This is a genomic window from Streptomyces sp. NPDC033136 (genome assembly GCF_055578235.1).
In genome coordinates this window covers 1-52447 of record NZ_JBVIPD010000032.1, presented here as the reverse complement: position 1 = coordinate 52447, position 52447 = coordinate 1, and the positions used below count along the sequence as shown (strand labels likewise).

At 71.3% G+C, this 52447-nt stretch carries 43 protein-coding genes and 5 pseudogenes; 29 read left to right on the top strand and 19 right to left on the bottom strand.

The window, feature by feature from the left end; all coding sequences use genetic code 11:
* Window positions 1-344 precede the first annotated feature (344 nt).
* Genes ACZ5TL_RS36425 through ACZ5TL_RS36415 form a run of 3 tightly spaced genes read left to right on the top strand, consistent with a single transcriptional unit; the run spans window position 345 to window position 1524 of the window.
* Complete coding sequence (locus ACZ5TL_RS36425) at window positions 345-635, top strand: transposase (protein ID WP_468595075.1); 291 nt, start codon at window positions 345-347, stop codon at window positions 633-635.
* Window positions 636-646: 11 nt separating this feature from the next.
* Complete coding sequence (locus ACZ5TL_RS36420; protein ID WP_468595074.1) at window positions 647-1144, top strand: IS3 family transposase; 498 nt, start codon at window positions 647-649, stop codon at window positions 1142-1144.
* Entirely contained in the window at window positions 1057-1524 is a 468-nt protein-coding gene (locus tag ACZ5TL_RS36415; RefSeq protein ID WP_468595099.1) for a transposase, read from the top strand. The genes ACZ5TL_RS36420 and ACZ5TL_RS36415 overlap by 88 nt, the downstream gene beginning before the upstream one ends.
* Window positions 1525-1549: 25 nt before the next feature.
* Here the strand turns inward: ACZ5TL_RS36415 and ACZ5TL_RS36410 are convergent, their stop codons facing one another.
* On the bottom strand, window positions 1550-1747 hold the full coding sequence (locus tag ACZ5TL_RS36410) for a hypothetical protein (protein WP_468595102.1): 198 nt from the start codon (window positions 1745-1747) through the stop codon (window positions 1550-1552).
* Between the two features lie 280 nt (window positions 1748-2027).
* Here ACZ5TL_RS36410 and ACZ5TL_RS36405 point away from each other — a divergent pair, with 280 nt between their 5' ends.
* Entirely contained in the window at window positions 2028-2450 is a 423-nt protein-coding gene (locus ACZ5TL_RS36405) for an MFS transporter (protein WP_468595073.1), read from the top strand.
* On the opposite strand, the gene ACZ5TL_RS36400 is transcribed toward ACZ5TL_RS36405, so the two are convergent.
* Entirely contained in the window at window positions 2374-3963 is a 1590-nt protein-coding gene (locus tag ACZ5TL_RS36400) for a long-chain-fatty-acid--CoA ligase (protein ID WP_468595072.1), read from the bottom strand. The two genes, ACZ5TL_RS36405 and ACZ5TL_RS36400, sit on opposite strands and share 77 nt — an antisense overlap.
* A gap of 178 nt (window positions 3964-4141) precedes the next feature.
* Between ACZ5TL_RS36400 and hemA the strand changes: the two genes are divergently transcribed.
* Window positions 4142-5338 carry a 5-aminolevulinate synthase gene (gene hemA, locus ACZ5TL_RS36395; protein WP_468595071.1) on the top strand — a complete coding sequence of 399 codons (1197 nt, stop codon included), beginning with the start codon at window positions 4142-4144 and terminating at the stop codon, window positions 5336-5338.
* A 67-nt stretch (window positions 5339-5405) separates the two neighbouring features.
* Here the strand turns inward: hemA and ACZ5TL_RS36390 are convergent, their stop codons facing one another.
* Both ACZ5TL_RS36390 and ACZ5TL_RS36385 read right to left on the bottom strand, forming a co-directional pair.
* A complete protein-coding gene (locus tag ACZ5TL_RS36390) occupies window positions 5406-7178 on the bottom strand; it encodes an ABC transporter ATP-binding protein (RefSeq protein WP_468595070.1) in 1773 nt (590 codons plus the stop codon).
* A 12-nt stretch (window positions 7179-7190) separates the two neighbouring features.
* Window positions 7191-8918 carry an ABC transporter ATP-binding protein gene (locus tag ACZ5TL_RS36385; RefSeq protein ID WP_468595069.1) on the bottom strand — a complete coding sequence of 576 codons (1728 nt, stop codon included), beginning with the start codon at window positions 8916-8918 and terminating at the stop codon, window positions 7191-7193.
* 408 nt (window positions 8919-9326) lie between these two features.
* On the opposite strand from ACZ5TL_RS36385, the gene ACZ5TL_RS36380 reads away from it, so the two are divergent.
* The 7 genes from ACZ5TL_RS36380 (at window position 9327) to ACZ5TL_RS36350 (ending at window position 19425) form a co-directional block, all read left to right on the top strand.
* Window positions 9327-10349 carry an NAD-dependent epimerase/dehydratase family protein gene (locus ACZ5TL_RS36380; RefSeq protein WP_468595068.1) on the top strand — a complete coding sequence of 341 codons (1023 nt, stop codon included), beginning with the start codon at window positions 9327-9329 and terminating at the stop codon, window positions 10347-10349.
* A 17-nt stretch (window positions 10350-10366) separates the two neighbouring features.
* The gene (gene asnB / locus ACZ5TL_RS36375) at window positions 10367-12307 is read left to right on the top strand and encodes an asparagine synthase (glutamine-hydrolyzing) (protein ID WP_468595067.1); all 1941 of its coding nucleotides are present in this window, start codon (window positions 10367-10369) and stop codon (window positions 12305-12307) included.
* Window positions 12297-13508, top strand: coding sequence for a glycosyltransferase family protein (locus tag ACZ5TL_RS36370; RefSeq protein ID WP_468595066.1), 1212 nt, complete (start codon window positions 12297-12299; stop codon window positions 13506-13508). The genes asnB and ACZ5TL_RS36370 overlap by 11 nt, the downstream gene beginning before the upstream one ends.
* Entirely contained in the window at window positions 13505-15013 is a 1509-nt protein-coding gene (locus ACZ5TL_RS36365) for an asparagine synthetase B family protein (protein WP_468595065.1), read from the top strand. Before ACZ5TL_RS36370 ends, ACZ5TL_RS36365 begins: the two co-directional genes overlap by 4 nt.
* Window positions 15014-15060: 47 nt before the next feature.
* Window positions 15061-16578 carry a B12-binding domain-containing radical SAM protein gene (locus ACZ5TL_RS36360; RefSeq protein ID WP_468595064.1) on the top strand — a complete coding sequence of 506 codons (1518 nt, stop codon included), beginning with the start codon at window positions 15061-15063 and terminating at the stop codon, window positions 16576-16578.
* 157 nt (window positions 16579-16735) lie between these two features.
* Window positions 16736-17833: a glycosyltransferase family protein gene (locus ACZ5TL_RS36355; protein WP_468595063.1), complete on the top strand. Its 1098-nt coding sequence runs from the start codon at window positions 16736-16738 to the stop codon at window positions 17831-17833.
* Window positions 17833-19425 carry a carbamoyltransferase C-terminal domain-containing protein gene (locus tag ACZ5TL_RS36350; protein ID WP_468595062.1) on the top strand — a complete coding sequence of 531 codons (1593 nt, stop codon included), beginning with the start codon at window positions 17833-17835 and terminating at the stop codon, window positions 19423-19425. The genes ACZ5TL_RS36355 and ACZ5TL_RS36350 overlap by 1 nt, the downstream gene beginning before the upstream one ends.
* 101 nt (window positions 19426-19526) lie before the next feature.
* Here the strand turns inward: ACZ5TL_RS36350 and ACZ5TL_RS36345 are convergent, their stop codons facing one another.
* The 5 genes from ACZ5TL_RS36345 to ACZ5TL_RS36325 all read right to left on the bottom strand — a co-directional run bounded on the left by ACZ5TL_RS36345 (window position 19527) and on the right by ACZ5TL_RS36325 (window position 23784).
* Window positions 19527-20345: a class 1 isoprenoid biosynthesis enzyme gene (locus ACZ5TL_RS36345; RefSeq protein WP_468595061.1), complete on the bottom strand. Its 819-nt coding sequence runs from the start codon at window positions 20343-20345 to the stop codon at window positions 19527-19529.
* Complete coding sequence (locus tag ACZ5TL_RS36340) at window positions 20342-21157, bottom strand: beta/alpha barrel domain-containing protein (RefSeq protein ID WP_468595060.1); 816 nt, start codon at window positions 21155-21157, stop codon at window positions 20342-20344. Before ACZ5TL_RS36340 ends, ACZ5TL_RS36345 begins: the two co-directional genes overlap by 4 nt.
* Window positions 21158-21201: 44 nt before the next feature.
* Window positions 21202-22113: a hypothetical protein gene (locus ACZ5TL_RS36335; RefSeq protein ID WP_468595059.1), complete on the bottom strand. Its 912-nt coding sequence runs from the start codon at window positions 22111-22113 to the stop codon at window positions 21202-21204.
* Between the two features lie 322 nt (window positions 22114-22435).
* A complete protein-coding gene (locus ACZ5TL_RS36330; protein WP_468595058.1) occupies window positions 22436-23116 on the bottom strand; it encodes a hypothetical protein in 681 nt (226 codons plus the stop codon).
* Entirely contained in the window at window positions 23113-23784 is a 672-nt protein-coding gene (locus tag ACZ5TL_RS36325; protein ID WP_468595057.1) for an ABC transporter ATP-binding protein, read from the bottom strand. The genes ACZ5TL_RS36330 and ACZ5TL_RS36325 overlap by 4 nt, the downstream gene beginning before the upstream one ends.
* A 523-nt stretch (window positions 23785-24307) precedes the next feature.
* Between ACZ5TL_RS36325 and ACZ5TL_RS36320 the strand changes: the two genes are divergently transcribed.
* The 4 genes and pseudogenes from ACZ5TL_RS36320 to ACZ5TL_RS36305 form a co-directional block, all read left to right on the top strand.
* Window positions 24308-25462, top strand: coding sequence for a glycosyltransferase family 2 protein (locus ACZ5TL_RS36320; RefSeq protein ID WP_468595056.1), 1155 nt, complete (start codon window positions 24308-24310; stop codon window positions 25460-25462).
* A gap of 84 nt (window positions 25463-25546) precedes the next feature.
* Window positions 25547-26365: a glycosyltransferase family 2 protein gene (locus tag ACZ5TL_RS36315; RefSeq protein ID WP_468595055.1), complete on the top strand. Its 819-nt coding sequence runs from the start codon at window positions 25547-25549 to the stop codon at window positions 26363-26365.
* Window positions 26362-27825, top strand: a complete 1464-nt coding sequence (locus ACZ5TL_RS36310; protein WP_468595054.1) for a glycosyltransferase family 2 protein — start codon at window positions 26362-26364, stop codon at window positions 27823-27825. Before ACZ5TL_RS36315 ends, ACZ5TL_RS36310 begins: the two co-directional genes overlap by 4 nt.
* Before the next feature lie 63 nt (window positions 27826-27888).
* Window positions 27889-28146 (top strand): annotated as a pseudogene (locus tag ACZ5TL_RS36305) (DUF2617 family protein); the annotation flags it as partial.
* A gap of 510 nt (window positions 28147-28656) precedes the next feature.
* Here the strand turns inward: ACZ5TL_RS36305 and ACZ5TL_RS36300 are convergent.
* A complete protein-coding gene (locus ACZ5TL_RS36300; RefSeq protein WP_468595053.1) occupies window positions 28657-29694 on the bottom strand; it encodes a Fe(II)-2OG oxygenase family protein in 1038 nt (345 codons plus the stop codon).
* 485 nt (window positions 29695-30179) lie between these two features.
* Between ACZ5TL_RS36300 and ACZ5TL_RS36295 the strand changes: the two genes are divergently transcribed.
* Together ACZ5TL_RS36295 and ACZ5TL_RS36290 are read left to right on the top strand one after the other, a co-directional pair.
* Window positions 30180-30443, top strand: coding sequence for a hypothetical protein (locus ACZ5TL_RS36295; RefSeq protein ID WP_468595052.1), 264 nt, complete (start codon window positions 30180-30182; stop codon window positions 30441-30443).
* Window positions 30431-30997 carry a hypothetical protein gene (locus ACZ5TL_RS36290; protein ID WP_468595051.1) on the top strand — a complete coding sequence of 189 codons (567 nt, stop codon included), beginning with the start codon at window positions 30431-30433 and terminating at the stop codon, window positions 30995-30997. Before ACZ5TL_RS36295 ends, ACZ5TL_RS36290 begins: the two co-directional genes overlap by 13 nt.
* A gap of 246 nt (window positions 30998-31243) precedes the next feature.
* Here the strand turns inward: ACZ5TL_RS36290 and ACZ5TL_RS36285 are convergent.
* Together ACZ5TL_RS36285 and ACZ5TL_RS36280 are read right to left on the bottom strand one after the other, a co-directional pair.
* A pseudogene (locus tag ACZ5TL_RS36285) lies at window positions 31244-31423 on the bottom strand (hypothetical protein); the annotation flags it as partial.
* Between the two features lie 154 nt (window positions 31424-31577).
* Window positions 31578-34913, bottom strand: a complete 3336-nt coding sequence (locus tag ACZ5TL_RS36280) for a CHAT domain-containing protein (protein WP_468595050.1) — start codon at window positions 34911-34913, stop codon at window positions 31578-31580.
* A gap of 161 nt (window positions 34914-35074) precedes the next feature.
* On the opposite strand from ACZ5TL_RS36280, the gene ACZ5TL_RS36275 reads away from it, so the two are divergent.
* Complete coding sequence (locus ACZ5TL_RS36275) at window positions 35075-36457, top strand: hypothetical protein (RefSeq protein WP_468595049.1); 1383 nt, start codon at window positions 35075-35077, stop codon at window positions 36455-36457.
* Window positions 36454-41445 (top strand): CHAT domain-containing protein, encoded by a 4992-nt coding sequence (locus ACZ5TL_RS36270; RefSeq protein ID WP_468595048.1) that lies wholly within the window; start codon window positions 36454-36456, stop codon window positions 41443-41445. The genes ACZ5TL_RS36275 and ACZ5TL_RS36270 overlap by 4 nt, the downstream gene beginning before the upstream one ends.
* 16 nt (window positions 41446-41461) lie before the next feature.
* On the opposite strand, the gene ACZ5TL_RS36265 is transcribed toward ACZ5TL_RS36270, so the two are convergent.
* Window positions 41462-41986, bottom strand: coding sequence for a Pycsar system effector family protein (locus tag ACZ5TL_RS36265; RefSeq protein WP_468595047.1), 525 nt, complete (start codon window positions 41984-41986; stop codon window positions 41462-41464).
* 318 nt (window positions 41987-42304) lie between these two features.
* On the opposite strand from ACZ5TL_RS36265, the pseudogene ACZ5TL_RS36260 reads away from it, so the two are divergent.
* Window positions 42305-42490 (top strand): annotated as a pseudogene (locus tag ACZ5TL_RS36260) (hypothetical protein); the annotation flags it as partial.
* 188 nt (window positions 42491-42678) lie between these two features.
* On the opposite strand, the gene ACZ5TL_RS36255 reads toward ACZ5TL_RS36260, so the two are convergent.
* Entirely contained in the window at window positions 42679-43290 is a 612-nt protein-coding gene (locus ACZ5TL_RS36255; protein ID WP_468595098.1) for a thioesterase II family protein, read from the bottom strand.
* On the opposite strand from ACZ5TL_RS36255, the pseudogene ACZ5TL_RS36250 reads away from it, so the two are divergent.
* The 4 genes and pseudogenes from ACZ5TL_RS36250 to ACZ5TL_RS36235 all read left to right on the top strand — a co-directional run.
* Window positions 43172-43849: pseudogene (locus ACZ5TL_RS36250) on the top strand (AMP-binding protein); the annotation flags it as partial. The gene ACZ5TL_RS36255 and the pseudogene ACZ5TL_RS36250 overlap by 119 nt on opposite strands.
* A gap of 175 nt (window positions 43850-44024) precedes the next feature.
* A complete protein-coding gene (locus tag ACZ5TL_RS36245; RefSeq protein ID WP_468595046.1) occupies window positions 44025-44567 on the top strand; it encodes an AMP-binding protein in 543 nt (180 codons plus the stop codon).
* Window positions 44554-44757, top strand: coding sequence for a hypothetical protein (locus tag ACZ5TL_RS36240; protein ID WP_468595045.1), 204 nt, complete (start codon window positions 44554-44556; stop codon window positions 44755-44757). The genes ACZ5TL_RS36245 and ACZ5TL_RS36240 overlap by 14 nt, the downstream gene beginning before the upstream one ends.
* Entirely contained in the window at window positions 44754-45119 is a 366-nt protein-coding gene (locus tag ACZ5TL_RS36235; protein WP_468595044.1) for an AMP-binding enzyme, read from the top strand. Before ACZ5TL_RS36240 ends, ACZ5TL_RS36235 begins: the two co-directional genes overlap by 4 nt.
* 1 nt (window position 45120) lies before the next feature.
* Here ACZ5TL_RS36235 and ACZ5TL_RS36230 read toward each other — a convergent pair whose 3' ends face one another.
* On the bottom strand, window positions 45121-46257 hold the full coding sequence (locus tag ACZ5TL_RS36230) for an NAD-dependent epimerase/dehydratase family protein (RefSeq protein WP_468595043.1): 1137 nt from the start codon (window positions 46255-46257) through the stop codon (window positions 45121-45123).
* Between the two features lie 208 nt (window positions 46258-46465).
* Here ACZ5TL_RS36230 and ACZ5TL_RS36225 point away from each other — a divergent pair, with 208 nt between their 5' ends.
* Together ACZ5TL_RS36225 and ACZ5TL_RS36220 are read left to right on the top strand one after the other, a co-directional pair.
* Entirely contained in the window at window positions 46466-46687 is a 222-nt protein-coding gene (locus ACZ5TL_RS36225) for a hypothetical protein (RefSeq protein ID WP_468595042.1), read from the top strand.
* 463 nt (window positions 46688-47150) lie between these two features.
* Window positions 47151-47805: pseudogene (locus ACZ5TL_RS36220) on the top strand (glycoside hydrolase family 32 protein); the annotation flags it as partial.
* On the opposite strand, the gene ACZ5TL_RS36215 reads toward ACZ5TL_RS36220, so the two are convergent.
* Together ACZ5TL_RS36215 and ACZ5TL_RS36210 are read right to left on the bottom strand one after the other, a co-directional pair.
* Window positions 47690-47977, bottom strand: coding sequence for a hypothetical protein (locus ACZ5TL_RS36215; RefSeq protein WP_468595097.1), 288 nt, complete (start codon window positions 47975-47977; stop codon window positions 47690-47692). The pseudogene ACZ5TL_RS36220 and the gene ACZ5TL_RS36215 overlap by 116 nt on opposite strands.
* 96 nt (window positions 47978-48073) lie before the next feature.
* Entirely contained in the window at window positions 48074-48349 is a 276-nt protein-coding gene (locus tag ACZ5TL_RS36210) for a DDE-type integrase/transposase/recombinase (protein ID WP_468595041.1), read from the bottom strand.
* Here ACZ5TL_RS36210 and ACZ5TL_RS36205 point away from each other — a divergent pair.
* Entirely contained in the window at window positions 48342-48533 is a 192-nt protein-coding gene (locus ACZ5TL_RS36205; RefSeq protein WP_468595040.1) for a hypothetical protein, read from the top strand. The two genes, ACZ5TL_RS36210 and ACZ5TL_RS36205, sit on opposite strands and share 8 nt — an antisense overlap.
* Before the next feature lie 14 nt (window positions 48534-48547).
* Here ACZ5TL_RS36205 and ACZ5TL_RS36200 read toward each other — a convergent pair whose 3' ends face one another.
* Together ACZ5TL_RS36200 and ACZ5TL_RS36195 are read right to left on the bottom strand one after the other, a co-directional pair.
* Window positions 48548-49666 (bottom strand): fatty acid desaturase family protein, encoded by a 1119-nt coding sequence (locus ACZ5TL_RS36200; protein ID WP_468595039.1) that lies wholly within the window; start codon window positions 49664-49666, stop codon window positions 48548-48550.
* A 7-nt stretch (window positions 49667-49673) separates the two neighbouring features.
* Window positions 49674-50729 carry a ferredoxin reductase gene (locus tag ACZ5TL_RS36195; RefSeq protein WP_468595038.1) on the bottom strand — a complete coding sequence of 352 codons (1056 nt, stop codon included), beginning with the start codon at window positions 50727-50729 and terminating at the stop codon, window positions 49674-49676.
* Window positions 50730-50816: 87 nt separating this feature from the next.
* Between ACZ5TL_RS36195 and ACZ5TL_RS36190 the strand changes: the two genes are divergently transcribed.
* Entirely contained in the window at window positions 50817-51956 is a 1140-nt protein-coding gene (locus ACZ5TL_RS36190; protein ID WP_468595037.1) for a PucR family transcriptional regulator, read from the top strand.
* Window positions 51957-52447: the final 491 nt, after the last annotated feature.

The following is a 52447-nucleotide window of genomic DNA, read 5'->3' as shown; positions in this document are numbered from 1 at the left end:
GGTTTGGGTTTTTTGTTTTTTTGTTGGGAGGGGGGGAGGGGGGGGTGGGGGGGGGGGGGGGGGGCGGGTGTTTGGTGGGGGGGCAGCACCCCCCCCCCCCCCCCCCCCCCCCGACCGTTTTGGGTGGAGCCGCAGGTCCCGGCAACGGGACGGGGCTTGGGGTTGTCGCCGCACGTTGCTCTCCGGTTGACCTGTAGGCCCGCTGACGGCATCGGGCTGAACACGTGCGCCGTCGTGGCTGTCCGCGCCCGGGAGGCAGCGGGTGCCCGCAGACTTCGCATGCCCCCAGGGGTGTCGGTGCCGGGTTCCGGGGTTGGGCCGGTGGGTGAAGCTTCCTCTTGATCGTGGGAAGCGAGTACACGAAGCGGTACACCGAGGAGTTCAAGCGGGACGCCATCGCGCTCGTCGATTCCTCGGGCAGGACGGTCACTGCTGTCGCCCGGGAACTCGGCATCAGCTCCGAGTCCCTGCGGGGCTGGTACCGCCGGGCGAAGGCGGACCGGCGGCCTCCAGACGAGCCCGGGTCCGGCGAGCTGACCAGCGCCGAGCGCGAGGAGCTCAAGCGGCTGCGCAAGGAGGTTCGCGAACAGCAGCAGACGATCGAGATCCTGAAAAAGCGACGGCCTTCTTCGTGAAGGAGAACCCGGTGAGCGAGCTGTACCGGTTGATCCATGCGGAGAAGGCGACCTATCCGATCGTCCTGCTGTGCCGGGTGCTGAAGGTCGCCCGCTCCTCCTACTACGCATGGTGCGAGGGCGAGGCCGCCCGCCGCGCTCGTCAGGCCGCCGACGACACGCTCGCGCACGAGATCACCGTGGTGCACATCGCCTCCCGCCACGCCTACGGGGTCCCGCGCATCCACGCCGAACTGCGCCGCCTGGGCCGGCGGGTGAACCGCAAACGCGTCGCCCGCGTGATGCGTGAACACGACATCCGTGGTGTCACCCGCCGCAAGAGGCGTTCGCTGACCCGGCCTGATGTGAAGGCGAAGCCGGCCCCGGACCTGATCGGCGCGACTTCCATGCCGAGCGCCCCGGGACCAAGCCGGTCGGCGACATCACCTACCTGCCCACCGCCGAGGGCTGGCTCTCCCTCGCCTGCTGGCTGGACCTGGCCACCCGCGAGGTCGTCGGCTATGCCATGACCGACCACCACCGCGCCGACCTCGTCGTCGACGCGCTCGACATGGCCCACGGCCGGGGCGGACTGGAGCCCGGTTGCGTGGTTCACAGCGATCGCGGCAGCGAATACACGTCCACCCAGTTCCGGGAACGAATAGGGAAGTTCGGGCTGCGGCAGAGCTGCGGACGCACCGGATCATGCTTCGGCAACGCTGCCGCGGAGAGCTTCTGGGCCCTGCTCAAGGAGGAGATCGGCACCCGTACCTGGCCCGACCGGGCCACCGCCCGCACGGAGGTCTTCACCTTCATCGAGACCTTCTACAACCGCCGCCGCCTGCGCAAGCACAAGACCTTCGGCTATCTCACCCCAGCCGAGACCAGGCAAGGCACCAGCACGCCCTAGCGGCATAACAATCACGTGTCCGAGGTCACGGGGAGACTTCAGAACCCATGCTGAGCGCGCCCGTGCCCGAGCCGCGACTGCGGCCGGGCTGGGCCGCGGAGTTGAAATGGGACGGTTCGGCCTCCAGCGCGGCGGCCAGCATCCGCCTGGCGCCCTCCCGGACCATCTCGTCGATCAGGGACCCGCCTCGTGTCGATCCGTCCTCGGTGACTACCGTGAGCATGGGCGTACCTTCCCAGCCGACGGGCCAACGTCGGCCTACTCGATTCCAGTCAATCGATCACCCGGGAAGGTACGCCCTTCGCGTCCAACCCGAATCCGATCCACAGGTCTTGAGCATTGCTCGTTCGGCCCCGGCGGCCGGGCGCTGTACGACCCACGCCCCGGCGACCGGCCCGCTGGGACCGGGGCGGCGACTGCCTGGCCCTGTCGTTCCTCGTCGCCGCGCCGGTGACCACTCACCGCCTGTCGGCCTCCGGCCCCGCCTGGCCCCGGCCCTCCTCATGAAGCTCGCGGACAACTCGGCCTGGGCTCCCCTCGCGGCGCGTGTCTTCCGGGCACTGTGGGTCGCGCAACTGGTGTCCAACACCGGCACCTGGATGCAGACGGTCGGTGCCCAGTGGCTTCTCGTGGGTCACAGCGCCGCCCTGGTGACGCCCGTGCAGACGGCCTCCAGTCTCCCGGTCGTCCTGCTCGCCCTGCCCTCCGGCGTGCTGGCCGACCGCTACGACCGCCGCAAAGTGCTGCTGGCCGCCAGTTCGCCATGCTCGCCGTCTCCCCTGAGTGCCGTCGCACAAGCCCTGATCAACACTGCGGCCGTCGGCGAGACAGCGGGACTGAGGGGCTCGGTCACGAACCTTCGGGTGACGGCCTGGCGGTGGCTGGGGTGGTGCAGTCTCCGAGCAGGGCGACAAGCTCCCGTTTGAGGACCTTCCCGCTCGGCCCCACGGGAAGGGCGGCGGCGAACTCCACGCGGCGCGGGTACTTGAAGGAGGCGATGCGCAGACGGCTCCAGGCGATGATGTCCTCCGCGAGGGACGCGTCCGTCGCAGCACCGGGGCGGGGGACGACGACCGCGCATATCTCCTGGCCGTAGCGGGCGTCCGGGACACCGATCACCGCGGCCTGGGCCACGGAGGGGTGGCGGGACAGGATCTCCTCGACCTCGCGCGGGTACACGTTGTAGCCGCCGCGCACGATCATGTCCTTCTTCCGGTCAACGATCGTCAGATAGCCCTCGGAGTCCTTCACTCCGAGGTCGCCCGAGCGGAACCAGCCGTCCACGAGCGCGGCCTCGGTGGCCTCGGGATCGTCGAGGTAGCCGGCCATCACGTTGTGGCCGCGGACCACGATCTCGCCTACCTCGCCCGGCGGGAGCAGCACGATCGTGTCCTCGGTACCAGCCCGGGCTATCTCCGCCTCCACGCCCCGGATCGGCTTGCCCACGGTCCCCGGCCGCCGGGGCCAAGCCGGCTGGTTGTAGGCGACGCAGGGGGAGGTCTCGGTCAGGCCGTAGCCCTCGTAGACCGGACAGCCGAAGGTCGTCTCGATGTCCCGCAGCACCCGGACCGGCAGCGCCGAACCCCCCGAGTACGCCCGGTCGAGCGGCGGGCGGCGGGCGTCCCGGGCCGCCGCCTCCAGCAGTGCGATGTACATCGTCGGCACGCCCATGAAGACCGTGCAGCCCTCGCGCACCATCAGGCCGAGCGCCTCGTGCGGTGTGAAGCGGGACATCAGGACGAGGGTCGCGCCGGCGCGGAAGCAGGTCCCCATGACACAGATCTGGCCGAAGGTGTGGAACAAGGGCAGGCAGCCGAGAAGGACGTCGGCGGCGCGCATCGCGAAGGGTAAGAGCCTCGTCGTGTCGATGTTCATGACGACGTTGAGATGACTGAGCATGACGCCCTTGGGACGGCCCGTGGTCCCCGAGGTGTAGAGGACCAGCGCGATGTCGTCCGGCGCGCGGGGCGCCGGGGCCTCGACCGGCAGGGCCCGGGCGGCAAGCCTGTCCAGCGCCGTCCCGCCTGCGTCGTCGTCCGCCTCCACCCTCAGCAGCAGCACCTCCGCGTCCTTCGCCGCCCGCTCCCCCTCCCCGAGGAGCGCTCCCGCGCACAGCACGGCCCGGGCCCCCGAGTGCCGCAGGATGTACGCGATCTCCTCCGCCTTCAGCAGCGTGTTCACCGGTACGACGGTCGCGCCGAGCGCGAGGACACCGAAGTACACCGCCGGGAAGACCGGCGCGTTGGGCAGCAGCAGCGCGACCCGGTCGCCGGGGCCGACGCCTCGGGCGCGCAGCGCCGCCGCGTACCGGCGTGCGGCGAGCCAGAGGTCGCCGTACGAAATGCGTCGGTGGCCGGCCACCAGCGCCGTGCGGTCGGGACAGCGCGTCGCGGAGTCCGCGAGCACATCCGCCGCCGAGAGCGTGGCACCGCCCCTCATCGGCTCGGGCCGCGCATTCCGGCACGGCCGGAAAAGGCCTTACAAATCCACGGGAAGGAGATTTCACATTCGGTCATCGATGCTCCGCTTTTCGTGCGAACGCGCACTGTGCAGGGACCGCAGCGCATCCTACGATGAGGCGCGGCGGAGGGAAAGCGACAGAGAGCGAGTATGAGACATGTCCGAGTACATGGATTTCTTCGCACGCCTTACGCAGGAGACGTCCGAGCGGAAAAGGGAGTTCCTGGAGCTCGGCCGCATCGCGGGCCGCTTCCCGGCGGCCGACACGGTGCACCATGGCGAGATCTCGATCTGGTGCAGCAACGACTATTTAGGTATGGGCCAGCACCCGGACGTTCTGGCGGCGATGAAACGTGCCGTCGACGAATGCGGGGCCGGCTCCGGCGGTTCGCGCAACATAGGCGGGACGAACCGCTACCACGCCGCATTGGAGGCCGAACTCGCCGCGCTGCACGGAAAGGCGGACGCGGTCCTGTTCACCTCCGGGTATTCCGCCAACGAGGGCGCCCTCTCCGTGCTCGCCGGCCGCATCGACGACTGTGCCGTGTTCTCCGACCAGTTGAACCACGCGTCCATCATCGATGGTTTACGGCACAGCGGAGCCCAGAAGTTCATCTTCCGGCACAACGACTGCGCGCATCTCGAAGAACTGCTGTCCGGTGTGGATCCACACCGGCCCAAACTCGTCGTGACGGAGTCCGTGCACTCGATGCGCGGCGACATCGCGCCACTCGCGGAGATCGCCGACATCGCCAAGCGGTACGGGGCGGTGACGTTCCTGGACGAGGTGCACGCCGTCGGCATGTACGGCCCCGAGGGAGCCGGCATCGCGGCGCAGGAGGGCCTTGCACCCGCGTTCACCGTGGTCATGGGGACGCTGGCCAAGGGCTTCGGGATGACCGGCGGCTATGTCGCCGGGCCCACCGTTCTGATGGACGCGGTCCGGGCCTTCGCCCGCTCGTTCATCTTCACCACTGCACTGCCGCCCGCGGTGGCGGCGGGCGCGCTCGCCGCCGTGCGGCATCTGCGTGGCTCCCAGTGCGAACGTGAGCGGCTCGCGGTCAACGCCGCCCTGCTGCATGGTCTGTTGCGGGACACGGGCATCCCCTTCCTGTCCGATCAGACTCATATCGTGTCGGTCCTCGTCGGCGAGGACCGCCTGTGCAAGACGATGTCGGCGTTGCTGCTGAAGCGGCACGGCGTCTACGTACAGGCCATCAACGCGCCGAGTGTGCCGGCGGGCGAGGAGATCCTCCGGGTGGCGCCCTCCGCCGTGCACGAGGCCGACGACGTCCGCCGGTTCGTCGAGGCGCTGGACGGCATCTGGACCGAGCTGGGCGCGCCGCGCGGCTGAGTCCCACCGCCACCGTCCCGAGTTCACGTCACCCCTGTCCCGGGTTCACCGCGTCTCTGTCCCGGGTTCACCGCGTCTCTGTCCCGGGATCGCCCTGCCGCTGTGCCGGGTTCGCCTGGATCCGGCGCATCTCGGCGGACTCGGCCAGTACTTCTTCCCAGGTCCCCACCGCGTCCACGCGCCCGTCCTTCAGTACCACGACTCGGGCTGCCGCGCGTAGCAGAGCGGGCCGGTGCGACACCGCGAGGACGGTGACCGAGCCGTCCAGCAGTCGCGTCCACAGGAGTCGCTCGGTCACGGGGTCCAGGGCGCTGGAGACGTCGTCCAGGACCAGGAGCTGGGGGCGCCGGGCCAGCATCCGGGCGATCGCCGTCCGCTGGAGCTGACCGCCGGACAGCCGCAGGCCCCGCGGACCGACGACGGTGCCGGCGCCGTCCTGCATGGCCGCCACGTCGGGGGCGAGGACGGCGATGTGCGCCACGTCCTCGAAGATCCTTTCGCCGCCGCCAGCGCCACCCTCGTCGCCCAGGCCCAGCAGGACGTTGTCGCGCAGCGTTCCGCTGAACAGGCGCGGATCCTGGGGCGTGTAGCCGCACCGCGGGGGCACCAGGAAGCTCGCGGGATCGGCGATCGGTTCCCCGTTCCACAGCACAGTGCCCCGCTCGAGCGGCAGCAGTCCCAGGACGGCCCGTATCAGCGTCGACTTGCCCGCGCCGACGCCGCCGGTGACCACCGTGACGGAGTGACGTACGACGGTCAGGTCGACGTCCTCGACACCGCGCTCCGCACCGGGATGCCGTGCGGTCAGCCCACTTACGGTCAACTCCCTCAGCTCGGGAACCCCTTCGGGAACGGGCGCCGGTTCCTCAGCCGGCGTCCGTGGCCGCTCTCGGAGAAAGTCCGCGATCCGGTCCAGTGCCACCGAGACCCGCTGCAGTCGCACCGAAAGGATCCCGATCGAGGCCAGCGCCTCGGCGAGGATCTGCAGATAGAAGGTGAACAGCGCCAGGTCCCCGACGCTGAACGTCCCGGTGTTCGCCCGGCCCGCCGTCAGCAGCAGTACGACGCCGACGCCGAGGGGGGCCGCGTTGCCGATCACGGTCCGCTGCACGCCCGCGAACAGTTCCTCGCGCACCGCCGCCTTCGCCCGCACGGCGTTCAACCGGTCGATGTGCGCGGCCACATGGTCCTCGGCGGCGGCCGTCTGTACTGCCTTCACGGCCCCGACCGCCTCCCGCAGGGCACCCGCGACCTCGGCCGACGCGGTACGAGTGGCGCGCCGGAGGCGGAGGAACCGGCCGTGGACCGCCGCCGTGACCACCGTGATCAGGACCAGCAGCGCCAGCAGCGCGCTCGTGACCACCGCGTCGATCCGCATCATGACGGTGACGGAGACGACGACGAACAGCCAGTGCGCGAGGTTGGTGGGTGCCCAGGCCACGAAGAAGCCCGTCTCGTCGACGTCCTCGCCCACCACCCGCAGCCCCTCCCCCGGAGCGGTACGGGCCGCGGCTGCCCGCCCGCGCAGGGCGGAGCCGAGCAGTTCCCGCCGCAGCCGGGCCGTGGTGCCGTACTGGACCCGGGGCTCCAGCCGGTTGATCATCACGCCGAACTGGAGGCACAGCCGTGCCCCCTCGATCGCGGCCACCCAGGCGATGAGCAGCCAGACCCCGCCTCCGGCGCCCATCGCGTCGAACAGCCGCTGGAACAGCAGCCCCACCGCCAGAGTCCCGGCCCGCAGCAGCACCCACAGCCCGGTCAGCGTCCAGTACGCGCCCGCCGAACCGCGCAGCACGCCCCCGAGCCGCCCGAACGTGCCCCGTCCGTCGATGTCGGCCACCCTCCCGCCCCGTCAGCCGGCGCGCAGCAGTTCGTGGAAGCGCGAGGTGGGGTCCGCCGCGAGCACGGTCTGCTCCCCGTGTTCGACCACCGACCCCGCGTCGAGGACGAGGACGCGGTCCACGTCGCGCAGCGCGTGCGGCCGGTGCTGGACCACGACGGCGGTCCGCCCCTGGAGCAGCCGCTCCACCGCGGGCATGAGCAGCCGCTCGGTGTGCGGGTCCAGCCGGGCCGTCGGCTCGTCCATCAGGACCACGGCCGGATCCCGTAGGAACACCCTGGCCAGCGCGAGGAGTTGCTCCTGACCTGCGGACATCCCCCGCGCTCCCGCGCCCAGCACGGTGTCCAGACCATCGGGCAGCTCGCGCACCCAGTCCGTGAGCCCGGCCTCGTCCAGCGCGGCGCTCACCCGGCGGTCGCCGACGGAGTGGTCGAAGAAGGTGAGGTTGTCGCGGAGTGTGGCATGGAAGATCTGCACCTCCTGGGTGACCAGGGCGACCCGGCTGCGCAGCATCCGGGGGTCGAGTCCGGCCACGTCCTGGCCGCCGACTTCGACCCTGCCGCTGACCGGGTGGTGCAGCCCGAACAACAGCCGGACGACGGTCGACTTGCCGCTCCCGGTACGGCCGACGATGCCGAGCCGTTCGCCGGGGCGCAGCCGGAAGGAGACGTCACGCAGCACCGGTTCACCGGGGTCGTACCAGAAGGACACCCGGTCGAGTCGGGCGCCCAGCGGTCCCGCAGGCAGCCGGCGGGTGCCGGTGCGCACGACGTCGTCGTCCTGGCGCAGCAGCTCCTGGAGGCGCTGCACACCGACCGCGGCCTCCTCCAGGTCGTGGAAGCGGGTGGTGACGGCCAGCAGCGGGCGGCGCAGCAGCATGGCGTACGACAGGCAGGCGAAGGTGGTCCCAGTGGAGATCTGCCCGCGGTCGTGCAGCCACACGCTGACGGCCAGGGCGAGGACCACGCTGGCGGTGGACAGGCCCTGGACCGTGGCGGGCCAGCGCACGGAGACCTGAGCCGCGCGGCGGACCCGCCGGTACAGCTCGGCCTGCCGGGTCTCCAGGGCTCGCAGGGTGTGGGCGGAGGCTCCGTTGGTTCGCAGGTCGTCGGCGCCGGCGAGGCGTTCCTCCAGGAAGCCGAGGAGTTCCGCGGAGGAGGTCTGCCGGGCGGCGACGAAGGGCATCGCCCTGCCCACGAGCCGGCGCAGCAGCAGGAGGGTGCCCCCGGCGAACGGCGCGAAGACCAGGGCCAGTCGCCAGTCGAGCTGGAACAGGGCGGCGAGGATCCCGACGACGAGCAGCATCTGGGCGAGTACTTCCAGGACCAGCGCGGACATCACCGCGGCGAGTCTGGTGACGTCGCCGTCGACGCGGTCGACGAGTTCGCCGGGCGGGTGTTGCTGGTAGAAGCGGGAGGGCCGGCGCAGACAGTGGGCCACCAGGTCGGCACGCAGCCGGTTGGTGGTGCGCCAGGCGAGCCGCGCGGCCACGGCGTCGCAGCCGATGGTCACCACGAGCAGCCCGAGGGCCGCCGCCAGGTACCAGGCGGCGACCGCGAGCAGGACGCCGGAGGGGCTGTGGGACAGTGTGTGGTCGATGAACCGTCGCAGCATCTGGGGTGCCACCAGCTGGAGCCCGATGCCCAGCGGGACGAGCACCGCGAGGAGGAGGACGGACGGCCGTTCCCCGCGCAGATAGCGGAACAGTACGGAGAGCTGCCGTAACGGACTGCCTGCCAACGCGTTCCTCCCCCGGGCGGCGGAAGGCCTCAGCTTAAAGTCCGTTCCCGGCGGTGGGAATGACACGTGCACCGGTGGACCGGTCACACTCGGTCTCTGTGCCGGGAGGAACCCGGGAATGACTCATCCGCATGCGGAATACGACCTGCCACTTGGTGCCGGATCGATTTGGTCCGAAACGCCGTTGCTGCCGATTCCTCGCGCTGTTAGACTCCACGGGTCTTCTGGGCAATTCGCCTTGCACGCCGTCGCTGCGCACCAAGCAATCTCGGCCATATTCTGCCGGCACTCCGCACGTCCGAGCCAGCCGAGTTCCCGTATCCGCAGTGGACCGGCGCCCGGAGACAGCACCAGCACGGAGCACCGCCTTGAATGACCGGATGCCAACGGAACCAAGGGGGATTCGCCATGTCGGGTGACGCGCACGACGGGGTTCAGACCGCGGGAAAAGCAGTGGTCACCGGTGCCGCGGGTTTCATCGGCTCCCATCTTGTCGAGGCGTTGCGGCGCAGCGGCACAAACGTGGTGGGCATCGACCGGAAAGCGAGCTGGGCCACCGGTGAGATTTCGCCGTCCGCGGAGCTGGGGTCTCTCCAGGCGATCCGCGCCGACCTCGTCTCCGCAGATCTTTCGGCTTGTCTGGAAAATGCCGCCACGGTCTTCCACTTAGCCGCATTACCGGGTGTGCGTCCGTCCTGGACACAATTCCCGGAGTATCTCCACTGCAACGTGCTGGCCACCCAACGCCTCATGGACGCCTGCGTCCGTGCCGGAGTGCCCCGCGTGGTGATGGCCTCGTCCTCCAGCGTGTACGGCGGCGCGGAGGGCACCATGAGTGAGGACGACCTCCCTCGCCCGCTGTCCCCCTACGGCGTCACCAAACTCGCCGCGGAACGGCTCGCCCTTGCCTTCGCGGCCCGCCGCGACGCCGCCCTGGCGGTGAGCGCCCTGCGGTTCTTCACCGTCTACGGCCCCGGCCAGCGCCCCGACATGTTCATCGGCCGGGTCATCCGCGCCACCCTGGAGAACAAACCGATCGAGGTCTATGGCGACGGCACCCAGATCCGCGACTTCGTCCACGTGTCGGACATCGTGCGCGCGCTGATGCTCGCCGCGACAGGAGCGGAGCAGGGCAGCTGCGTCCTGAACATCGGCACGGGACGTGCCGTGTCGATGAACGAGGTCCTGGCGCTGACCGGCGAGCTGACGGGCAGGACGCCCGACGCACGGTACGGTCCGGCGCGCATCGGCGACGTACGCTCCACGACGGCCGACGTCGGACGGTCGCGGCACCACCTCGGCTTCACCGCGCGCACGAACCTGCGGGCCGGGCTGGCCACCCAGATCGAGTGGGCCAGGCAGTCGCTCGCCCCCACGCCACCGCACGAGAGCGCCTCGTCGGCCCGGATGGCGCCCACTCACCGGTCGTAGCCGGAATGTGCGGCTTCGTGGGATTCAGTGACATCAGCGGTGGCCAGGAGGCCGCCCGCTCCACGGCCGAACGGATGCTCGACGCGGTGGCGCACCGCGGCCCCGACGGCAGCAGCTGGTGCCACCACCGCGGCGTGACCTTCGCGCACTGTGCCCTGACCTTCGTCGATCCCGACCGGGGCCGGCAGCCGTTCGTCTCCGCGAGCGGCGCCACCGCGCTCGTCCTCAACGGGGAGATCTACAACCACGAGGAGCTGCGCCGCGAACTGCGTGCCACGGGCGCCCGGTTGCGCACGGCCGGCGATACCGAGGTGCTGGTGGAGCTGTACGAGCGGTACGGCATGAAGGTGCTGGAGCGGCTGCGCGGCATGTACGCCTTCGTGCTGCACGACGCCCGCACCGCGACGACCGTGCTGGTCCGTGATCCGATGGGCAAGAAGCCGCTCTACTTCACGCGGGTCCCCGGCGGGATCGCCTTCGCCTCCGAGCTCACCGCGCTGCTGCGCCATCCCCACGCCCCGCGCACCCCGGACGTGCGGGCCCTCGCCGGCTATCTGACGCTCCAGGCGTTCTGCGCGCCCGGCTCGGCCGTGACCGGCGTGCACAAGGTCCGCCCCGGCAGCTACCTGGAGCACTCCGAGGGCCGACTGCGCGAGGTGGAGTTCTGGCGGCCCCGATTGACGACGGCCGCACGAACGCCGGACCGGCGGGAGGCCGCCGCACGCTTCGATGAGCTGTTCCGGACCGCGGTCGCCCGCCGGGTCACCAGCACGGAGCACCGGCTCGGGGTGCTGCTGAGCGGGGGCCTCGACTCCAGCGCGGTGGCCGCCGTCGCCCAGCAACTGTCGCCGCGGCAGCCAGTGTTGACCTTCAGCGCGGGGTTCGAGCAGCCCGACTTCGACGAGAGCGCGCACGCCCGCTCGGTCGCCCGGCACCTGGGCACCGAGCACCACGTCGTCCGCATCGGCGGACGTGATCTCGCCGACGTGGTGGAGTCGGAGTACGCCCGGGCCGACGAACCCCTCGCCGACCCCTCCCTGCTGCCCACCCGCATCGTCTGCCGGACGGCACGGCAACACGTCCGCGGGGTGCTCACCGGGGACGGCGCCGACGAACTGCTCCTCGGCTACCGGTACTTCCAGGCCGAGCGGGCGATCGAGCTGCTGCTGCGGCTGATGCCGGCCCCTCGCCTGGAAGCCCTGGTCCGGGCCCTCGTGCGCAGGCTGCCCGCACGGTCCGGCAATCTGCCCGCCGCCGCGGCCCTCGGCCTGCTGGCACGCGGGCTGCGCGCGGCGCCCGAGCACCGCTTCTACCTGTCCACGGCCCCCTTCGGCCCGGCGGAACTACCCGGCCTGCTACGCCCGGACGCCGGTGCGGAGCTGGCCGGACACGACCCCTTCGCCGAGGTCTCCCGGCTCCTGGACGGCCAGCCGGGCCTGACGGATGTGCAGCGCAGCCAGCTCGCCGTCGTCGCCCACTTCCTGCGCGACGTGATCCTCACCAAGACCGACCGCGGCGGCATGCGCAGCGCCCTCGAACTGCGCTCCCCCTTCCTCGACCTGGACCTCGTCGAGTACGGCAACGCGCTGCCCACCGCTCTGAAACTGCACCGCTTCACCGGCAAGTACCTGTTGCGCCGAGTCGCCGCCGACTGGCTGCCGACGGACATCGTGCGGCGCACCAAGCTCGGCTTCCGCGCCCCGCTGGCCGCCCTGTTGCGCGGCGAGTTGCGCGCGCTGCTGCTGGACACACTCTCGGCACCCGCCCTCGACCGTGGCGGGCTGTTCGACTCCGGTGCCGTGCGGCTGCTGACCGACGACCACCTCAGCGGCCGGCGCGACACCTCGCGCAAGCTGTGGGCGCTCCTGACGTACCAGCTCTGGTACCAGGCGCTTCCCACGCAGACCCCGTCCTCCGCGTGCCTCGACCTCACCGAGGAGCCTCACCGTGCGCCCTGACCGCCCGCACATCCAGGTACTGTCCCCCCGGACCTGGGGGGAGTTCGGCAACTACCTCGCCGCCACCCGGTTCTCCCGGGTGCTGCGCGGCACCGTCGACGCGGAAGTGACCCTGCTGGAGGCGGAACCGATCCTGCCCTGGCTGGGCGAGGCCGGTGCCGAGATCCGCACGATCTCCCTGGAGAGCCCGGACGCGACCGTCCGCACCCGGCGCTACATGGCCCTGATGGCCCGCCTCCAGGAACGTTTCCCCGCGGGTTTCGAGACCGACCCCGCCCCCGAGCAGATCACCGAACTGGCCCCGCTCATCGAGCACCTGCGCGCCACCGTCCCGGACGTGATCGTCGGCACGAAGGGCTTCGTCGCGCGGCTGTGCGTGGCCGCCGTACGACTGGCGGGGATGCGCACGCGGGTCGTCAGCCATGTCACCAACCCGGGGCTCCTCCAGCTGCCGCTGCACCGCACCCCGTATCCCGACCTGACGCTGGTGGGTTTCGCCTGGGCGAAGGACCATCTCCTCGCGCACACCGGCGGTGATCCGGACCGGGTGCAGGTGGTGGGCCCGCTGGTCGCGCAGCACGACCTGCGCAACTTCATGACCAGCGAATCCGCCGCTCCGGCGGCCGGGCCCTGGGGCGGGGACACCGACTCCGGCCGCCCCCGGCTGATCGTCTTCTGCAACCGCGGCGGCGACGTCTACCTGGAGCTCGTGCAGCACATCGCCGCCAGGCACCCGGACACAGACCTGGTGTTCGTCGGCTACGACGACCCCGACCTCGCCCGCCGCGCCGCCGCCGGTGCCGAGCGACTCGCGCACTGGCGGTTCCACAGCCGGCTCACCCAGGCCGAGTACTTCGACTACATCGACCGCGCGTCCAGGTCTCCGTACGGTCTGCTCGTCTCGAAGGCGGGACCCAACACCACGCTGGAGGCGGCCTACTTCGGGATTCCGGTGCTCATGCTGGAGTCGGGGCTGCCGATGGAGCAGTGGGTGCCGGGTCTGATCCACGAGCACCGTCTCGGCCAGGCCTGCGCCGCGCCCGCGGACCTGTTCCGTACCGTCGACGACTGGCTGACCGACCCGTCGGCGATCGAGGAGCACAAGAAGAGCGCGATCGCCTTCGCCGGGTCCGTGCTCGACCAGGAGGCGGTGGCCCGTCGGATCGGGGCCGCCGTGCGGCCTCTCCTGGACGCCCGGTGAAGCCCCGCGTCCGGCTCGTCGCCACACCGGACGGGGTCCGGGTCGAGGGCGACAAGGAGGCCCGGCTCGGACGTCCCCTCGGCGGGGCCGCGCTGGCCGAGGGCCCGCCGCCGGAGGGCGTCTTCGCCGCCTGGGAATGGGACGGCGAACGCCTTCTCGTCCGCAACGACCGGTACGGCATGCACCCCCTGTACCACCGCACCGACGCTCACTCCCTCACGCTCTCCCCCGATCCGCTCGCCCTGCTGCCGCCCGGCGAGAGCGCCGAACTCGACCATGACGCGCTGGCCGTCTTCATCCGGCTCGGCTTCTTCCTCGGCGAGGACACCGCGTTCACCAGGATCCGCGCGCTGCCCCCCGCCGCCACGCTGACCTGGACCCGCGACGGGACGCGGATCCGTTCGGCCGCGCCCGCCGTGCCGAAACCCGCGGACCTCACACGCTCGCAGGCCGTCGACGGCTTCATCGAGCTGTTCCGCGCCGCAGTAGCCCGCCGGCTGCCCACCGAGCCGTACGTCCTTCCGCTGAGCGGCGGCCGGGACTCCCGGCACATCCTGCTGGAGCTCTGCCGCCAGGGCGCGCCGCCGCACCTGTGCGTCAGCGGCGCGAAGTTCCCCCCCGACCCGGGTGCCGACGCCCGGGTCGCCGCCCACCTCGCCGGGCGCCTGGGCCTGCCGCACCGCACCGTCCCCCGGCCACGCTCGCAATTCCACGCGGAGCGCATCGCCAACCCGGCACAGAGCATGGGGACCTTGGACGGCGCCTGGACCCTGTCCCTGCTGGCCTTCCTGCGCCGCCACAGCGGCCTCTGGTACGACGGGATCGGCGGCGGCGAGCTGGCCCAGAACCCCAGCATCGAGCTGATCAGGAAGAACCCGTACGACGTGACGGACCTGCCGGGCCTCGCAGACCGGCTGCTGGCCTCCGGCCGCACCGGAGCACACGTCGAGCACCTCCTCGGCCGCCGAACCCGTGCCCTGTGGAGCCTCGAACGGGCCCGGGACCGCCTCGTGCGGGAACTGGCCCGGCACGCCGACGCCGCCTTCCCGCTCGGCTCGTTCTTCTTCCACAACCGGACCCGGCGGTCCATCGCCCTCGCCCCTTTCACCCTGGGCGACGGCCACGCGGTGATCCACACCCCCTACCTCGACCACGCGCTCGTCGACCACCTCGCCTCGGTGCCGCACCGCCTGCTGATCGACGGCACCTTCCACGACCAGGCGCTGCACAAGGCGTTCCCGGAACACTCCGGCCTGGGGTTCGCCGCCGCCGTCCCACAGCGCCACGGGCCCGCCCTGGTCGGGCACCGGCTGGCGTACCTCACCCAACTGCTCGCCCACACGCTGCGCGCCGAACCGGACTGGTGGCACAGCCGCGACCGGGTCCTGCAGCGGCTACTGGCCGCGGGACGCGGCCGGGGAGCGCCTCGGCGCGTCAGCCGGCTCCAGCCGCTGGCCCTCTACCTGCTCCAGCTGGAGTCCCTCGCGGCAGGGAGAACCGCCTGAGTCCGCACGACCACACCGCCCGCACGACCCCAGAAGGAGGGGACATCATGCGCAAGACACTGCCCGTCATCAGCACCGGTGCGACGGCGGGGACCGCGTCGGGCGGCTGCTCGACGACCGTCGCCGAAACACCGGCCCGCCCGGGCCTGCCGCGCTGGCGCAAGCGGAACCTGCGGATCGCGCTGGTGCGCCACCACGACCTGTGTCTCAACACTCGTCAGATCACCCAGATCCAGAAGCGGGCCGGCGTCCTGCCGCACCTCGGACTGGGCTACATCCACACCGCGCTGAAGTCGGCAGGCTTCCACCACGTCATCCAGGTCGACACCCCGGCCCTCGGCCTGGACAGCGAAGGACTGCGCAAACTGCTCGCCGACTTCGCACCCGACCTGGTCGGCGTCAGCACCACCACGCCTGGCCTGCCCGGCGCCGTCGAGGCCTGCCAGGCAGCCAAGAGCACCGGCGCCAAGGTCATCCTCGGCGGCCCGCACACCGAGGTCTACGCGCACGAGAACCTCTTCCACGACTGCATCGACTACGTCGGTGTCGGCGAAGGCATCACGATCATGCCGCAGCTGGCCGAGGCCCTGGAGCAGGGCGAGAAGCCGGAGGGCGTTCCGGGCCTGGTGACCCGCGAACACGACGGCGGCGCCGCGCCGATGGTCAACCTGGAAGAGGTCGGCTGGCCCTCCCGCGACGGCCTGCCGATGAACAGCTACTACTCGATCATGGCTCCCCGGCCGTTCGCGACGATGATCTCCAGCCGGGGCTGCCCCTTCAAATGCAGCTTCTGCTTCAAACAGGCCGTCGACAAGAAGTCGATGTACCGCTCCCCCGAGGACGTCGTCGGCGAGATGACGGAGCTGAAGGACCGGTGGGGGGTGAAGGAGATCATGTTCTACGACGACGTGTTCACCCTGCACCGCGGCCGCGTCCGGGAGATCTGCGAGCTGATCGGCGAACAGGGCCTGAAGGTGCGCTGGGAGGCGCCGACCCGGGTGGACCTGGTGCCGGAGCCGCTGCTGAAGGCGATGGCGGGGGCGGGCTGCACCCGGCTGCGGTTCGGCATCGAGCACGGCGACCCGGAGATCCTCAAACGGATGCGCAAGGAGAGCGACATCGAGAAGATCGAGCGGGCCGTCACCTCCGCACACGAGGCGGGCATCAAGGGTTTCGGCTACTTCATCGTCGGCTGGCTCGGCGAGACCCGGGAACAGTTCCGCGCCACCGTCGACCTCGCCTGTCGCATCCCCCTGGACTACGCGAGCTTCTACACCGCGACCCCGTTGCCGGGCACCCCCCTGCACACCGAGTCGGTGGCCGCGGGGCAGATACCGGCCGACTACTGGGACCGGTTCGTGCAGGGCGAGTTCGACGCGCGGATCGGATACCTGGTGCCCGACGCCCAGCGCCGCGCCCAGGCCGCCTACCGCGCGTTCTTCCTGCGCCGCTCCATGGCGAAGCCGTTGCTGACCCACATGGCCACGACCGGCCAGTGGCGCAACACGCTGGACGGCCTGCGCAGTCTGGCCCGGTCGACCTCCAACACCGACCGTGACTTCTGAGACCGCCCGCCCGTCCGCGCCGGTTCGGCCGGGCCCTCCCGTCCGTCTCAATACGCCACTGCCCGCCCACGGACGGCGGCGGCGCGGTGAACCGTTCCTCGCCCACCACGTCCGCGGGACCATGGCCCGCGGCTTCCGCCCCCCGCCGTCCTGGTCGGTGCCGGTACGTTACGTCCTGCCCGACGGACCCTCGGGCGAGACGCCCCCCGTCTCCCAGGCCCGGGCCGCCGCCACCCTGCGCCCCGGCTCTCCCGCCCTCGCCCTGATCGCTCCGACCTGCGTGGCCCGCGGCACCCTCGCCGAACAGGAGAAGCGCCTCGACGCCCTGCTGGACCGCGTCGCCGAGCTGGCCGAGGACCAACCGGACACCCCCGCCGTGCTGTTCGTCGGAATGCAGTGGTTCTCGGCCGAGGAGAAGGACGAGTCCCTGCGGCGACTGCGGGCGCTGCTGCGGCAGGCCCGCAGCCGACTGCCCCACCTGCCCGTGTGCGGTGTCTCCCTGCCCGGTCCGGGCAAGCCCCGCACGCTGAACGCGGCGATCGAGGTGGCCGAACTGCTCGGCTGCGCGGGCATCGGCTGGGTCGACGACGACGTGACCCTGGACCCGGGTTGCCTGTCGCGGATGGTGCGGGACTTCCAGGCGGCCGGCTGCCGGGGCGCCGTGGGCGCCACGAAGATCCCGCACACCAAGGAGTTCGCCACCTCGCGCCTGCTGACCCGCGCGAAGGCGATCGCGGCGCCCGCCACCAACTACCCGCACGGCTGCTGCATCCTGGTCGCCACCGACGTCCTGTCCGGCGGCCTGCCCGGCCGGTACGTCTCGGACGACGGTTACGTCTGCTTCCGGCTGCTCGATCCCGCCCTGCCCGACCCACTGGCCTGGCTGCGCCTGGTACCGGACGCACGCTGCCACTACTACGTCGCCGGACCCGCGGGCGAGACCCGGCGCAGGATCCGCAGGCTCCTGCTCAACCACCTCGTCGACCTCGCCGACTGGCCCCTGCCCGTGGTCCGCCACTACTTCCGCCACATCCTCTTCGCCGGCCTGTGGCCGCTGACCGGCTTCGACAGCGCCGACGGACGGCGGCGCGGCCTCCAGAAGGCGCTGATCAAGTGGCTCTACTTCGCCTGGTTCGCGGGGGTGGGGACGGAGCTGTACCTGCGCGGGCTGACCGGACGGCCGCTGCGTGCCGTCGAGTGGGCCCCGTACTCGGCCGTCAGAAGCCCCCTCACACCCGCTGACCAGGAGCGCTGATGAAGGTACTGTCTCTCCACTCCGCCGGCCACGACACCGGCGTCGGCTACTTCGAGGACGGACTGCTGGTCTTCGCCGTCGAGACCGAACGGCTCACCCGCGTCAAGCACGACCACCGCTGCGACGTCGCACTGGAGCACGTGCTGTCCCAGGAGTGCGTGGACACCGACGGGATCGACCTGGTGGCGGTCAGCACACCGGTCCGCACCTCCCTGTTGCGGATCCCGGACCTCGACCAGGCCATGCGGCGCATCAACGCCGGAGCGCCGCACCACCGGACCACCTGCGACCTGCTCGGCCGGCGGGTGGACTGCGTGGTCGTCACGCACGAGGTCTCGCACGCCGCCCTCGCCGCCCACTACGCGGGCCATGAGGACGGCACCCTCGTGCTGGTCAACGAGGGCCGCGGACAGCTCACCCGCAGCTCCCTGTTCCGGGTCGAGGAGGACCGCCTGGAGTGGATCGCGAAGGACCCGTTGCCCTGGTACGGCAACGGCTTCGGCTGGACGGCGATCGGCCACCTGCTGGGCTTCGGCAAGAGCCCCAGCGTCGCCGGCAAGGTGATGGCGCTCGGCGGCTACGGACAGCCGCACGCCCGCATACGCGAGCAGCTGCAGGCGGTGGATCCCCGGGTGATGCACGATCTGGACCTGGCCGAGCGGGTGCGCGCCGGGCTGGCCGAACGCCCGGAGTTCCGACCCGAGTTCGAGACGGCTGCACACGTCGTCGCCACCTTCCAGGAGCTGTTCACGGAAGCCGTGCACGCCGTGCTCGACCGGCACGTCACCCGTACCGCCACGGGCGTCGGGCCGATCGCCCTCGGCGGCGGCTGCGCACTGAACATCGTCGCCAACTCGGCGCTGCGCGAGGCCTTCGGCCGGGACATCGCCGTCCCGCCCGCCTGTGGGGACGCGGGCCACCTGGCGGGCGCCGGCGTCTACGCCCTCACCTACGTGCTGGGCCACCGGCCCGAACCACTCAGCGTGTACGCCAACGGCACCGGCGAGCCCCGCACCGACGTCCTGGCCGCCCTGGACACCGCGGGGCTGCGGGCCGTTCCGTACGACGCCGCCGCGGTCGCCCGGCTGCTCGCGGACGGCGGTGTCGTGGCCCTGACGCAGGGGGCGGCCGAACTCGGACCGCGGGCGCTCGGGCACCGCTCACTGCTGGGCAACCCTGCCGTGCCGGGGATGCGCAAGCGGATGAGTGAAAGGCTCAAACAGCGCGAGTGGTACCGCCCCTTGGGCGCCGTGATGCGCGACGAGCGGTTCGCCGAGCTCTACCCGGGCGACCGGCCGTCCCCGTACATGCTCTTCGAGTACCGCCTGCCGGAAGGCACCGCCCCGGAGGCCCGGCACGTCAACGGGACCTGCCGCATCCAGACCCTGGGCGCCGACCAGCCGCGGCTGCACGGGCTGCTCGCCTCCTTCGAGGCGCAGACCGGCGTACCGGCTCTGATCAACACCTCGCTCAACGGCCCCGGCCGGGCCATCGCGCACACCGCCCGGCAGGTGCTGGACGACTTCGCGCACAACGACGTCGACCTGTTCGTCTTCGACGACGTGATGGCCCACCGGAGCGAGCCCCGGTAGGGCCTGTCCGGGAGTCGGCGACCGACGGCAACGCGGCGGATGCGTGCCGGACAGGCGTCTGCCCCATGAGCCGCCGGACAGGCCCTCGGCCTGTCCGGCGGTCAGTGCACCAGGTACCGTGGCAGCAGCCGGTCCCGTACGTCGTCGGTGTACAGGCCGACGACGGGCACCAGCCCCGAGGAGGCCGGCTGCTCCCGCACCGCGTCGAGCGCCTGGGCGCGCAGCCGTTCGAGGAGTGCCTCGACGTCCCGTGCGGGAACGGCCCCGGTCCGCATCAGATGACCGAGGTTTCCCTCCCGCTCGCTGTTGCGGTCGTAGTCGGTCAGGTCGTCGGCGATCGTGATGATCGTGCCGAAGGCCTCGGCGAACCGCCGCGCTGGGTCGACGGACTCCTCCTCACGGCCGCAGATCGCGGACAGGGAGCCGTAACAGCCCAGGAAGGTGGCCCCGTAGGTGCTGGCGTTGGCGCACCACTCGTCGAGGTTCTGCGCACGGTGGCTCTTGGTGCGGATCTGGCCGGTGCAGACCGCGGTGAAGTCACGTTCGAGCAGGCCGGTCACGGCGCGAGCGTCAGCGGCGAGCGCGCACATCTCGTGCAGTGCCGTCAGGTGCAGGTGCAGGCACAGACAGGCGAGTTCGACCCGGTCGAGCCCGGTGTCATCGTCCATGAGGTCGTCGAGCAGCTTCATGGCCACGATGTCCATGGCGAGCGCCCGGGCCACCGCGGCGCGCCGCCGCGGTTCGGTGACCCACTCGGTGAGGAAGTGCGGCACTCGCAGGTACAGGCGCAACGCCGCGGTGTGGGCGACGAGTTCGGGTGAGCCCCCGTTGCGGGCGACGAAGTCGGTGACGTGGTCGCGGTTGGCGGACTCGGTGACCAGCATCGACGTGGTGTAGGCCGCGGGCAGTACCGCGGTCACGGCCGGCCCGCCGTGATCTCGGCGAGCGTGGACCGCCAGTCGGCGTGCTCCAGCGCCCCGGCGAAGCCCACATAGTCGGCGCCCGCCTCCAGGTAGGCGCTGACGTGCTCCCGCCGGCGGACGTTGCCGCTGACGAACAGGAGCTGGTCGGGATGCAGCCGCCGCCGGAAGTGGCGGACCACGTCGGCGGGGACCTGGGCGTAGCGGGAGTACAGGTACACCATGTGGAAGCCGAAGCTGCGGGTGATCTCGATGTACCGGTCGATCTGTTCGGTGCTCGTGGTGGCCACCGGCACCGTGCCGAGCAGGTCCTCCGTCTTGTGGTCCTCGCCGAAGGTGAGGGCGACGGTGAGCAGGAGTTCCGGCCAGTCCTCGCGGTCGGCCCGGCCGGGCAGGTTGACCAGCGTCTCCAGGTAGCTCTTCCATACGTAGTAGTCGTCGCGCGAGCCGAGCAGCGCGGGCAGGACGACGGCGTCGGCGCCCCGGGCCAGGGGGAAGCCCAAGCCCTTGCGCGGCGGGAAGTGCAGCAGCACCGGCAGCGAGCTGACCTCCTTGATCGCCGCCACGTACGGGTTCATGCGGAGCTCGAACGACTCGTAGTCGGTGCTGGCGAGGATCAGGGCGGGACAGCCGAGGGCGTCAAGGATCTTCGCCTTCTCCACGGCCTCGGCCTGCGGTACCTTGAACGGGTCGATGATGTGCACGGGCCCGCGCTCGTGGCCCCGCAACCGCTCGAGGACGGCCCCCCGGTTCAGCAGGTGTGGTGCGGCCGGGACTTCTGTTCGCTGGGCCAGCTGCGGTGACGTGTTCACCGGCGTTCTCCCCCTCGTGGTCGGTCGTGGCGCGCTGCGCGCCGTCATGCGAGGTCCGCGCGGCTCGGCTCGGCCGCCGGAGTCACCGCCGCGCTGCTCGTCCTTGCCAGTGCGGCTACGACGGACGCGGTGGTGTAGAGCGCATTGGTGTCCAGGACGACAGAGCCGAGCGCCGCCTTCCCGCGCAGGCCGCGTTCCCAGTGCCGGCGTGCGTCGGGGTCGAACTCCATGGGGCCGGGCACCCGGCACCACGCGGACGGCCGCCAACTGCCGTCCGACTCCTGGGAGTCGATCAGCCAGGAGACCGCCCGGCGGACAGCGTCACGGCCCTCCGGCAGTTCTCCGGCCAGCACGGCGCGCAGCGCGAAAGCGGTGGCGAAGGCGGAGCCGTCCGGCTCCCACTCGGTGCGCACGGCACCGTCGGCGCCGATCCTGGCGGCGGCCCAGCGGGCGGCTGCCCGCACCTCGGGCCGGTCCCCGGCCGGGCGGCCGGCGGTAAGCGCCTCGGCAGCCAGGGCCGTGGGGTACTCGCGGTCCGGCCACCAGTAGGCGGGCCACGATCCGTCGGGCCGCTGGATCTCGCGGAGCCTGGTCAACAACCGTTCACGCACGGGCAGTCGGAGCAGTCCGGCCGCGGCCGAGGTCACGCACGCATGACTCGCGTACCAGGCGTCCCAGCGGGGGGCCACGCGGTCCAGGAAGGGCGCGGCGGTCTGCGGCAGATAGCTGGAGATTCCGCCGTCCTCCTGGAGGTGCGCCGCCACGAAGCGGTATCCCTCGTCGGCGCGGGGGTCGTCCTCGGCGCCCAGCGCCTCGGACAGTCGCAGTACCCAGGAGGTGATGTCGGCGTCACCGGGAACCCGGGGGCAGTAGCCCCAGCCGTCGGTCGGGCCGCGGGCCTGTTTCAGCAGCTCCCAGGCGGACAGCGCCGCTGATCGCCCCGGACCCTCAGGCAATTCCGCGAGTGAGGCCCCGACAAAGGCGGTGGCCCAGAACTGGCCTGGGCCACGGACTTCGTAGTCGTTCCACCAACCGTCCGCATCACATGCGGTCCGGAGGAATTCCGTCGCCCACGAGAGGGCTTGTCCGGCGGATTCGCCGAGAGGTAATCGCTGCGCACCGTTCACGAACTCTCCTATCTGGGAGAGGTGACGAGCCGGGCCACCATGCCGGCGCGTGGACACTGCACCGGCAGGACGATTCCCCAACCCTACACGTGTTCGCATCGGCGAGACAGAGGCATTTCCCCCCGGTGCACCGCACGGACTCGCGCCGGATTCACACGAATTGCATGTGGGTACGTCGCCGCAATCGCACCGACATGACTCCGCCGCTCGCCAGCACCAAGAACGCGGTCACCACGACGGCATGGGCCACGCCCGCGGTGAGGGAACCGCTGCGGGCGCCGTCGACGGCGTACGTGATGATCTCCCGGGTCGACCAGAAGGGCAGCACCTTGGCTGCGTCCTTGGCCGGGTCGATCACCATCTGGGCCCCGATGACCGAGATCAGCAGCAGGGTGCCCTCCAGGTCCCGGGGCACGGCGAGGCCGAGCAACAGCCCGAGTGGAACGGCCACCAGGGTGGTCAGCGCCAGTTCCAGGGCGACCGCCTGCGGGTTCGCCACGTCCTGGTCCACGATCACGACCACGGCGTACAGCCCGGAGATCAGCAGCCCGGCGGTGAGCAGGGCGAGCAGGCGGCCCAGGTACAGATGCCGGGGCCGGAAGCCGGACAGCGTGAGCCGGGGCTCGATCTCCCGGCCGCCGACGGCCGAGAACAGGGCGGCGGTGCTCACCGCGAACCCCACGCCCAGGCTGGCGAACCGGATGGCCTGGCCGGCCTGGTCGTGCCGGCCCAGGTAGAACACCAGCGGCACGAGGAGGAGCAGGCCAAGCACTCCGCGCCGGCGCAGCAGCTCGCGCAGGGTCATCTCGGCCATGCGCAGGGTCCGGGTCATCGGCCCGCCTCCTGCTTCCTGGGGCTGAGGTCCAGCACGTGGTCGACCTGATCGAGCTGGTTGAGCATGTGGGTCACGACGACGATCGCCTTGCCCTGGTCGCGCCAGCCCCAGACGTTCTGCCAGAAGTCCACGTAGGAGCCCCGGTCGAAGCCCTGGTAGGGCTCGTCGAGCAGCAGGACGTCCGGGTCGCCGAGGGCGGAGAGGACGACGTTGAGCTTCTGCCGGGTGCCGCCCGACAGGTCCTTGGCCAGGGTGCTGCGGGAGACCTGCCAGTCGAGCTTGGAGGCGAGTTCGCGCCCCCGGCGGTCGGCGTCCCGGCCGCCCATGCCCCGGCCCGTGCCGAACAGGGTGAAGTGCTCGCGCGGCGTGAGGAAGCCCATGACGCCGGCGTTCTGCGGGCAGTAGCCGAGGCGCCCGGAGATGGTCACCCGGCCCGCGTCCGGCGCGAGCAGCCCGGCGCAGATCTTGAGCATGCTGGACTTGCCGGCTCCGTTGCTGCCCACGATCGCCGCGACCTCGCCCGCGCGCACGACGAGGTCGACGCCGTTCAGGACGCGGTGGCGGCCGTAGCTCTTCACGATCCCGCGCGCGTGCAGCCGGACCTCCCGCCCGTACGGCCCCGGGGCCCCGCCCGACTGCTGTTCCGCCTGTGCGGAATACGTCATGTGTCCCACCTTCCTTCCACCGCCCGCGACGAATGGCGCGGAATGCCGGCCGTCCTGGTTCGTTGTCATTCGGGTCCGCGACTCTTCGCGGAGCCCGCCCGCCGCATCCCGTGGCCGTCAGCCTGCCACACTCGGACGAGCGGATGGCGCACACCCCGGACGCGTACGGAGGGCCGGTAATAAACCAGACGAGCATTTTCAGTCGTTCCCGGGATGCCCATGAAGGGGAACCGTGTGCGACGGCAGCGCAATTCGGCCAGGCTACCGCCCGAATCGCGCGGGCCTGCCCGGTGGATTCACCGCGCCGGTACCATCGCAACCCCGGTATTCAGGCCACACATCGGGAAGTGTGCGGCCGGTCTTGTGATCACTCCAAGGTGGCCGTTACAGTGTGGCCCGTCGAAATCAGCGTATTCAGCACATTGTGCGACCGCGCACGTCGACTGTGAATTCCCCTTCGTCGCGGATATCTGACGAAGGGCCGGAACGGGTGGTGCACGATTCGGCCGACGAAGGGACACGGATGGTCCGGGGCACCGGAAGCGGGCACACCTGGTGGCAACGCGCCGTGGCCCGCGGCTTCGACCCGCTCCCCGCACCGCACGCCCCGGTGACCCTGATCAGGTCGGGAGAGATCCGGCAGGATCCGGCCGACCTGGCAAGCGAACTGCCCTCCGGAGGGCTCGGGGTGCTGCTTCCCACGTACGTGGCGCGCTGCGACCTGACGGCCCACGAGACCGCGCTCCGTCACCTCCTCGACGCCCTCGCCGACGTACGGCACACCCGTCCCGGTCTGCCGCTGACGATCTGGCTGGGCATGCAGTACGGCCCCGGCGAGCACGCGGAGGCTCTCGGCCGGCTGCGGAAGCTGACCAGGGACTCCCCCGTGCCCATCGTCGGCTTCGCGCTGCCGGGCCGGGGAAAGCTGCGGACCGTCAACACGGCCCTGCGACTGTCCCGCCGACTGGGCCACACCGGCTGGCTGTGGACCGACGACGACGTCGAGTTCGGCCCCGGCTGTCTCGCCCGGCTCGTCGACCGCTTCCACGAACGCGGCTGCGCCGGCGCGGTCGGCGCCCACCTCGTCGCCCTCCCCCGTACGTCCGCCACGTCGCGGACGATGGACCGCATCTCCGGCGTCACCGTGCCGCCCGGCGCCTACCCGGCGGCTGCCTGCATGCTCGTCGCCGGCGACGTCGTGGCCGACGGCATCCCGGCCCGCAGGCTCGCCGACGACGGCTATGTGCTCTTCGAACTCCTCGACCCCGAGGCGGCCGACCCGCTGCACGACCTGGAAGTACTGCCGGACGCCCGGGGCAGCTTCTACCGGGTCGCCCGGACCCGCGACACGCTGCGCCGACTGCGCCGCTCCCTGTACAGCCATGTGACCTGCACGGCCGACTACCCGTGGGCCACTTCACGGAGGTACCTCACCGGCACTCTGTTCCACGGCCTGTGGCCGCTGGCCGCCTGGGACGGCAGCGGCGGTCCGGTCCGGGGACTGAAACGCTGGACCGTCAAGGCCGTCCACCTGACCTGGTTCTGCGCGGTCGCCGCCGGCCTCGCCGTCCGCGGCGCGGCGCACCGCCCGCTGCGGCACGTGTCGTGGGGCGACGACGGCGACTTCCTGAGCCCGGCCGCCGAGGGGCAGCCCGCGGTGACACGCACCGGACCCTGACACGGGACGGCCGCCCGGCACGGCGGCCGCCCGGACGCCGACACAGCCGGCCGCCCGCTGCGGCGGCCCCGGAAGGGAGACGCCGTGCGGACCTCGGCACACACTCAGGCGGCGGTCACCGTCGTCCTGCCGCACTACGACTGCGCGGACTACCTTGGCGCGGCGGCGGCCTCGGTCCTCACCCAGGACCGGACCGACCTCCGCCTGATCGTGGTCGACGACTGCTCCCCCCACGACACGTGGACGGCCGCGTTGCGCCCGTACGCCCGGGACCCGCGCCTGACCGTGCTGCGCACCTCCGAGAACGTCGGCCATCTGCGCATCAAGAACAAGGTCCTGGAACGCGTGGACACGCCCTACGTCGCCTTCCAGGACGCCGACGACATCAGCCTTCCGGGCCGGCTGCGCCATCAACTCGCTGTGCTGGAACGGGGCAAGGCCGACCTGGTGGGCTGCGCCTACGAGTACATCGACGCCGAGGGCCACGGCACCGGCCGCCGCCGGATGCCCCGCAACGGCAACCTGTGGATGCGCCTGGGCCGTTCGACGGTTCTGCTGCACCCGTCGTCGGTCGTGCGCCGCGAGGTGCTGGAGCGGCTCGGCGGCTTCGACGGCACGGTCCGGCTCGGCGCGGACACCGACTTCCACCTCCGGGCGGCCCGGCTGTACCGGTTGCGCAGTGTGCGCCACGTCCTGTACCGCTACCGGATCTGGCCCCGGTCGCTGACCCAGGCGCCCGAGACGGGCTTCGGGTCCGCGGAACGCCTCTCCTACACCGGGGCCATGAACGCCCAGGAGCGCCGCCGCCGCGAGGCGAGGACCCGTGAGGAGCTGCTGCCCCTGCTGGTCGCGCCGCCCAACGACATCGACTTCACGCTGGCCCCGGTCGCGGTGGGCGGGTGACGGTGGCGAGCGCGGAACCGCCCCTGCCCGCGATCGGCGTGGTCGTCGCGGCACCCGAGGGCCGATGGGAACCCGCGGTCGAGAGCCTGCTGCGCCAGTCCCTGCCGCCCGCCACGATCACGGTCGTCACCCCGACGGACCCGCCGCCGTCCCCACGGCCGCACTTCGTGCGCTGCGCTCCCGGCACCGCCGCCGAGGCCTGCGTCGAGGCCGCACGCGTCAACCGGACTCCCTACGTCGCCTTCCTCCACGGCGGTGACCAGGCCCTCCCCGACTGGCTGCGTCATCTGGCCGGGGCGGCTGCCGACGGTGCGGGCCTCGTCCAGTGCGGCACGCTCCGGCTGCGGGCGGACGCGCTGGTCGAGGGCATCACCCTGGCGCCCGGTCTCGACGGTGCCGCGTACGCCGTACGCCGCGAGCTGCTGGGCACGAGCGACCGTTCGGCCACATGGGTCGTGGTGCCGCGACTGCTGGTGCGGCGCCGGACCGACGACAGCGCCGCGACCGTGTCAGCCGCCCGGGCCGCCGGGGCCGGCCTCGTACGGGACGCGCGCCTCGTCCCCGCTGTCCACACGCCGCGCGTGGAGGTGTCCGGACGCGGACGGGCCCCCGACCTCGTCTCCGTCGTGATCCCCGTCCGCGACGGCGCCCTCACGCTCCCGGCGCAGCTGCGTGCACTTGCGTCACAGACCTTGAGCGTCCCCTGGGAGGTCCTCGTCGTCGACAACGGCTCGACCGACGCGACCCGCGAGGTGGCCGAGAAGGCCCGTCCCGACCTGCCCGCCCTGCGCATCGTCGACGCCCACGAACGCCCCGGCGAGAGCTACGCCCGCAACTGCGGCATCGCCGCCGCCCTCGGTGACTTCATCGCCTTCTGCGACGCGGACGACGTCGCCGACCCCGGCTGGCTGGCCGCGCTGACCGAGGCCGCGCCGGAGGCCGACCTGATCGGCGGCAGCCTGGACAGCAGTGTGCTCAGCCCCGCGTACGCCGACGAGCAGCCGGTGCCGATGACCGAGCAGACCGACTTCCTGCCCTTCGCGCGAGGCGCCAACTGCGCCGCTTGGAAGGACGTGCTGACCACAATCGGCGGCTGGGACGAGACCTACCGGGGCGGCGGCGAGGACATGGACCTGTCCTGGCGGGCCCACCTGTGCGGATACCGGGTCGGATACGCCCACGACGCCCGCATGCACTACCGGCTGCGCGCCGAACTCTCCTCCCTGGCCCGGCAGAAGTGGAACTACGGCAGGTCCGGTGCCCGGCTGTACGCCGCCTACCGCCACGCCGGCTTCGAGCGCCGTGGCAACCGGACGGTCCTCATGAACTGGTCGTGGCTGCTCCTGCACACCCCCGACCTCGCCCGCTCCCCGAGCCTGCGCCGCCGCTGGATCCGTTACGGCGCCCGGCTCTCCGGTTTCCTGGCCGGCAGCGCGGAACAGCGCGTCAGATACCTGTGACCGCAGCACCCCGGCTCCCGGCAGCGCGCGCGGCGCAGACCGCCGGTTGTTGACTTTCAGCGGGTGGCTCTCTCACCCCCGATTCTCTCCCCCGCCCCTCAAACCTCGCGAACGCCTGTGTCGTACTCGGGCGCCGACGGACGACCGGGGGGCCGTGTGTACGCCGTTTCCCTGGACGCCCCCTACCCGGACACGGATGCGGGTCAACTCTGCTTCTCGCTGGACCTGACGGAACGTCCGGCACTGTCAGAGCGTCTGGTGTCGCTGGGCGGGCTGGATGTGCGGCTTCGGCTGCTCGGGGCCTCGCACCACGTGAGCTGCGGGACCGCCAGCAGCACCACATGGTCTGCCTCGTTCGGGCCGGGTTCGGTGCCGTCGTGCTTCTCGACGGTCGCGGCGGCCAGTTCGAGCACCGTGTGGTGTTGCGGGGCCCCGCCGGTTCGGGCAAGACGACACTGGCCCCGTGGCTCGCCGTCAGCCGCGCAGAACGACTTCGACGACGAGCTCGCCTTTCTCCGCGGCCGCGTCCCGTTCATCCTTCCGCTCCGCAGCCTGGCGCAGGAGTCCACGCTCCCCACTGCTCACACGTTTCTCGCCATGGCCGGCAGCATGCTGGACGGTGCGCAACCAGAGGGCTGGGTCGATCGGGTCCTGCACAGCGACGCGGCATGGCTCAGGCGAGGGCGCTGGCTGTCTCGGCTCGGAAGTACGCGGCCTCATGGGCGGGCAGAGCGGTCACGATGGTGTCGCGCCGGGCCGCCTGGACGGTCGGGCCAGGGATGGCACCGACTGGGTGCAGGGCCCACAGCGGGCCACGACCGGGCGGGGGTGTCAGCCATTCACGAGGTGACGGGTGCCCGGCATGAAGTACTGGGCGTGCGGCTCCAGATCATCGACGTTGACCGTCTTGATGATCCACCGGCTGCGCAACTCGTCCGGCTTGCGCACCTGCACCACCTCCTTGGCGTGCACGGTGTGGTTGTTGTACGTGATCACGAAGTCGCCGGGCCCGATGAACACACGCTGCTTGAGGGCGTGCAGGGTCTCGGAGACCTTGGGCACGATCGCCCGGGCGGCGTCGGTCACGCCGATCGTGCGGTTCTCGAAGTAGCGCAGGTCGTCCTCGCCGCCGATGATCGGGTGACGGTCGGCCTCGCCCAGCCCCAGGGTGCCGCCCATGACGGTCAGGTCATCGAAGGGCGTGTGGAACTGCGGGCTGCGCAGCAGTTCCAGCTCCTCCTCGGTGAAGGCCGCGATGACGTCGATGTTACGGACGAAGGAGGTGTAGACCTCGTTCTCCGGGTTACTGCGCATGCCCACCATGTACACCTGGTCGGGACGGACGAAGTGGTTGGCCAAGTCCTTGTGGAAGTGGATCGCATCGAGCGCCTTCTGCGACTGGGACGACTGCATGGAGCGCTTGGGGTAGATGTCCTGGAAGACATCGCCGTCGTTGACGTTCAGGTATCCGATCGCCGGGGTGCCGGCGAGCTGGGACAAGAGGGCGAGGAAGCCTTCCGCGATGAACGTCCGCTTCAGTTCGTACTTCGCCTTGACGGGCTCGTCGAAGTCGAAGACCGGTACGTCACAGTCGTAGGAGACGTTCTTCAGGACGACGGCCGGTTCCTTGCGCCGGTCGCGCTCCGCGAGGCCGGATACGTACGAGCGGAAGCGCTCGGGAACGACGCCGTCCTCGATCAGCTTGCCTATCTGGAACGCGTGGGCGTCGTAGAGGCGGTACGGATTGGCCGTCACTGTCCCGATCGCCTCGGCGAGCGCCGCGGACTCCTCGTCGGAGAAGATGAACTCCGGCGTGATCTGCCAGTCGGTGGATGCGTGGGTGGTGCTGCCGGCGGGCGCGGTCGTCATGTATTTCCTCCGTAGTGAGCGGACTGCCAAGGGGCCGGATGACACTCGCGGACTCTGACGGGGGCGGCCTGCCCCCGGCCAGAACCCGGGGGTGGCAGCAACTGGACGGCAGCAATTGGCCAGCTCGGACACACTGTTGAGCCGGAGTGTCGGAGTTCCGAAAGCCGCCTGCGGAACATCTCGCTCCGGTCTCAGGATCTGATACGCCGCTGTGATCTGTTCTGTGTACACGTGCATACTGCGGAGACAGCGTGTGACAGGGAATACACGGGGGAAACCATGCTGCCCGAGCTCGATCAGGTGTGCGTACGGATCTACGCGGCGTTGGTTCGAGCGCCCCACACCACGAAGGACGCGCTACGCGCGCAGACAGGGATCCGCGCAGAGGTACTCGACAAGCACCTGGCCGATTTGCGGGACTTGCGGCTCGCCGTACTGAGCGCGGGTCACTGAGCGCCGCGGACCCCTCAGTCGCGGCCCGGGAGGTGCTTGATCCGGTCGCGGAACAACTGGACGCCGAACACCGGGCGGTCGAAACCGCGTTACACCGGTTCGGTGAACTGCAGGAGAAAATAGCCGAGTTGGGTCCGATCTACAGCGAGGGGCGCAGACGCTCCGCGCAGACGGATGGCCCCGAGGTCCTCATCGGCGCGGACGTGGCCAGCACGGCGATCCTCTCCGCCGCGCTTGAGGCGAAGACCGAGATGCTGATCATGGGCCGCCCGTCGAGCCCGGCGTGCGGGTGCTGACCCAGGACGCCATCCAGCGGGACCTCGCCGTGGCCGAGCGCGGTGTACGGCTGCGCGGACTCTACGCACACACGGCACGGGCTGACCTCGAACTCCGGTCTCACATCGACCGGCTGACGCAGCCGAGCGTCGAAGTCCGCACGATGGCCCACCCCTTCGCCCACATCGTTGTGTTCGGCGAGACCGTGGCCTACCTCATGGACGAGCGCGCTACGGACTCGGGCGGCCAGGCGGACACGTACACCATCGTGACCCGAGACCCTACCGTCATCCATTATCTGCGCAACCTCTTCGAGACGGCCTGGCACGTCGGCACGCCTGTCGACGCCGGGGAGCGCGGCTACGGCGACGCGATCGCGGACGTCCACCGCACGGTCGCGGAGCTGCTGGCCGAGGGGCTCAAGGACGAGACGGCCGCGCGCAGGATAGGTATGTCGGTACGGAGTTTTCGCCGCCACGTAGCGGCGCTCAGCAACGCGCTCCGGGCGGAGAGCCGCTTCCAGGCCGGTGTTGCCGCCGCACACGCCGGAATGCTGCGCAACGTACCGCGCTGAAGTGGAGGCGGGCGGCCGGTACCCCTCGATGAACAGCAGACGGACGCCATCCGGCAGGAGTTCCTGAGCCTTCGTCAGGCGGTCCATAACATCTTCTCGCAGGTGTGTGAAAGTGCCCGATTGGTCTTCCTTGCGTGGGTCGACGGCGATGGGCTCCTGCAGCCGGACATCGAGGGCAAGATCCGTTTGAAGACGGACCCTGGAACGACAGGGTGATGAGGCAGCGCCAGGGCTGGCGCTGCCTCATCACCACCTTCGCCGTCCAGCGCCGAGGGCGGCCTCGATTTCGCCGTCCGCCCCGTAGAGGAGGTCTCTGTCGGCTTCGATGCGTATCTCCCGGCCGCGCACGACCTGTACCTGGGGGCGGTGGGTGTGGGCGCCGGTGTCGAGTTCCTTCATCAGGGCGAAGAACAGCCGGCGCGGCGCGGATCACGACTAATCACTTGATCACGGAAGGGGTCACTTTTCATCGACCGATAGGGGGTCGCGGTTCAAGGAACGGCGACACAGCTCCTGTTCTCTCCGGTACGGCACCTCGCAAGGAGCCGGCCGTGCTCACGGTGCCGAGTCCGTCCGGTCGTCAGCGGCCGAAGTGGACGTGGGCCGCCCAGAGGCCGGGCGACAGCGGGTGCACGGCTCGGACCGCGACGACCGCCTCGTGCAGGGCCCGGGCGGAGACGGTGGCGTCCGGTGGCCTGGTGCCGTCCGCCGTCAGCCGCGCGTAGCAGACCTCGGCGACACGGGCGCCGGTGGTGCCCTGGATCGCCCACAGACTGCCGATGACGTCGCGGTATCCGGCGGTCTGGAAGGCCGCGGTGATGTGCAGCGCCTCGTCGACGAACCTCGGCGCGGTGCCGGTGGTCTCGCAGGCCGAGAGGTAGGCCAGGTCCGCGTGCGGGATGTCGAGGCGCCGGACGTCGGCCACCGTCAACGCCCGTGTCTCGTGGTCGTGGAGCAGCAGTCTGCTGTATCCCCTGCCCCGTGGATCGCTGACGCCGTGGCAGATGAAGTGGGCGACCCGGCAGTGGCCCAGGGCGGTCGTCACCGCGTCCCGGGTCGCGGCGGGGCCGTGCAGGAGCACGGCGTCGGGGAGTAGGCGCTCCAGGGCGGCGCGTTCCTCGGGGGCCGAGCGCAGGGCGGGCGCCCCCGGTGTCTCTGGCAGCGCGACGATCAGCGTGTCCCGTCCGGGAGAAGCCGCGGCGGGCGGCGGCCCGTCGGTCCCGCCCGTACCGCCGGGGCCTTCCGCCCTGCGCGCGTGGGCCAGGGCCCCGATGGTGGGGGTGTAGGAACTGATCGCACGGTCGAGGACCGACGGCCCGCCGCCGGCCTCGTCGTACTGTTCGGCCGCGTGCAACGGCAGGTAGGCCATGATGCCCACCGGACACCACCACAGCCTGGGCGGGGCCGTGCCCCCGGGTGGCGGGGCGCCGATGGCGCAAGCGTCCAGCACGGGTGAGACCACCACGTCCCACAGGTCGCCGAGGACCTGCCGCAGGTCCCGTTGGGCCGCCCTCCGGCCGCCGTAGTCGGGATCGCCGTAAATCCGAGTACAGGCCGACCGCAGCCGTACGACCAGGTCCTGGGCGCGTTCCCATGTCAGTCCGGGCAGTTCGACGGTCTCGACGGGCCGGTTCTCGCCCGGGTGCAGGATGAGCGCGTCGGCGCGCAGCGGGCCCGCGTAGACGGTGACCACGGGGCCCTCGGCGGTCTGGGCGCGCAGTTCGTCGAGTGTGGGCGGCAGCAGGAAGCGTGCGAGGCCGGGATGGGAGCGTCTGATCCGGGCCGACAGCTCCATCCAGTCGTCCGCGAGTTCCTTGTGGCGCCGGGCCGCGGCGTGGTCGGAGAGGGCGGGGTCGAGGCCAGGGCCGGGACCGGTGACTGAGGGCGTGACCGTGTCCGCCGCCCGGGTGCGGGCGCACAGGCCGCGAAACTCCTCGGCGAGGGCCGGGGCGTGGCGCTCTAGAGCTTCCGAGGCGATGCGGAAACCCATCAGCTCTGAGTGGAGCAGCGCGCGTGACTGCTCCAGCAGTTCCAAGGCCCGTCCGGGCTGGCCCGCAGCGGTGGCGGCGCCCGCCGCGTCGGCGGCCAGCCCGGCCACTGATCCGAGGCCGGCTTCCCGGTCCTCGCGGACGAGTTCGCGAGGCGCGAGCCTCGGCAAGAGGTCGACCGCTTGTTCGAAGGCGGCGAGGGCATCGGCGGGGCGTCCGGCCAGGAGCGCAGTGCGGCCGGCCAGCCGCGCGGCCGCGACGCGGTCGCTGACCCGTGCCGCCTCACGTTCGACGACGCCCGTCATCAGCTCGTCGTGCGCCGCTTCGAAGGCCGCGCGGCCCTGTTCAGGCCGAGGATAGGCGCTGCCGAGGGTGAACAGGGCCTGCCCGAGCGTACGGACCGCGGCGGGCATCAGGGTGGACTCCGCGGGCAGCGATGTCACCGCTTCGCGGGCGGCGGCCACCGCTTCCTCGTAAGGTGTCACACCGCCCTGCCCCGCCCCGTCTCCCGCCTCCGTCTCGCACAGGGCCCGCGACAGGACCAGCAGCGCGCCGGGCCGGTCCGGGTCGTCCCCGTCCAGCGCGGCCACCGCCGAGCGGCAGATACCGACGGCCTCCCGCGCGCCGGCCGGGTCGGAGCCGTTCCGGGTCGTGTCCAGCAGCAGTTGGGCCAGGTCGGACAGGTTCCCGGCGTACTGCGGGTGGTCGGGCGGGCAGTCGCGTACGGCGAGCCGTGCCAGCGTGACGGCCTCGGCGAGCGGTGCCGGGTCCTGCTCGAACGCGGAGAGCGTATGCAGGGCGTTGACCAGCCTGTTGATCACCGTCACCCGGGTCGCCCGCGCCTGGTCGGTTGCCGCCAGCGCACGGCGGCCCGCTTCCACGGCCCGCCGCAGGGACGTCAGCTCGCCGTCCCGGTCGTGGCGCAGCCGCAGCGCGAGGCAAAGGTCCGCGAGCGCGGTCGCGGCCATGGGCCCCTCGGACACCTCGCGTGCGACGGTCCTGGTGTGACGGACGTACTCGTCCAGGTGGGCGTCCTCACCGGTGTCGCTATACAGCAGGCGCAGGGACGCAGCGAGACCGGACAGGCACAGGGCTCGGTCGAAGCGGTCTTCCCCGGCGGTTTCCACGGCTTCCCGGGCCGCCGTGAGCGAGGCGTTCATCCGTGTCCGGTCGCCGGTGCGCGCGGCCAGCGCCCGCAGTGCGTCGGCATGGTTGGACAAGGCGACCGCGCGACGCGGGTCGCCAGCGGTGAAGGCCGCGATCGCCGCCGTCCCCATCGCGACCGCCTCGTCCGCGACGCGGCCGTCACCGGTGCGTACGAACAGGGACACCAGCGCGTTCTGCAGGTTGCCCGTCACGATGGCGCGCAGGGAGTCGCAGCGGTCCCGGGTGAGCGTCTCCGCCTCCCTGCCCACGGCCACCGCCTCGTCCAGGGCTGCCCGTTCCCGGATGTCCTCGCCGTACAGCGAGTGCAGGGAGTTGCACAGGTTGGCCATGCGGCCCGGCCGGTAAGGGTCTTGGCGGCCCGAGCGTCGTACGGCTTCCCGGTTCACCTCGACCGCTTCGGCCAGCAGGCGGGTGTCTCCCCGCCGTTGGTGGAGTTCCTCCAGGGCCGCGCCGAGATTCGACAGCAGGGCGACCCGCGACGGCCGTCCGGCCGCCGCGTCACGGTCCCGCGCCGCCCGGCCCGTCTCGACGGCCTCGGCCAGCAGGGCGGTCTCCCCGGTCCGCTGGAACAGGGTGTACAGAGCGCCGGTGAGCTGGAAGAAGAGGGCCTCGGGTGCCTGAGGGTCCGCGACGGCTCTCCTCAGTGCACGTACGGCCTCGTGCAAGGCGTCCGGGTCCTCCGTGCGCCGGTAGGTGTCCAGCAGTTCGCCGATGGACAGCCCGTGCGATGCCTCGGGACCGGTGAGCTCGGGAACGTCCACGTGTTCTCCCCGCTTTGCCGCTCTGTCGGGCTTTCGTCCGACCGGATGACTACGCTTCGTACTGCTTACACCGCGCCCCGCGAGCCGCGGGGCGGAACGTCCGAGTGCGGACGGTCATGACTCGTCGGGCCAGCGGGCCCGTACAGCGACGGAAGCGAGCCGTGTCCATGGAGTTCCTGGCCGAAAGCGCCGAGTCCGGTGCCGAGTTACCTCCGCAGGAGGCCCAACCGCTGGCCGAGGTCGGACTGTACCTGGTGGACGACGTCCGCTCCTGGACGGCGCATCCGACGGGGGCCGCGGTCGGCAACATCGTCTTCCACGGCTGGCAAGTGCGGTCCCTGCCGCGGACGCCCTCCGGGCTGCCGGGCGTCGACGCGTATCTCGTCAAGGCGCGGTACGACGTGGATTTCGACCCGGAGGTGCCGGGGCCGCGCTGGGCGGAGGCGGGCTTCTCGTTCGACGCCGGGGACCTCGTCGTCACCGCGGCGCTGCCTGCCGGCGTGACCAGGCCCGAGCCGGCACAGACCTACGTACTGACGCGGGACCTGGACTTCGCCCTGCCGAAGGCGAACGGCACGGGGGACGAGGACGGCGGCGGTGACGGCCCGCTCACGCGCGTCCCGCTGCCCGCGCTCACGCCGGACATCACCGTCTTCGGCGTCGGGGGACACACATGTCGCTGGCGTCATCGCGCGGTGGACGGCGGCGAGGTCCGGCTGGGCTCGCACACCGGATGGTTCGTCCTGCTGGTGCCGGCCGACCGCGAGGAGGTGAGCGTCACGGCGAAGGCGGGCTACGCCCTCGCCGAGGAGGCGACGATGGGCATGCGCCCCCACACCGGCACCGACGGGTTCACCGTACGGCTGCCCGTGCCCGTTCCCACCCTCCGGGTGGCCGAGCAGTCGGCGCCGCCCATGGCACGGGGCCCTGCACCTTCGTGCGGGCACGAGGCGGGGGCCGTGAGCCGCTTCACCGAGATCCGCATGGGCTTCGGCGTCGACGTGGTGGGTTACTCCGACCGGGACGCACCGGGCAGATCGGCCCTCCAGCGGCGTCTGGACCGACTCATCCGCGAGGTCCTCAGCGACCTCGGGTTCGACCTGGCGCAGATGGACCACCAGCGCAACGGGGACGGCATGAACGTCGTCCTGCCGCTGCGAACCGATGTCACCCGGGCCCTGCCCGGGCTGGTCAACTCGACGGCGGCCCGGCTCCGTCAGGACAACGACCGGCACGCCGACCGGATGCGCCTGCGGATGGCCTGCGACGCCGGCACGTTCACGGCGGGCGCCAACGGCTACGAGGGGGAGGCGGTCCTCGGCTTCTGCCGCTTGTTGGACAGCCCTCCGTTGCGCGACGCCCTCGCGCCCCATCGGAACGCCGAGCTCGGCGTGCTGGTCAGCACGTTCCTCTACGGCCAGGTTCTGGCTCCGGGCTGTCCCGGGCTGGACCCGAGCGACTTCACCCGGGTGACCGCAGTGGTGAAGCGTTTCCAGGCGGACGCCTGGCTGTACACATCTCCGGCTGCCGGGGGCACGAGGTGACCCGGCCCGCGGCCGACCGCGCGGCCCTCCTCGCGACCGTCCGGGCGTACGCCGAGACGCCCGCCGGCGACGGCAGGGATGGCGCTGAGGAGGCCCTGGCGCGCCTGCTGGAACGAACCGGCGACCTGTTCGACGACGTCGAGGTGGCCGTCGCGGCCGGACGGTTGCACCTCCGACACGCGGCGGCCCGAGAAGCCGACGGGGAAAGCGCGGAGGCGGACCTGCGGACGGCCGCCTGGTACTTCCTGCCCTTGGTCGCCGAGGGCGCGGAGCCGCCTCTGGCCGTCCGCGGCATCTACGAGCGAGCCGCGGTGACCGGTCTGCCCGGAGCCGGACCCCCGGCGGCCCCCGGTCTCTCCCCCGGCGCGTGCCACGACGGGATGGTGACCGCGATGGAACGGCACGGACAAGGCCGCCGCGGCGGAACGGCCCTCCGGCCGGCCCTGTTCGTCCTGCGGCACCTGGCGGCCACCGAGCCGGCCGGCACCGGCCGCCGGGCAGGCTACCTGTCCAACCTCTCGGCTACTCTGCTCACCCTAGCGCGCTTCGATGACGCGGCCGGGCTGCTGGACGACGCCGTCGCGGCGGCGCGTGAGGCTCTCCGGCCTGCCGAGTCCACGGCGGCCGCGGCGACGGAGCCCGCCGTGGCCAAGCACCCCAGCACTGACACCGGTCCCGGGTCCGATCCCTGGTCCGGCCCCGGAATGGGTCCGCCTCCGACGGCGCACGACGGACCGGCCGCCGGACCGGCCGACCACGACCTAGCCGACCGCCTGATGAGCCTCGTAGGCGCCCTGCACGCCCGCTACGGCCGGACCGGTGACGTCGAGGACCTGCGCGAGGCCCTTGCAGCGGGCCGCAGGGCCGTCTCCCTCGATCCCGCACCGTCCGGAAGCCGGGCGCGCAACCGCACGAACCTCGCCTTGGCCCTCCTGTCGCATCACGAGCGCACCGACGACGAGGACGCCCTCGCCGAGGCAGCGACCCACGCTCGGCTGGCCGTCTCCCTCGGGCCCGACGGTCCCTCGGCCGCCGTACCCCTCGCCAACCTCTCCGCCGTACTGGGAACGCTGGGAACGCTCCACGCGGACGCCGACACCGTACGGGAGTCCGTCGACGCGGCCAGACGGGCCGTGCAGTGCGGCGGTGACGCCCTCGACGGACCCGAGGAGTTCGGTCTCGCGCTGGCCCAGTCCCTCTTCGACCTGTACCGCGTCACCGGCGACCCATCCGTCCTCGACGAGTGCTCCGGGATCTGCCGTGCGGCTCTCACCGCACTGCCCGCTCGCCATCCGGAACGGCACCGGTACCTGCTGACGCTCGGCCGGGCCCTGCGCGCGGCGGCACGTTCCGCGGCGGACGGCGGACCCACGCTGTCCGCCGCGGTCGACGCCCTGCGGGAAGCGGTGGCGGCCACGCCGCCCGGCCACCCGGCCAGAGCCGACACGCTCGGCAACCTCGTGCTCGCCGTGCAGGACGTCTACGACCGCACCGGCGCCCCCCGGATCCTGGACGAGGCGATCGACACCGGCCGGCTCGCCGTACAGGCCGCGGCCTACGGCGGATCCGCACACCTGAAGATCCAGGGCAATCTCGCCAACTCCCTGCTCGACCGCTACTACCGGACCGGAGCCACCGCCGATCTCGACGAGGCGGTGGAGATCGGCCGCGGCGCGGTGGCCGCGACGCCGCCCGGCCATGCCGACGAAGCCGCCCATCTCACCTCGCTGGCTCACCAGTTGTTCGTCCGCGCCCAAGCGGTGGGGGACGAGTCGATCCTGGAGGAGAGCATCACCACGGCGCGCCGGGCCGTCGACACGGCGCGCCCGGGAAGCACCACCGCGGTCGCCGCGCGGTCCAACCTGTCCGCCGCGTTGGCGACGCTTTTCGAACGGACCGGAGAACTGGCGGTCCTGGACGAGGCGGTGGTGCTCCGGCGCGAGACGATCCGCGCCACGCCGGCCAGCTCACCGGCGCTCGCGGGCCTGCTCTCCAGCCTCACCGGGGTGCTCCGCATGCGCTACGACCGCATCGGAGACCGTGCCGCGCTGCGGGAAGCCGCGGAGTGTGCCCGCCGGTTGATGTCCGCTCTGCTACCGGGGCAGCCGGAGTACCCCCTGCGCATGGCAAACGCGGCCGCCACTCTCCACCAGTGGAGCGACCTCGCCCAGGACGACGACGCGGGCGAGGCGGCCGCGACCGCGGCCAGGCTCGCGGTGGACTCGGTGCCCGAGACTCACCGAGCGCGGCCCGCCCTGCTGAGCAACCACTGCGGCATCCTCCTCGGGCGCTACCGGCGGACCGGCTCCCTCGCCCTGCTCACCGACGCCACGGCCGCGGCCGACGCCGCCGTACGCACCGCGCACCCCGACGACCCGGACCGGCCACTGTACCTGCTGAACCTCGCGATGGCATCGCGGTCGCGGCACGAACGCACCGGCGAGCCGGGCGTCCTGGGCGAGGGCCTCCGCGCGGCCGAGGAAGGGCTTCGCCTCGCTCCGGCCGGGCATCCGCTCCGGCCTCGGCTGCTGTCCCAGGTCAGCCTGGGGCTCCAGGCCCGCTACCAGCGCGGCAACGAGCTGCGGCACCTGACCGAGGCGGTCGAGGCGGCCCGCGAGGCCGCAGCGGCGTGCCCGTCCGATCACCCGGACCGGTCCATGTACCAGTCGAACCTCTCCGGGGCCCTGCTGATCCTGCACCAGCGGCAGGAGCCGCAGGACGCCGAGGGGACGATCCGCGAGGCGGTCGCTGCCGCCCGCACCGCGGTCGTCGTCACCGAGCGCAGCCACCCGGACCTTCCCGTCCTCCTCTCCCACCTCTGCGCGGCGCTGATGTTCCAGTACGCCGTGACCGGCGGCGCGCGGGAACTGGCCGCCGCCGTCGCCGCCGGGCGCCGGGCCGTCGCCCTCTCACCGCCCAGACACCCCGAGCAGACGCACCGGCTCGCCAACCTCACGGCCGCGTGGCGGCTCAGGTACCGCCACGACTCCTCGCCCCGCGCCCTGTGCGAGGCGGTGGCCACCGCCCGTCAGGCCGTCGCCTCCCTGGCTCCCGACCATCCCGACGAGGCGTCCGTCCTGACCGGCTGCGCCGCAGCGCTTCGCAGCGCCTGGCGCGCCGGGGCGGACCGGACCGATCTGGAGGAGTCGCTGCGCCTCCTGGACCGGGCCGTAGGCTCCGCGGTCAGCCCGGTCGGGGACCGGGTCAGGGCGGCCCGCGCGCTCGGCCGGGCCGCTCTGGAAGCCGGCGAGCCCGATGGGGCCCTGCGGTCCTACGAGGCCGCCGTGGACCTGCTCGCGCAGCTCGCTCCCTGGCGGCTGACGCGCGCGGATCGGGAGTTCGGGCTCGGGGAGATGGAGGGGCTGGGTAGCGAGGCGGCCGGAGCGGCACTGAGCAGTGGTGATCCGGCGCGGGCCGTGGAACTGCTGGAGCAGGCACGCGGAGTGATGCTTCAGCAGACCCTCGACATGCGGGGCGACCTGGACGAGCTGCGCGCAGCCTCCCCGGAGCTGGCCGACGAGTTCGAGGCCCTGCGGAACAGACGAGACGCCGCCGACCACATCAGACTCACTGAGGAGTTCGACGAGGCGTACGCCGGGCGGCCCGACGAAGCGTCCGGTACGGACAGCCCCGGCGGTCCCGGCGGTCCCGGCGGTCCCGGCGGCGGTCCACACGGTCCCGGTCGGGCCCTGCGGCGCATCGCCGCCGAACGGGCCTCGATGGACACGGAATGGCACGCACTCCTCACCCGGATCCGGGCCCTTCCCGGACTGGAGGGCTTCCTGGGGCGCCCCGCCCTGGAGACGCTCCGCAGGCAGGCGGACGGCGGCCACATCATCATGCTGGCGGTCGGCAGGCACCGGGGTGACGCACTGGTGGTGACCCCGGACCTCCGCTCCCCCGTGATCGTGGTCGGCCTGCCGGACGTGACCGAGAACCGGGTGATCGACCGGGCCCAACGGCTTCTTGAGGGACGTGTGCCGGGCTCCCCGCCGGTGACCGGCTACGCGCAGGCCAAGCGGCGCATGCGGGTACTCACCGAGACCCTGGAGTGGCAGTGGGACCGGGTGGCGGGGCCCGTGCTGGAGCGGATCGGACTGACCCGGTCGTTCGGGCCGGACGACGGCCCCGGTGAGTGGCCGCGGATCTGGTGGTGCCCGGCCGGTGTCACCGCCTTCCTGCCCTGGCACGCCTCCGGCCACCACCAAAAGGACCCGACGCGCGGCGGGCCCGCCCGCACCGTCATGGACCGGGCGGTCTCCTCGTGGACGCCGACCGTCCGGGCACTGGCCCACGCGCGGCGCCCCACGCGGACCACGGCACCGGTCACCGGTTTCGGTGCCACCGCGCCCGGGACCGGTACAGGTGCCCTGCTGGTCGACATGGCCCGCCCGGCCGGAGCACCCCGTCCGCTGCGGCACGTGACCACCGAGATCGAACGCCTCGCCGGCCTGCTGCCCGGCGCCACCCGGGTCGGTCCTCCGCACAACACGCCGCGGGCCGTGCTGGACGGGCTGCCCGCCCACCCGGTGGTGCACTTCGCCTGCCACGCCATCAGCGAGTGGGGTGCTCCGGGACGCAGCGGACTGCTGCTGAGCGACGGCGGCGGCAGCGGACGGGACGGCGGGACGGCGCGGCTCACGGTCGACGCGATCTCCTCCCTGCACATCAAGGGCGCCGACCTCGCCTACCTGTCGGCGTGCAGTACCACGCTGACCAACCAGCGACTGGCGGACGAGTCCGTGCACATCACGGCCGGGTTCCTGCTCTCCGGCTACCGCCGGGTGATCGGCACCCTCTGGCCCGTCGATGACACCGCGGCCGCGGAGATCGCCGTCGACTTCTACACCCGGCTGACGGAGAACGGCGATACTGCTCCGCAGACGTGGGACGCGGCGTACGCGCTCCACCTCGCCCTGCACCAAGGGCGAGCACGGCGGCCGTGGGCCCCGTCCCTCTGGGCGGCGCACCTGTACGCCGGTGCGTGAGGGGGGCCGGGTGCGGTCAGGCCGAAACCGCGGCGAGCACCACGAGGGCGAGGCCGATCGCGAAGGAGAAGAGGGACGACCGCAGGTACCGATGCTTGGTCCAGGCGATCCTGCTCATGATGACCAGTTGCCGGCTGAGCACGGGAAGCGGCTGGGCGCGCCGCAGCGACTCGGCCAGTTCTTCGGCCTCACGGTGCATCAGATGGCCGAAATAGACGAAATTGTCGGGTGCTTCGGCCCGCAGGGCGGAGGTCCGCAGGCGGGGCGTGACGACGAGGGCCGCGAGGACGGCCGCGACAAGGATGGACGCACAGCCGGACCAGAGCAGGCACCGGACCACCCAGTCGTGCGGGCCGGCGAAGATGTTGCCGTTGCCGGAAAGCGCGATGATCCCGGCCCCGGCGGCCGATTCGAGGGTGAGGGCGAAGGAGGCCTTGGCGTCGACCCGGGCTGTCCACTCCCCCACCGCGGCATGGACGCGCCAGGCCGTGTCCACGGCCTTCTCCTCGGCCTCGGGGCTCACCGCGTCGCTGGCGGACATCAGGGCCTCCACCGGTGGGAGACGTGGCAGAACATCGTCGGTGTCCTCCTCGCGGGCGTCGCACGGCCCTTGCCGGTGCCGTGTATCGGAGGGCATACCCAACTTCCGGCCGGACAACGACGCTATCCGGCACTCGCTCCCTGCTCGGCACATCCCTGGCAGGGTGGAGATTACGAGAAGAACCAAGGCGGAAGGCGTAAATAGCTGAGAAGCTGTTGTTTCCGGAGCTGAAGACTGCGTTTCCGCTGGTCGGGCGTAGGGTCGGCGGTCCCGTGGGAGTAGTGGCCTGTCGTGCTGTCGCTGCCCGGGAGGTCGTGGATGCCGTCGGTGGTTGGGCTGTTGGAACAGCGTGAGCTGGGTGCTCACCGTCGTGTGGACGAGCTGCGGGAGGAGGCCGACCGCGTCCAAGCCGAGCTGGCCGTGGCCGAGCGGGAATGGCAGGAGTGGGCCATCGCCCGCTCGCGGGTCGACGAGGTGCTGGCCCCGGCGGACGAAGCCGAGCGCCGTCTCGCTGGACCTGATCCGGTCGAGGTCGGGTCCTGTCAGTGCCGTTCCGGTGCGCAGGTACGTCTCCGCGTTTACGTGGTCGAGCACGTTCGTCCGCGCCCCGAGCCCGAGGGCGTCGAGGACGTCCAGGGCCGGCTCGATCACCTCCGGGCCGATGCCGTCACCGGGTATCACGGCGATGGTGGTCAAGGCCGCCTCACTTCCGGCCCTGGCTCAGTACGTCCGCGACGAGTTCCGCGATGTCGGCCGTCAGATGGAAGTGCCCGCCCGGCCGCACGGTTTCCGTGAAGCCGCCGGTGGTGACGGCCGCCCACCCCGCCAGCTGAACCTGCTCCACCAACGGGTCTCCCTCGCCGTGGTAGCAGCGCACGGGGCAGGAAAGCGCACGGGTGCCGGGGCGGGGCCGGTAGGTCGCGAGGGCCCGCAGGTCCGAGCGGATGACGGGCAGGAGCAGGTCGCGCAGTTCGCCGTTCTCGGCGATGGCGGGTTCGATGCCGCCCAGCGCGCACAGCGTCGTCCAGAACTCGTCGTCGGGTGCCTGGTGGATGCCTCTGTTGTTCATCCGTCCGGGCGGCAGAGCGGCGGAGACGCAGAGCGCCCGGGGTTTCCTCGCCGGCGTCGCGCAACAGCAGGGCGGCTTCATAGGCGACCAGCGCGCCCAGGCTGTGCCCGAACAGGATGTGGTCGCCCGGCGGTAACCGCTGCAGCTCCGCCGCCACGCAGTCGGCCATCGCGGCCACGTCGTCCACGGGTGGCTCACCGAAGCGGTCGCCGTGGCCCGGGTACTGGACGGCCATCAGCGACACACCGAGCGGCAGGCCCACGTCTCGCGCGGACATCGCGCACCACCGCACCGGGCCGCCCACCGCATGGAGGCACCCGCCCCCAACCGCGCGGCCGCCGGCCCGCGGCGGAGCCGGTACGGGCCCGAGCGCCCCCATGGCTCCATCCGGACCGCCGCGCCGCCTCTATCCACGCCTCGACCGACCGCTGAACGGGAACGCGATCATGCTTGGCGGTTTTGTGCCCTGGCCCGAGCACCTCGCGGCGGAGTTGCGCCGGACCGGGGTCTGGCTCGGACGGCCGATCGGCGACTTGTTGCACGAGTCGTGCGAACGGAACGCCGAGCGGGTGGCCGTGGTGTGTGGCGAACGCCGGATGACCTACGCGGAGCTGGCCCGGCGGGCGGACCGTCTGGCGGGCGGCCTCATCGGACTGGGCATCAGGCCCCTGGACCGGGTGGTGGTGCACCTGCCCAACATCCCGGAGTTCGTCGTCCTGGTCTTCGCGCTGATGCGGGCCGGAGCGATCCCGGTGCTGGCGCTGCCCGGTCACCGCAGGGCCGAGATCGCGCATCTGTGTGCTCACTCCGGAGCTGTTGCCTATGTGGTGAAGGACGAGTTCGGCGGGTTCGACTTCCGTACGATCGCCCGGGAGATCCGGTCGGTCCCGCACGTGATCGTCAGCGGTGACGCCCAGGAGTTCACCTCGCTGGGGGCGCTGGACGCCCAGGACGTCGTGCTCCCCCCGGGTGGACGCGTCGGACCCGGCGCTGTTCCTGCTCTCCGGGGGCACCACCGGGCTGCCGAAGCTGATTCCCCGGACCCACGACGACTACGAGTACGTCATGCGGGCCAGCGCAGCGGCCATGCAGGTGGGCCCGGAGGTGGTGTACCTCGCTGTCAACCCGGTCGCGCACCAGGCGGCCCTCGCCTGTCCGGGCGTGTTCAGCAGTCTCCTGTTGGGCGGAAAGGCGGTCCTCACGTCGAGCGTGCGGCCCGACGACGTCTTCTCGCTGATGCGCCGTGAGGCGGTCACCGTGACCACGGTCGTGCCCTCGGTGTTGCGGCTGTGGGCCGACGCCGGACGACCGCCCGGGGAACTGTCCCGCCTGCTGATCCAGGTGGGCAGCGCACCGCTCGCCCCGGCCCTGGCGCGCCGTGCGGCCCAGATGCTGGGCTGCCGGATCCAGCGGTGGTACGGCATCAGCGAAGGGCTGCTGACCCACACCCGGCTCGACGACCCCGAGGAAGCGGCCGTTCAACACGGACGGCCGGCCCATGTCACCGGGTGACGAGGTCCGGATCGTCGACGAGTCGGGGAACCCCGTGCCCGACGGGGAGGCGGGCGAGATGCAGGTGCGGGGCCGCTACACGACCGCGGGTACTACCGCGCCCCTGAGGAGAACGCCCGCTCGTTCACACCGGACGGCTTCTTCCGCACGGGCGACCTCGTCCGGCGCAGGCCGGACGGCAACATCATGATCGTCGGCAGGATCAAGGACGTCATCAACCGGGCCGGTGAGAAGGTCTCCGCAGAGGAGGTGGAGCGGCAACTGCGCACCCACCCCGCCGTACAGGACGCGGCCGTGATCGGCGTGGCGGACACCGTGCTCGGCGAACGCACCTATGCGTTCGTCGTCCTCGATGAGGCCGACGTCCGTCCGTCCGCCATGAAGGAGTTCCTCAGGGGCCGTGGCCTGGCCGCCTACAAGATCCCCCGACCGGCTGATCTCGATGCCGCAGCTTCCGCGCACACCGATGGGGAAGGTCGACAAGAAGGCACTGCGCGCAGGGATCGTCGTCTCGGAACGCTGACGACGCCCGAGGCGCGGAACGGGCTCTGATTTAGACACTCCCCATCCTTCTGTTGCGGTCCGCGCCATACTCACAGTGTGAGCCGCCGGACCCTCCCCCAGTCCTCCGCCGCTGCTGTCGCTGCTCGCGCCATGACCGGTAGTGGTCGAGCAGCGTCTCCTCGATCGGGCGGTAGGTGAGCCCGAGTTCCTCGACGCTTCTGTGATTGTCGACGCGGAAGCGGATGCCGAGGTGCTTGCGGATGTAGTCCTGACTGAGGCCGAAGGCCGGTCCCAGGACGCTGACTGGCCAGTGTGGGAGGGCGGTGCGGGGGAGGCGGAGGTTCCTGGGATAGTGCGTGCGCAGGATCGCCGACATCTCGTGGAACGACGTCATCTCCTGTGCAGCGACGAGGTAGCGCCCGTGCGCCTCGGGTCGTTCCGCCGCCGCGATGTGGGCCGCCGCCACGTCCCGTACATCGGCCGTCGTGAAGCTGAAGTCGGGGGCGCCGTAGAAGAAGTAGCCCTTGAACAGCTCGTCCAGGAGGAACAGGCTGCCGGAGGCCGAGGCGGGGGTGAGCGAAGGGCCCAGGATCAGGCCGGGGTTGACGGACACCATGCTCCAGCGGTCCTGCGCGGCCGCCGCTTCCCAGGCCGCCCGCTCCGCCACGGTTTTGGCGTGGTGGTACGGGTTGTTCTCCACCGTGCTCGTGGTGTTGAAGTACTTCTCCGACAGGATCCGGTCGTCCATCTGCAGGACGTCGATGTAGTCGCCGAAGACCGCACCCACCGTGGACGTGAGGACGAGCCGCTCGACGGTCTCCGTGCGGTCTATGCCGGCGAGCACGTTGCGCGTGCCGTGGAGCGCCGGTTCCAGCATGTCCCGGCGGCCGTCCTTGATCTTCTCCGGCATCAGGAAGGGCGAGGCCACATGAAAGACCACGGAGCAGCCCTTCATCGCCTCGTCGAAGGAGCCGTCAGCGAGCAGATCCGCCTCGAAGAGGTCGAGGCGGCCGGGGTGCGCGTCCCACATCGCCCGCAGCGGCTCCAGCTTCGCGGCGTTCGCCGTGCTGCGCACGGTGGTGCGCACCCGGTAGCCGCGCTCCAGCAACTGCCGTACCAGATGGGCGGCGACAAAGCCGCTGCCACCGGTCACCAGGACCGTCCCGCCGGCCGGGTTTTCGCTCACGCGCACTCCTCGGAGAATGAACTCGGAGTCTGCCATGATCCCATCATGGCCCCCCAGCCCCAACCACCCTGTGTCTAGGAGGAGTTCGTGCCCGCTTGCCGCGAGGGCACGGCTGGAGGAGGACGACGCCTTCCCGGGCCGCGGGCGGGCGGGAGGCCGGACGCGGACGCCGACTCCTTCCGCCGGCCGGTCAGAAACGCCCGCGACGGTGAGTCACTGGCCGTCCGCCTCGACGCGGCCGACGGTCCTCCTGTTCGCCGACGGCCGCCGGCCACGCCCCTGCAACAAGCGCCTACGGCGGGAGCCGAACCACCACCCTCTACCCGGCTGGGACACCGCCGCGCTCCTCGACGCCGTCGAGCGGGCCCTGTCCGCGCGGGTCGAGGCGGCGGCCCGCGCGGCCGGGAACGGCGCGGTGCTGAACGACTGAAGCGAGGATCTGCTGCACAGCGACCGGGCGCGCAGGACGGCGGACGGCTGGGGCTCCCCCTACGGCGCGCTCGACCGGGGTCCGCTCTGGGACGCCCCGCAGCGTGACTCCCGAGCTGCGCGCTACTCGCCCCGGCGCGGCGCGGTCATCCATGGACGGGCTGGTCGTTCTCCGCCGGGTGGGGCAGCGGGGAGACACTGGACGCCACGCTGGTGGAACCCGAGCTGGTAGTGGAAGTCGGCGTCGATATCGCCCGTGCCGTCGCCGGCCGGCGGCGGCACCCCGCACGCTGGCACCGTGCCCGCCCCGACGACCGCCGGCATCCCGCTGGACGTCGCCACCGCGCTGACGGCGTCCGAGCGCGGCGGCCCGCTGACGCGCAACACCGGCGAGCGCGCCCTGATCCCCGGCTGACGATCGGCGTGATCGTGCTGCAGGGCTTCGGGTACTCCTGCCGACCCTGAACGCCCCGGGTGGCAAGCGCTACATGATCGGCTGGATGAACAACTGGGACTACGGCCGGTCCATCCCCACCTCCCCCTGGCGCAGCGCGCAGAGTGTTTCCCCGGGAAATGGCACTGCGCACGATCAACGGCCAGATCCGGCTGACCAGCAAGCCGGTGGGCAGCCTGGAGTCCCTCCGGAACAAGCGCCCGGCGACGGCGTCCGGCGTCACCGTCAAGAGCACCTCCAAGCCTCTGATCGGCCGCGCGGCCAGAGGCAAGGCGCTCGACATCGAGGCGACCTTCTCCCTCAAGGACGCCGAACGGTTCGGCCTGAAGATGCGTACCGACGCGGGCGGCGAGGAGACCGTCATCGGCTACGACACCACGACACAGGAGCTGTACGTCGACCGCACCCGCTCCGGCGTCGGCGACTTCAACAGCACCTTCCCCGGCGTCCAGACCGCACCCCTGAAGCCCAAGAACGGCAAGGTCAAGCTGCGGATCCTCGTCGACTGGTCGTCCGTCGAGGTCTTCGGCGGCAATGGCGAAGCGGTGATCACCGACCAGATCTTCCCCGACTCCTCCAGCACCGGCGTCGAGATCTTCGCCGAACGCGGCACCGCCACCCTCGACCACATGCAGGCGTGGCAGCTGAAGTCCATCTGGCGGTGACGAGCCGCAGGTCCGCGGGCCGGTCGCCCAGGGGCGGCGACCGGCCCGCGGCTCTCAGCAAGGCAGGCGCCAAGAAAGGGGCGTGGAAGCAATCCCCACCAAACCCGGGCGGTAGGTAGTCGAGGGCGGAGTGGAGCCGTTCCTCGTTGTACCAGGTGGCCCACTGGAAGATCGCCCGCTCGACCTGGTCGACATCGTTCCAGGGGCGCCCTGCATCTCGATCAGCTCGGCCTCGAAGGCGCCGTTCAGTGCCTCGGCCATCGCATTGTCATAGTTGTCCGCGACGGACCCGACCGACGCCGGGGCGCAGATCTCGGCAAGGCAGTTCTGTCCGCATATGGTTCGCGATCTGCCAGCCGACGATCATCCGCGAGTACACGTCGAGGACGAACGCCACGTACACCCAGCCCGACCAGGTACGGACATACGTCATGTCCGCCACCCACAAGCTGATCGGGCCGTGAGGCGGTGAAGTCGCGGTTGACCCGGTCCGGCGGGCGCGGCTCCGACGGCTCCGCCGCGGTGGTCCGCCGGCGTTGACCACGGATCACGCCCTCCAGACCGTGCTCGACCATCAGCCGCTCGATGGTGCACCGGCCACGTCGACGCCCTTGCGGCGCAGGGCCCGGGTGATCCGGCGGGCACCAGTGTGCCTGGCCGCCATGGACGCCCTCCCCCAGCTGCGCCTCCTGGCCAAGCCCGTCATCGCGGTCGCCCGGGAGATCTGAACCCATGCCGGGAATCAGGCGGCGACGAGCTCCTGCTCGCGGTCCGGCGTTTTGACCTTGGGCCTCTTGTTCGGCAGCGAGAGCCGGAAGACTTTGCGCCACGCGGAGAACACCTGCTTGGGCAGCGGGCCGGTGACGTACTCCAGCTCGTACTTCTCGAACAGCGCGCGCACCTTCACCGCGACCTCGGCGTACCGGTTGCTCGGCAGGTCCGGGAACAGGTGGTGCTCGATCTGGTGCGACAGGTTGCCGGTCATGAAGTGCATGGCCTTGCTGCCGCTGATGTTCGCCGAACCCATCATCTGGCGCAGGTACCACTGGCCGCGCGTCTCGCCCTTGATCGAGCGGCGCTCGAAGACCTGCACGCCCTCGGGGAAGTGCCCGCACATGATCACCGAGTGGGACCAGATGTTGCGGACCAGGTTCGCGGTGAACGTGGCGGCGAGCGTGGGGAGGAACGACGGGCCCGACAGCAGCGGGTGGATCACGTAGTCCTTGAGCACCTGCTTGCGGATCTTGCGGCCCACGGCCTTGGCCCGGGCGCGGAACTCCGGGTTCTTGCGGCGGCGCTTGTGCAGGTTCTTGCCGAGCTCCAGGTCGTACGCTGCGATTCCGTACTCGAAGAAGCAGGCGTTGATGAAGTTCCACAGCGGCTGGCCGAGGTGGAACGGGTGCCACTTCTGGTCCTCGTCGACGCGCATGATGCCGTAGCCGAGGTCGTTGTCCTTGCCGATCACGTTGGTGTATGTGTGGTGCAGCTCGTTGTGCGAGTGCTTCCACTGCTCGGACGGCGAGACGTGATCCCACTCCCAGGTGGTGGAGTGAATCTTCGGGTCTCGCATCCAGTCCCACTGGCCGTGCAGGACGTTGTGGCCGATCTCCATGTTGTCCATGATCTTCGCCACGGACAGACCGGCGGTGCCGAGCAGCCACGCGGGCGGGAAGATCGAGAACAGCAGCACGCCCCTGCTGACCAGCTCGAGCGTGCGCTGCGCCGAGATGACCTTACGGATGTAGGCGGCGTCCTTCTCACCTCGGCTGGCGATCACCTCGTCGCGGATCGCGTCCAGCTCGCGGCCTAGCTCCTCGATCTGCTCCGCGGTCAGGTGTGAGGTGGGGTCGATGGCGGTCAAGGTGCTCCTACCGTTCGATGTCGCAGGGGCCCGCCGCGGCGGACACGCAGGTCTGGATGAGGACGCCCGGCTCGGCCTCGGTGATCTCGCCGGTGCGCAGGTCGCGGACGGCGCCCGCCTTGAGCGGCGTGATGCAGCCGAAGCAGATGCCCATGCGGCACCCGGAGGGCATGAGCACGCCGGCCTCCTCGCCGATGTCCAGCAACGGCGTGGCGCCGTCCGCGTCGACGGTCTTGCCGGTGGCGCTGAACGTGACCTCGCCGCCGTCGCCGGTGACGACGATGGTGGGGCGGAAGCGTTCGGTGTGCAGGCGCTCTTGGACGCCGTGCTCGCTCCAGTACTCTTCGGCGGCGTCGAGCAGGCCCGCGGGCCCGCAAGCCCAGGTCTCGCGCTCGGCCCAGTCGGGCACGAGTTCGTCGAGACGGGCGATGTCGAGCATGCCGTCGGTGTCGGTGTGCACTTCGGTGAGCCGCAGCTTCTTGTCCGCGACCAGGTCGTGCAGTTCGTTGCGGAAGATCACGTCTTGCGGCTGTGGCGCGCAGTGGACCATGACGACGTCGTCGAACTCGGTGTCGCGCAGCATGCCCATCACGGGCGTGATGCCACTGCCGGCCGTCAGGTAGAGCACCTTGGCGGGCTTGGCCTGCGGCAGTACGAAGTCACCGGTCGGCTGGTCGAGCTGGATCAGCGCGCCGGGTTTCGCCCTGCGGACCAGGTGGTTGCTGACCTTGCCGTCCGGGATCGCCTTCACGGTGATCGTGACGCGGCCGTCCTGGCGGTTTGTCGGCGAGGTGAGGGAGTAGGCACGCCACAGGCGCACCCCGTCGACGTCGACCCCGATCCGCATGTACTGACCGGCGGTGTGGCCGCGCCAGCCCCGCCCCGGTCTGATCACGATGGTCGCGGCGTCATTCGTCTCGGGGTGCACGGCCTCGATGCGCCCACGCAGGTCGGCGCCCGAACGCAGCGGGCTGACCAGGTCGAGGTAGTCCGACGGCAGCAGCGGCGTCGTGACCATCTCCAGCAGTTTCCACGCCCTGCTGCGGAGGGCTGCACTCGTCATGACTCCAGCTTGCTGCGTCTCAGGGCGTAAAGTCCTGACCGCAGGATGTGAATCTAGTCGACTGAATTGTTCGCAGGGAACAAAGGCATGAGTCATGCAATCCAGAGGGCCAGCGAACTGGCCCTGGACGAGACGACGGTCACCGCACTGCGGGCCGCGCTGAAGACCACCGCCGACGAGGTCGTCCAGGCGATCATCGACGAGGTCCCTCCCTACGCCAACGCCCTTTCGGGCCACATGGGCGCCACCATCCGCCGAGCCGTCCGCACCGCCCTGGGGCACTACCTGGACCTCGCGAGCGGGAACGCCACAGGCGGCGACGGCGGTGACGCAGCCTACGAGCTGGGCCGCGGCGAGGTGCGTGACGGCCGTTCGATGGACGCCCTGCTCAGCGCCTACCGCGTCGGCGCCCGCGTGGCCTGGCGATGCCTGGCAGCGGGTGCCGTACCCGCAGGTCTGCCCGCCGCCGAGGTCGCCAAGTTCGCCGAGCTGACCTTCGCCTACATCGACGAGCTCTCCGCCGCGAGCGCCGCGGGCCACGCCGACGAACTGGCCGCCCGGGGCAGGGCCCACGAGCGCCACCTGGAACACCTGGCCCGCGACCTCCTCGCCGGCGCGAGCCCGGACGTGCTGCTGGCCTCTGTTCAACGGGCCGGGTGGCAGCCTCCGGTTTCGCTGACCGCGGTCCTGCTGCCCGCCGCCCAGGCCCGGCCTGCCTACCGCGCGCTCGACCCGAGCACCCTCGTCCTCGACGATCTGCCGGATGCCACAGGTGTGCTGCTCGTCCCCGATGCCGACCGATCACATCTCTTGCGGCAGCTGACCGACCGCACCGCCGTGGTCGGCCCGGCCCGGCCATGGACTCGTGCGTCCGCCTCGTACGCACGAGCCGTACGCGCGCGCTGCCTCTCCTCTGATATTCGCGACACCGAGGACCACCTGCCCGAGCTGGTGCTGAGCGCCGACGTGGACGCGTTCGCAGACCTGCGTGCCCGAGCCCTCGCACCGTTGCGGACCTTGCCTGTCACGACCGCACGGCGGCTGGAGGAGACGTTGCGGGCGTGGCTGCTGCACCAGGGCAGGCGGGACGAGGTGGCGGCGGCGTTGTTCGTCCATCCCCAGACAGTCCGGTACCGGATGTCGCAGCTGCGGGGACTGTTTCCGGATCTCGCATCGCCACACCGGGTCCTTGAACTGACGCTGGCGGTCGGTCTTCGGGTCAGCTGACACGTACTTCGACCGTCCACGACCGCGTCCGCGAGCGGTCCAGGAATCGTGCCTCGTTCTCGGTGTCATCAGCTGGCTCATGCGGCCCGGGGAAGAGCGGTATGAGCCAGCTGAGACCGGGAGCTGATGTGAAGACCAGACAAGGCCTCGGGAAGCCCGTCGCGCTGTCTCTGAGAAGCGCGGTGGCGGATACGGCTCGACCGGATACGGTGGACGATGCCCACCGGCCCGCTCGTCGACGCGCTCATCGAGCATCTGGTCGGCGATCTGGGCCGCAACGCCCTGGAAAACAGGTCTCATGGCGTCGTGGAGGGCGCTGGGAGCGCTCGAGAAGCGCGGCAGGAGAAGCGACGGGGCCGGAAGCAACGGTTGCGGTGGCGTCGCAAAGAGGTCTTGAGAGGGCGGTATGAGACCTGATGCCCGATTCTTCGTTTCGTGCGGGACAAGCGGGCAGGTTGTGGCGACGTCGGTCGACTACGGCCGGGGCTGGG

What these genes read in the sequence shown, in the direction of transcription:
- ACZ5TL_RS36235 (WP_468595044.1), top strand. Translation starts at nt 44,754, where the DNA reads ATGATCGTCGGCAGGATCAAGGACGTCATCAACCGGGCCGGTGAGAAG.
- ACZ5TL_RS36195 (WP_468595038.1), bottom strand. Translation starts at nt 50,729, where the DNA reads ATGACGAGTGCAGCCCTCCGCAGCAGGGCGTGGAAACTGCTGGAGATG.
- ACZ5TL_RS36300 (WP_468595053.1), bottom strand. Translation starts at nt 29,694, where the DNA reads ATGACGACCGCGCCCGCCGGCAGCACCACCCACGCATCCACCGACTGG.
- ACZ5TL_RS36410 (WP_468595102.1), bottom strand. Translation starts at nt 1,747, where the DNA reads ATGCTCACGGTAGTCACCGAGGACGGATCGACACGAGGCGGGTCCCTG.
- ACZ5TL_RS36380 (WP_468595068.1), top strand. Translation starts at nt 9,327, where the DNA reads ATGTCGGGTGACGCGCACGACGGGGTTCAGACCGCGGGAAAAGCAGTG.
- ACZ5TL_RS36255 (WP_468595098.1), bottom strand. Translation starts at nt 43,290, where the DNA reads ATGGCCGTCCAGTACCCGGGCCACGGCGACCGCTTCGGTGAGCCACCC.
- ACZ5TL_RS36265 (WP_468595047.1), bottom strand. Translation starts at nt 41,986, where the DNA reads ATGTCCGCCAGCGACGCGGTGAGCCCCGAGGCCGAGGAGAAGGCCGTG.
- ACZ5TL_RS36400 (WP_468595072.1), bottom strand. Translation starts at nt 3,963, where the DNA reads ATGAGGGGCGGTGCCACGCTCTCGGCGGCGGATGTGCTCGCGGACTCC.
- ACZ5TL_RS36320 (WP_468595056.1), top strand. Translation starts at nt 24,308, where the DNA reads ATGGTCCGGGGCACCGGAAGCGGGCACACCTGGTGGCAACGCGCCGTG.
- ACZ5TL_RS36190 (WP_468595037.1), top strand. Translation starts at nt 50,817, where the DNA reads ATGAGTCATGCAATCCAGAGGGCCAGCGAACTGGCCCTGGACGAGACG.
- ACZ5TL_RS36405 (WP_468595073.1), top strand. Translation starts at nt 2,028, where the DNA reads ATGAAGCTCGCGGACAACTCGGCCTGGGCTCCCCTCGCGGCGCGTGTC.
- ACZ5TL_RS36360 (WP_468595064.1), top strand. Translation starts at nt 15,061, where the DNA reads ATGCGCAAGACACTGCCCGTCATCAGCACCGGTGCGACGGCGGGGACC.
- ACZ5TL_RS36330 (WP_468595058.1), bottom strand. Translation starts at nt 23,116, where the DNA reads ATGACCCGGACCCTGCGCATGGCCGAGATGACCCTGCGCGAGCTGCTG.
- hemA (WP_468595071.1), top strand. Translation starts at nt 4,142, where the DNA reads ATGTCCGAGTACATGGATTTCTTCGCACGCCTTACGCAGGAGACGTCC.
- ACZ5TL_RS36350 (WP_468595062.1), top strand. Translation starts at nt 17,833, where the DNA reads ATGAAGGTACTGTCTCTCCACTCCGCCGGCCACGACACCGGCGTCGGC.
- ACZ5TL_RS36240 (WP_468595045.1), top strand. Translation starts at nt 44,554, where the DNA reads ATGTCACCGGGTGACGAGGTCCGGATCGTCGACGAGTCGGGGAACCCC.
- ACZ5TL_RS36325 (WP_468595057.1), bottom strand. Translation starts at nt 23,784, where the DNA reads ATGACGTATTCCGCACAGGCGGAACAGCAGTCGGGCGGGGCCCCGGGG.